The 55,629-nt window shown below is 59.3% G+C and carries 36 protein-coding genes; 15 read left to right on the top strand and 21 right to left on the bottom strand.

Annotated elements, in window-relative coordinates:
- Positions 1-132: 132 nt before the first annotated feature.
- Complete coding sequence (locus tag AC3WMT_RS16830; protein ID WP_103306413.1) at positions 133-387, bottom strand: hypothetical protein; 255 nt, start codon at positions 385-387, stop codon at positions 133-135.
- A gap of 341 nt (positions 388-728) precedes the next feature.
- Between AC3WMT_RS16830 and AC3WMT_RS16825 the strand changes: the two genes are divergently transcribed.
- Positions 729-1,484, top strand: a complete 756-nt coding sequence (locus tag AC3WMT_RS16825; protein WP_103306414.1) for a COG4705 family protein — start codon at positions 729-731, stop codon at positions 1,482-1,484.
- A 77-nt stretch (positions 1,485-1,561) separates the two neighbouring features.
- Here the strand turns inward: AC3WMT_RS16825 and AC3WMT_RS16820 are convergent, their stop codons facing one another.
- From AC3WMT_RS16820 to AC3WMT_RS16795, 6 genes are all read right to left on the bottom strand, one after another.
- On the bottom strand, positions 1,562-2,881 hold the full coding sequence (locus AC3WMT_RS16820; RefSeq protein WP_103306415.1) for an MFS transporter: 1,320 nt from the start codon (positions 2,879-2,881) through the stop codon (positions 1,562-1,564).
- A gap of 296 nt (positions 2,882-3,177) precedes the next feature.
- Entirely contained in the window at positions 3,178-4,509 is a 1,332-nt protein-coding gene (locus AC3WMT_RS16815) for a sigma-54-dependent transcriptional regulator (RefSeq protein ID WP_103306416.1), read from the bottom strand.
- Positions 4,509-6,269 (bottom strand): ATP-binding protein, encoded by a 1,761-nt coding sequence (locus AC3WMT_RS16810; RefSeq protein WP_103306417.1) that lies wholly within the window; start codon positions 6,267-6,269, stop codon positions 4,509-4,511. The genes AC3WMT_RS16815 and AC3WMT_RS16810 overlap by 1 nt, the downstream gene beginning before the upstream one ends.
- Positions 6,270-6,391: 122 nt before the next feature.
- The gene (locus AC3WMT_RS16805) at positions 6,392-9,088 is read right to left on the bottom strand and encodes an RHS repeat domain-containing protein (RefSeq protein ID WP_103306418.1); all 2,697 of its coding nucleotides are present in this window, start codon (positions 9,086-9,088) and stop codon (positions 6,392-6,394) included.
- Positions 9,085-13,584 carry a SpvB/TcaC N-terminal domain-containing protein gene (locus AC3WMT_RS16800; RefSeq protein WP_103306419.1) on the bottom strand — a complete coding sequence of 1,500 codons (4,500 nt, stop codon included), beginning with the start codon at positions 13,582-13,584 and terminating at the stop codon, positions 9,085-9,087. The genes AC3WMT_RS16805 and AC3WMT_RS16800 overlap by 4 nt, the downstream gene beginning before the upstream one ends.
- 210 nt (positions 13,585-13,794) lie before the next feature.
- Positions 13,795-15,318, bottom strand: coding sequence for a fumarate hydratase (locus AC3WMT_RS16795; RefSeq protein WP_016773454.1), 1,524 nt, complete (start codon positions 15,316-15,318; stop codon positions 13,795-13,797).
- 536 nt (positions 15,319-15,854) lie between these two features.
- Between AC3WMT_RS16795 and AC3WMT_RS16790 the strand changes: the two genes are divergently transcribed.
- The 3 genes from AC3WMT_RS16790 (at position 15,855) to AC3WMT_RS16780 (ending at position 18,797) form a co-directional block, all read left to right on the top strand.
- Entirely contained in the window at positions 15,855-16,961 is a 1,107-nt protein-coding gene (locus AC3WMT_RS16790; RefSeq protein WP_103306420.1) for a GGDEF domain-containing protein, read from the top strand.
- On the top strand, positions 16,954-17,889 hold the full coding sequence (locus tag AC3WMT_RS16785; protein ID WP_103306421.1) for an iron-sulfur-binding ferredoxin reductase: 936 nt from the start codon (positions 16,954-16,956) through the stop codon (positions 17,887-17,889). Before AC3WMT_RS16790 ends, AC3WMT_RS16785 begins: the two co-directional genes overlap by 8 nt.
- A 158-nt stretch (positions 17,890-18,047) precedes the next feature.
- Complete coding sequence (locus AC3WMT_RS16780) at positions 18,048-18,797, top strand: enoyl-CoA hydratase-related protein (protein ID WP_103306422.1); 750 nt, start codon at positions 18,048-18,050, stop codon at positions 18,795-18,797.
- 213 nt (positions 18,798-19,010) lie between these two features.
- Here the strand turns inward: AC3WMT_RS16780 and AC3WMT_RS16775 are convergent, their stop codons facing one another.
- The 3 genes from AC3WMT_RS16775 to pyk all read right to left on the bottom strand — a co-directional run bounded on the left by AC3WMT_RS16775 (position 19,011) and on the right by pyk (position 23,401).
- Positions 19,011-20,303, bottom strand: a complete 1,293-nt coding sequence (locus tag AC3WMT_RS16775) for an NHL repeat-containing protein (protein WP_158249185.1) — start codon at positions 20,301-20,303, stop codon at positions 19,011-19,013.
- Between the two features lie 104 nt (positions 20,304-20,407).
- Positions 20,408-21,697, bottom strand: coding sequence for a hypothetical protein (locus AC3WMT_RS16770; RefSeq protein ID WP_103306424.1), 1,290 nt, complete (start codon positions 21,695-21,697; stop codon positions 20,408-20,410).
- 252 nt (positions 21,698-21,949) lie between these two features.
- Positions 21,950-23,401, bottom strand: coding sequence for a pyruvate kinase (pyk, locus tag AC3WMT_RS16765; protein ID WP_103306425.1), 1,452 nt, complete (start codon positions 23,399-23,401; stop codon positions 21,950-21,952).
- 187 nt (positions 23,402-23,588) lie between these two features.
- Between pyk and AC3WMT_RS16760 the strand changes: the two genes are divergently transcribed.
- On the top strand, positions 23,589-23,975 hold the full coding sequence (locus AC3WMT_RS16760) for a tetratricopeptide repeat protein (protein ID WP_007951249.1): 387 nt from the start codon (positions 23,589-23,591) through the stop codon (positions 23,973-23,975).
- 233 nt (positions 23,976-24,208) lie between these two features.
- Complete coding sequence (locus AC3WMT_RS16755) at positions 24,209-24,568, top strand: PilZ domain-containing protein (RefSeq protein ID WP_103306426.1); 360 nt, start codon at positions 24,209-24,211, stop codon at positions 24,566-24,568.
- A 135-nt stretch (positions 24,569-24,703) separates the two neighbouring features.
- Here the strand turns inward: AC3WMT_RS16755 and AC3WMT_RS16750 are convergent, their stop codons facing one another.
- Entirely contained in the window at positions 24,704-25,078 is a 375-nt protein-coding gene (locus AC3WMT_RS16750) for a DUF6124 family protein (protein ID WP_103306427.1), read from the bottom strand.
- Between the two features lie 473 nt (positions 25,079-25,551).
- Between AC3WMT_RS16750 and AC3WMT_RS16745 the strand changes: the two genes are divergently transcribed.
- From AC3WMT_RS16745 to AC3WMT_RS16720, 6 genes are all read left to right on the top strand, one after another.
- Positions 25,552-27,231 carry a hypothetical protein gene (locus AC3WMT_RS16745; protein WP_103306428.1) on the top strand — a complete coding sequence of 560 codons (1,680 nt, stop codon included), beginning with the start codon at positions 25,552-25,554 and terminating at the stop codon, positions 27,229-27,231.
- Positions 27,232-27,293: 62 nt separating this feature from the next.
- On the top strand, positions 27,294-28,616 hold the full coding sequence (locus AC3WMT_RS16740; RefSeq protein WP_103306429.1) for a hypothetical protein: 1,323 nt from the start codon (positions 27,294-27,296) through the stop codon (positions 28,614-28,616).
- Between the two features lie 150 nt (positions 28,617-28,766).
- Positions 28,767-32,417, top strand: coding sequence for a Tc toxin subunit A (locus tag AC3WMT_RS16735; RefSeq protein ID WP_103306430.1), 3,651 nt, complete (start codon positions 28,767-28,769; stop codon positions 32,415-32,417).
- 70 nt (positions 32,418-32,487) lie between these two features.
- Complete coding sequence (locus AC3WMT_RS16730) at positions 32,488-36,564, top strand: Tc toxin subunit A-related protein (protein WP_103306431.1); 4,077 nt, start codon at positions 32,488-32,490, stop codon at positions 36,562-36,564.
- Positions 36,557-40,339: a transthyretin-like family protein gene (locus AC3WMT_RS16725; RefSeq protein WP_103306432.1), complete on the top strand. Its 3,783-nt coding sequence runs from the start codon at positions 36,557-36,559 to the stop codon at positions 40,337-40,339. Before AC3WMT_RS16730 ends, AC3WMT_RS16725 begins: the two co-directional genes overlap by 8 nt.
- Positions 40,332-42,044 (top strand): hypothetical protein, encoded by a 1,713-nt coding sequence (locus tag AC3WMT_RS16720; protein WP_103306433.1) that lies wholly within the window; start codon positions 40,332-40,334, stop codon positions 42,042-42,044. The genes AC3WMT_RS16725 and AC3WMT_RS16720 overlap by 8 nt, the downstream gene beginning before the upstream one ends.
- 58 nt (positions 42,045-42,102) lie before the next feature.
- On the opposite strand, the gene AC3WMT_RS16715 is transcribed toward AC3WMT_RS16720, so the two are convergent.
- The 6 genes from AC3WMT_RS16715 to AC3WMT_RS16690 are packed head-to-tail and all read right to left on the bottom strand — an operon-like array spanning position 42,103 to position 48,881.
- Positions 42,103-43,434 carry a DUF58 domain-containing protein gene (locus AC3WMT_RS16715; RefSeq protein WP_103306434.1) on the bottom strand — a complete coding sequence of 444 codons (1,332 nt, stop codon included), beginning with the start codon at positions 43,432-43,434 and terminating at the stop codon, positions 42,103-42,105.
- Positions 43,435-43,483: 49 nt separating this feature from the next.
- Entirely contained in the window at positions 43,484-44,485 is a 1,002-nt protein-coding gene (locus AC3WMT_RS16710; RefSeq protein ID WP_103306435.1) for an AAA family ATPase, read from the bottom strand.
- Positions 44,482-45,645, bottom strand: a complete 1,164-nt coding sequence (locus AC3WMT_RS16705; protein WP_103306436.1) for a DUF4350 domain-containing protein — start codon at positions 45,643-45,645, stop codon at positions 44,482-44,484. Before AC3WMT_RS16705 ends, AC3WMT_RS16710 begins: the two co-directional genes overlap by 4 nt.
- On the bottom strand, positions 45,642-47,198 hold the full coding sequence (locus AC3WMT_RS16700; RefSeq protein WP_103306437.1) for a DUF4129 domain-containing protein: 1,557 nt from the start codon (positions 47,196-47,198) through the stop codon (positions 45,642-45,644). The genes AC3WMT_RS16705 and AC3WMT_RS16700 overlap by 4 nt, the downstream gene beginning before the upstream one ends.
- On the bottom strand, positions 47,185-48,162 hold the full coding sequence (locus AC3WMT_RS16695; RefSeq protein WP_103306438.1) for a stage II sporulation protein M: 978 nt from the start codon (positions 48,160-48,162) through the stop codon (positions 47,185-47,187). The genes AC3WMT_RS16700 and AC3WMT_RS16695 overlap by 14 nt, the downstream gene beginning before the upstream one ends.
- On the bottom strand, positions 48,159-48,881 hold the full coding sequence (locus tag AC3WMT_RS16690) for an RDD family protein (protein ID WP_103306439.1): 723 nt from the start codon (positions 48,879-48,881) through the stop codon (positions 48,159-48,161). Before AC3WMT_RS16690 ends, AC3WMT_RS16695 begins: the two co-directional genes overlap by 4 nt.
- 181 nt (positions 48,882-49,062) lie before the next feature.
- Here AC3WMT_RS16690 and sbcB point away from each other — a divergent pair, with 181 nt between their 5' ends.
- Complete coding sequence (gene sbcB, locus AC3WMT_RS16685) at positions 49,063-50,493, top strand: exodeoxyribonuclease I (RefSeq protein ID WP_103306440.1); 1,431 nt, start codon at positions 49,063-49,065, stop codon at positions 50,491-50,493.
- A gap of 96 nt (positions 50,494-50,589) precedes the next feature.
- Here the strand turns inward: sbcB and mvaT are convergent, their stop codons facing one another.
- On the bottom strand, positions 50,590-50,967 hold the full coding sequence (mvaT, locus tag AC3WMT_RS16680) for a histone-like nucleoid-structuring protein MvaT (RefSeq protein WP_103306441.1): 378 nt from the start codon (positions 50,965-50,967) through the stop codon (positions 50,590-50,592).
- Between the two features lie 337 nt (positions 50,968-51,304).
- Between mvaT and purU the strand changes: the two genes are divergently transcribed.
- Both purU and AC3WMT_RS16670 read left to right on the top strand, forming a co-directional pair.
- Positions 51,305-52,153, top strand: a complete 849-nt coding sequence (gene purU / locus AC3WMT_RS16675) for a formyltetrahydrofolate deformylase (RefSeq protein ID WP_007912774.1) — start codon at positions 51,305-51,307, stop codon at positions 52,151-52,153.
- A gap of 86 nt (positions 52,154-52,239) precedes the next feature.
- Positions 52,240-52,416 carry a hypothetical protein gene (locus tag AC3WMT_RS16670; protein ID WP_177431453.1) on the top strand — a complete coding sequence of 59 codons (177 nt, stop codon included), beginning with the start codon at positions 52,240-52,242 and terminating at the stop codon, positions 52,414-52,416.
- A 43-nt stretch (positions 52,417-52,459) separates the two neighbouring features.
- On the opposite strand, the gene gpgF is transcribed toward AC3WMT_RS16670, so the two are convergent.
- The 3 genes from gpgF to gpgS are packed head-to-tail and all read right to left on the bottom strand — an operon-like array spanning position 52,460 to position 55,333.
- On the bottom strand, positions 52,460-53,455 hold the full coding sequence (gene gpgF, locus AC3WMT_RS16665) for a glucosaminyl phosphatidylglycerol flippase (RefSeq protein ID WP_103306443.1): 996 nt from the start codon (positions 53,453-53,455) through the stop codon (positions 52,460-52,462).
- Complete coding sequence (gene gpgD / locus AC3WMT_RS16660; RefSeq protein ID WP_103306444.1) at positions 53,452-54,228, bottom strand: N-acetylglucosaminyl phosphatidylglycerol deacetylase; 777 nt, start codon at positions 54,226-54,228, stop codon at positions 53,452-53,454. The genes gpgF and gpgD overlap by 4 nt, the downstream gene beginning before the upstream one ends.
- On the bottom strand, positions 54,221-55,333 hold the full coding sequence (gene gpgS / locus AC3WMT_RS16655) for an N-acetylglucosaminyl phosphatidylglycerol synthase (protein WP_103306445.1): 1,113 nt from the start codon (positions 55,331-55,333) through the stop codon (positions 54,221-54,223). The genes gpgD and gpgS overlap by 8 nt, the downstream gene beginning before the upstream one ends.
- Positions 55,334-55,629: the final 296 nt, after the last annotated feature.

The raw sequence follows: 55,629 nt of genomic DNA, 5'->3' as shown, positions 1-55,629 counted from the left end.
TTTCCAGCGTTCTGAAGTCAGTCATCGCTGGCAAGCCAGCTCCCACAGGTCTTTGTGCTGAGCTAAAAAATATCATTCCCCCAGAAATGACTAAGCCCGGCCGAAGCCGGGCTGTGCGCTTTACAACTGCAATCAGCTGATGGCAGCGGATTGGGTGCGGTCGTAACCGTCAGCTGCGAAAGTGGCCGAGCCGGTACGGTCATAACCGTCCTCAGCGAAGGTGGCGGAACCGGTGCGGTCGAAGCCGTCTTCGGCGACCGTGGCCGATTGAGTGCGATCATAGCCATCGGCAGCCACCGCGGAGCCCGTGCGGTCGAAACCGTCGGCAGCAAAAGTGTTGGCAGCCAGTACAGACAGGGTCAGCGCGAGGATCAGTTTGGTTTTCATGTTCGTTACTCCGGATTCGTTGGCGGGTGTGTCTTGCATGGGGTTCATGCTACGCCAACTATATTGATTAAAAAGCGCAAAATAATGCTAAAAACCATCGATTAAATAGATATTAAGAGCGACGCATTGAAAGGCTTCCATCATCAGGAGCGAACGTCGCGCAGGTAATCGATCAGGTGAGCACAGGATGAAAGCTCAGCATTAACCGCTGATTAATCGCTGTTTTCGTTGTGTGACAGATTTTTCATAGATTCCCGACCGCTTTTTCACGCGCGCAACGCCAGTCTGCCCACGGCCAGAAAACCAAGAACCGGCCGTCACACACTGGAGCGTTCCCTGCGATGAATAAACTTCCTCAAATCACCTTGGCCTTCTGGGTCATGAAAATCTGCGCGACGACCCTGGGGGAAACTGCGGGGGATTTGCTGTCGATGACGCTCAACGTTGGCTACGCCATCAGTTCGCTGATTCTGATCAGCGTGTTCGTCCTGACGCTGATCAGCCAATTGATGGCCAAGACCTACAAGCCGCTGCTGTACTGGATCGTGATTTTGTCCACCAGCACCGCCGGCACCACGATGTCTGATTTCATGGACCGCACGCTGGAGCTAGGGTATGCAACGGGCTCGATGATCCTGATTGCAATTCTGCTGGCGATCTTTACGGCGTGGCGCCTGAGCGGTGATTCGCTCAACGTCAGCAAGGTGCAGAGCTTTCGCGGCGAGATGTTTTACTGGATGGCGATTCTGTTCTCTAACACCCTCGGTACAGCGCTCGGCGATTACCTGGCCGATGATTCGGGGCTGGGGTTTGCCGGTGGTGCTTTGCTGATCGGCTCGACCATCGCGGTGGTCGTGCTGCTCAAGTACTTCACGAAGATTTCCACAGTGGTGTTGTTCTGGGTGGCATTCGTGTTGACCCGGCCGTTCGGTGCGACCTTGGGTGACTTGATGACCAAGCCCCATGAGAAGGGCGGGCTGGACTTCGGCACCATCGGTTCGTCGGCGGTGCTGGCGGGGATTCTGCTAGTGATGATTGTGGGTGCATCGTATGCGCAGAAGCGCTATGGCAAGCAGCAGGTTGCCGAGTTGACTTGATACCGGGTTGCCTCATTCGCTGGCTTGCCAGCGATGAGGCCATGACAGCCACCCTTGCAGTGGCTGCCGAAACCCGATCAGTCAGTGACAATGCGCGAATGTTTCTGGGTGTCCTTCATGGTCACGTACACCAGCAGCGACACGGCAATACACGCCGTCACGTACCAGTAATAACCGGTTTCCATGCCAATGCTCTTGAACCACAGCGCGATGTATTCGGCAGTACCGCCGAAGATCGACACGGTCAGTGCATACGGCAGGCCGACGCCCAGTGCGCGGATTTCAGTCGGGAACAGTTCGGCCTTCACCACCGCGTTGATCGAGGTGTAGCCGCTGACAATGATCAGCGCCGCCATGATCAGGAAGAACGCGCCCCACCAGGTCTGGATGGTGTGCAGGGTCATCAGGATCGGCACGGTGAAAATCGTCCCCAGCACGCCGAAAGCGATCAGGATCGGGCGACGACCGATCTTGTCCGACAGGCCGCCGATGATCGGTTGCAGGCACATGAACAGAAACAGCGTGGCGGCAGAAATGGTGGTCGAGTCGGAGATGCTCATGCCGACGGTGTTCACCAGGTACTTCTGCATGTAGGTGGTGTAGGTATAGAACGCCAGGGTGCCGCCCATGGTCAGGCCGACCACGGTCAACAGCTCTTTGGGGTGACGCATCAAGGTGCGCATGGCGCTTTCCTTGGACTTTTCTTTCTTGGTGAACGACTCGGTTTCTTCCATGCCGCGACGCAGGTACAGCGCCACCACTGCGCACAGTGCGCCGATGGCGAACGGGATACGCCAGCCCCATGCATACAGCTGTTCAGTGGTCAGCACGTTCTGCAGCACGATCAGTACGCCCAGCGCGATGAGCTGACCGGAGATGAGGGTCACGTACTGGAAGCTGGAGAAGAAGCCGCGACGTTCCTTGGTCGCCATCTCCGAGAGATAGGTGGCCGAAGTCCCGTACTCGCCGCCGACCGACAAGCCTTGCAGCAGACGGGCGAACACCAGCAGGATCGGCGCGCCGATGCCGATGGTCTCGTAGTTCGGGCTGAGGGCGATCAGCAGCGAGCCGAAGCACATCAGGTAGACCGAGGCCATCAAGGCTTTCTTGCGACCGACCTTGTCTGCGTACAGGCCCATCAGCCAGCCACCGATCGGGCGCATCAGGAAGCCCACGGCGAAGATCGCAGCGGTGTTCATCAATTGTGCGGTGGAGGAGCCGGCGGGGAAGAATGTCTTGGCGAAGTACAGCGAGAAGGCGGCATACACATACCAGTCGTACCACTCGACCATGTTGCCGACGGAACCGCTGAAGATCGATTTGATCCGGCTGGCGGTGGTTCTTTCTTTGGCCGGCACGGCAGCCGACCCAAGTGGCAGGGCGTTGGAGTTATCCATTGAAGGATCCTTCGTTTAATTGTTTTTGTGGAGCGCGTGGGAACGCAGCCTGCTGGGGCTATAGCAGGAGGTGTGCCAACGGGGAGAGGGGCGTTTTAGAGGGGGCAGCGGAATTGACTGAGCGGAAATCCGCTTATCGCAGAGTGTCTATGAGCGAAATATCGCTTACTTCGATCGTTCCCACGCTCTGCGTGGGAATGCCTCAACGGACGCTCCGCGTTCGGCTCTAGAGGGGACGCAGAGCGTCCCAGGCTGCATTCCCACGCGGAGCGTGGGAATGATCAATACTGCAAAAATCAGTTGCCTGGAACAAACATCTCCCGACTCAACCCATGCCGCTGCATCTTTTCATTGAAGGTCCGGCGCGGCAGTTGCAACTCTTCAAGCACCGCTTTCACATCGCCCTTGTGCCGGGTCAGTGCCGCGCGCAAACACTGCGCTTCAAACGCTTCCTGCTGCGCCGCCAGCGACTGGCCCGGGTCAATCCCCGGCGCCGGCTCATCAAGCCCCAGCACCTGGCGTTCGGCAACGTTCGCCAGTTCGCGCACATTGCCCGGCCAGTCGTGGCTGAGCAGGTGGCTCAACTGGCCGCCAGTCAACGGTGGAAAATTACGCCCCAGACGCTGCGCCGCACTCTGGGCGAACGATTCGAACAACAACGGAATGTCCTCACGGCGATCCCGCAACGGTGGCAGCCGCAGTTCGGCAACGTTCAAACGATACGCCAGATCTTCGCGAAAACGCCCGGCCCGCGCTTCGTCGAGCAGATCGGGTTTGGTCGCAGCGACGATGCGCAAGTCAACGCGAATGCTCTGGTTCGAGCCCAGGCGTTCGAGTTTCTGCTCCTGCAACACTCGCAACAGTTTTACTTGCTGGGCCAACGGCATGCTTTCGATCTCATCGAGAAACAGCGTGCCGCCATCGGCGTATTCCAGTTTGCCGATGCGCTTGCCGGAGGCGCCGGTAAACGCGCCGCTCTCATGGCCGAACAGTTCGGCTTCAAACAATTGTTCAGGAATCGCAGCGCAGTTCAGCGCCACAAACGGCTTGTCCGCCCGTGACCCGAAATCATGCAGGCAACGGGCAACCAGTTCCTTGCCGCTGCCGGTTTCGCCACGGATCAGCACGTTGACCGGCAACGCCGCCAGATCCAGCACCTGCCGGCGCAAGGTCTGCATGCCACGGGACACGCCGAGCAGCGTCGCATCGAGTTTCGCGCGGTTGTCGGCCTGCTCGTGCAGGGCGCGGTTTTCCAGGACCAGCCGGCGTTTTTCCAGGGCCCGGCGCAAGCTGCCGAGCAGGGTTTGCGGGCTGAACGGTTTTTCCAGAAAGTCGTAGGCGCCGTCGCGCATGGCTTCGACCGCCATCGGCACATCGCCGTGCCCGGTGAGCAGAATTACCGGCAAGTCGGCCTCGCGGCGCTGCACTTCGGCCAGCAGTTGCAGACCACTGAGGCCGGGCATGCGCACGTCGCTGAGGATTACCCCGGCAAAGTGCGCGGGCAGGGCGGCAAGGCATTCTTCGGCACGGCTGAACAGCTGCACCTCGAAACCCGAGAGGCTCAGCCATTGCTCGACCGCATTGCGAATGCTGCTTTCGTCATCGACCACCATCACCGAGTTGAGCATCAGATATGCGCCTCCAGATCAATCGGCAAGGTCAGGGTGAACACCGCGCCGCTCGCGCCATTTTCCACACTCAGGCGTCCGCCTGATTCATGCACGATGGCGAACGAAACCGCCAGCCCCAGCCCCAGGCCATCGCCCACAGGCTTGGTGGTGAAGAACGGATCGAACACCTGGCCCAGATGTTCGTCGGGGATGCCGCCGCCATTGTCGCTGACACTCAGGCGCCACAGTTGCTCGTCGGCTTCCAGACGGATTTCCAGACGTTTGCACGGTGTGCCCTGCATGGCATCGAGGGCGTTGCGCAGCAGGTTGATCAGCACCTGTTCCAGGCGGATTGCATCGCCGCGCACCCACGCCGGACGGGTCAGGTGCAGCACCAGACTGACCTGTTCGTCATGCAGGCGCGCGTCGAGCAAGTGCAGAGATTGATCAACCACTGTCGCCAGATCCAGGCGTTCGCGCAAACCGCCGGGGCTCTTGCGGGCGAAGGTTTTCAGGTGGCCGGTGAGGGCGGCCATGCGCGTGAGCATGTCGTCCACCGGTTTCAGCGCCTTGTAGGCATCATCGACGCGGCCATGCTCGAGCAGCAGCCGCAGCGTCGCCAGTTGCATGCGTTGAGCCGTCAGCGGTTGGTTGATTTCATGGGCGAGGGCGGCGGACATCTGCCCGAGGGCGGCGAGTTTCGCCGACTGCACCAGGCCATCCTGCGCGGTGCGCAGATCGCGGGTGCGTTCCTCGACCAGCCGCTCCAGTTCTTCGCGGTTGCGCTGGCGGACTTTCGACAGGCGCCAGCGCTGATTGAGAAACAGCAGCAGAAACACCAGCGCCAGCCACACGCCGGCAGCCGCGAGCCCGGCGTTACGCAGGTCCTCGAAGGCCACTTGCGGACGGCGCAACAGATGCAGCGTCCAGCCTTCGGCCGTCAGTGGCAGCGACTCCCACAGATAATCCGCCGTACCTTGCGGGCCTTCGACGCGGCGCAGATCGCTGTTGTCGTCGAAGCTGCGCAGGGACAAATGAGTCAGTTGCACCAGCGACTGTTTGTCGTACTGGCGGGTGGCTTTGATCTCGGCCATGTCGCTGGCGGTCAGCGGCCGCAAGGCGCGATAACGCCAGCCGGGCTGGTTGGCAATGAAGATGATTCCGCGCGCATCGCTGACCAGCAGGGTGTCGTTGCCCTGGCTCCATTCGCGTTCCAGCTCGGGGAATTCCAGCTTGACCACCATTGCCCCGAGGAACTGCTCGTTGTCGCCCAGCACCGCACTGGAGAGGAAGTAGCCGGGAATCCCGCTGGTCACACCCACCGCGTAAAAACGCCCGGTGCCCTGGGTGCGGGTCTGGCTGAAATAGGGGCGAAAACCATAATTGTGGCCGACATAACTGCTCGGCAGACGCCAGTTGCTCGCGGCCACCGCAAGGCCGCTGTGATCGAGCAGTTCAAGGGTCGAGGACTGCGCTGCGCCGTTGATCTTTTCCAGTTTCAGATTGAGTGCGTTCTGTTGTTCGGCGTCGACCGGACCTGTCAGCGCCGAACGCAATTGCGGGTCCAGCGCCAGTACGGCGGGGAGGGCGCGATAGCGGTCGATCAGGGTGTGCAACGAATTGGCATAGAGCGCCAGTTGCTGGTTGGCGCGGGCCGCGTCTTCTTCCAGCGCCTGACGTTCGGCGTGGCGAATGGCAAGCGTGGCGGCCACAGCCGCACCGGCGATGATCAGCAGGGTATACAACGACAGACGCAAGGTACGGGAAGTCGGCAGCATGCTGGGTTAACGGTGGCAGTTCGGGCGGGCACGATAGCATGGGCGGGCGGAGTCTCCCACGCATGCTCGACTCGGCAGTTCTGCCATTTGGCAACCGTTTGTCATGGAGTGTGATCCTGAACTCAATGACGATCGTTTGAGCGTTTGAGTTCACGTGCCTGCTTCATCAGGAAGCGGTTATCCGTGGTTGCGTCCTGCCTCATCCAGGACACGGTTGTCCGGGTACTTTCAATCATGCCGAGTACAACCTTGGTCTGTGCTTGCTGGTCTCGGCGCACGATCAGTTGGGAGCCTGAACTCACCGTAGGTTGATTCAAGTGGACAAACGCCTTTTCGGCATTTGCCGAGCGTTGTCTGACCGCCAACTCCCAGCTGTCCAGCAACTTTTCGATCTTGAGCAATTTGGCCGGATCCAGACCGGTCTTGATGTCCTCGGCTTCCTGTACCCGCGAGCCCATGCCCAGCGCTACGTTGACCCCCGGCACCACTGAACCGACGACATTGTTCAGAAATATGCCGATAAATGTCTGTACCCAGGCCCTCGGTTCACTTGAGGTGTCGATACCGAGTTCGCGATCAATGGCTTGCACCGTCATTTTCGACGTTTGCGGAATCAATGGGCCGATCAGGCGTGCGCTCGGAATGACTTGACCGAATACCGCCCCGGCAATTTCGGCGCCGATGTTTCCGCCTACCAGGCCTTGAGTAAACATGGGCTTGCTTTGATTGGTGAAGTTGGCCACATGTGGATCGTCGGGCAGGAGAAAGTCGAAGGCCTGGCTACCCAAATAGCCGCCGATAAAGCCGATAGCTGCATTGATGGATTCGCCCACCAGATTCTTCAGCAACGACTGACCGATTTTTTTCTTGTGAGCAACGGCATCCATTAGATCCATCATGCTGGAGGCATAGTTGCCGAGACCGGTAATGAACGTTGAGTAATCGACAATGACGCGCTCTTCCTTCTGTTTGCCGTGTTGATCCACATACCTCAGCGGATTATTCCCGACAAACCCATACAGATTCAGCCCGTCCACATCCCCTGCCGGGTCGGCACTTACCCAGCGTTGCAGCCACGGTGCGTAATAGCGCGCGCCATAGTAGTAGAGACCGCTGACGTCCATTTCCTTGCCGGAATAACGCACGAACTTATAGCTGACCTCGATCGCGGCAGCCATCCACGCCGTGGCACCGAACGGGTAATAGCCTTCTTCGCTGATCGTTTGCGCGTTGTGATCCAGTTCCATCGAACAGGATCCCAAATGATCCTCGAGGCTGTAGCGCAGTTGATTGTTGTCGATGTCGGCGGGAGGCGCTTTTGCCCAATGCAGGCAGCGCGCATTGCCGACGCTGATGACGTGCAGTTCTTCGCCGTTGTCCTTGCTGCGGATTTCCAGACCCGGCAGGTAGCGCACCTGAGCAAAATGTCCGGCGCCGCCGCTGAAGGTTTCATGGCGTTTGAACACCCGTTGACCCTGGCTGTAATGGTAATGCTCGGCATCATCCTGACCCCCTTCGCGGTGGATCAGCGTCACGTTTTGCAGTTCGTCGCGGGCGTTCCATTGCAGGGGCTGACCGGGTTGCACAGCCAGCAGGTTGCCGTGGCGGTCGAACAATGTGTCGAAGACAGGTTCGGCGTCGCCCGGTTGCCAGCGCACGCCACGGTTGCTGGTCGGGTCAATGCGCATCTGGCGGGTGTAGCTGGCGCCGGCTCGCACATGCACCAGTTCGGTCAGGTTGCCACCGGCGTCGTAGGTGTAGGTCTGGGTGTAGTTGAGGCGGTTGTTCGGATCGGTGGGCTGCGGTAGCCCCGGAATGTCCGAGAGCGGCCCGTCGTCGTAACCGCTGGCGCTGATCAGCCGGTACAGCGAGTCGTAGCTGAAGTCGCGGTGGCCGTCGACGAGTTGGTTGGCAAACCAGATTGGCTGGAAGGCGTGGTCTTCGATACGGGTAATGTTGCCGGCCGGGTCATAAAAGTATTCGAAGTCTTGCAGAGCCTTGGCGTCTTTGTGGCTGGACTGGCTGCGCAAGCGACCATTGGCCGGATCGTAAGTCCAGCGGCTGCGCACCCCGTTGCCCGCCAGTTGTTCGATGATCTTCCCCTCGGCGTTGTACTGCGCGTCGAGCAATACCTCTTCGCTTTTGGTCTTGCCATTGACCAGCAGTTGCACCTGCCTGAGCTGCCCGGCCAAGCCATAGTTCGACTGCTGGCGATGGTCGCCCGCATCGATCTGTTCCAGCACCGCCCCCAACGGATTGAACACGCGCCGACTGGTGAAAGCTTCGCCATCGAGAAATGAACGGGTTTCGCTCAACGGCTGGCCGGACAAGGCATAGCCATTCAGGCGTAACGCGCCGGACGGATCCTTCTGCTCCAGTAATTGGCCGCGAAGATTGAGTCCGGCATCGGCGCTGGCATCGGCGTAAATGAAGCTATCGACATCGGTTGCATCACGGCCCTCGACCGCCACCACGCGCAACTGATCATCGAAGGTCGAACGCCAATGACCGCCGCGTTCGTCCCAGCGCTGCAGCGGCTCAGCGGCCAGCCCCGGCAGGCTGAGGCGCCAGCCGGCGTCGACACTGGCGACTTTCAGTGCCTCGCCGGCCAGACCGTAAACCGTTGAGAGATTGGGCGCGGGCAAACGCGGATCCCATTGCTCCACCAACCGCCCATTCACGTCGTGGCACTGACGGCTGATCAGGGCCGTTACCTCTGCGCCCGCGACACTGCGCAAATAGCCGACCTGACGAATCGGCAGGCCCCGGCCATCACTCACCGCGAGTGAGGGCGTGCGCGAATGCACGGTGGCGGTCAACGCCGTGATCTCCGTTGTGACGGCACCGCTTCAGCGGTGTCGTTGAAGTCTTCGCTGGCGTGATACCACGGATGATACGTCTCGCGGGAAAAGTCACCCTTGGCGTTGAGCAGTTTGACCGCGCGCCCCAGCGGGTCGTAGAACAGTTGATCGTAGTGACCCAGCGTGTGCAGCGACTGGTCATTGATATAACCGTGGGCGTTGGTAAAAAACGGTCGGAACTGACGCACCGCCAGGCCTTTGTTGTTGTATTCGATGCGCTCGCTGATGCGCCAGCGCGGATCGGCATGGACTTCAACGAACTGACCGTCCTCGACAATCAACGAGCCGTCAGCGTCCACCGCATAAGCCAGGCCCGGGTCGGCCAACTGCTGGTTTTGCAGCGCTCGACCAAAACCGTCGACGCAGGCCTTGGTGATCTGGATCTGCGCCTTCACGGGGTCATCGGGGTAACGGTCGGCGCTGAGGACAACGGTGTGCACCGGTTCGCGACGGGTCGTGACGATCACCTCGCGCAATGCCTGTTCTGCCGCCGTCAGTGTGGCGAGCCCAGTGAGTCGTCGGCGGGCGCTGGCACGAATGTAGCCGCTTGGCAGGATGTCACCGCTGGCGAGCCATTCGCCGGCGGCAGGGCTGTCGGTCGGGCTCATTCCCATCCAGCTGAACAAGTCCTTGCGCAGCGTACTGGCAGCTTTTTGCACGGCATCGTGTGGCTTTTCTATCGCTGGATCGGGGCGATGATCCTCCGGACGCACGTAGTTGCTCAACGTTTCGAAACCCGCAGCCTTGCCGTATTCAGTGCCGTGGAAACTGGTCGCCAGCGGCTGGCCGGAAGGTTCGTAGATCGCCTCCTCGATATTGTCGTTGGCATCGGTGATCGTCAGCGGTTGCAGTGCGTGATAGTCGTAGGTGACCCGGGTGGTGCAGCCATTCGGCAACACGACCTGGGTGATCGCCAGTCGGTAATCATCGTATTCGGCGGTGGTGAGCCCATGGCTGGGGGTTTCGCGGTAGCTGCGCACCTGATGAAAACCTTCGATATCGGCGTAATCGGCGAAACCGAAGTTGGATGACCACAGATTTTCTTCGGCATCGTCCGGCTCGGTCTCGAACCGCAACCGCATCGGCGTGTAACCGATATTTTTCAGTTCATCTCGGATATTGAAGGGCGGCGGCAGAACGTCGTAAGCGTCCAGCGCCGTCTTGTCCAGTTGCGCCAGTTCCAGCGGCCCCGCCAGTGCTTCGAATTCGGCGTCACCGTCGTCCAGCGGCAAACCGTCGGAGCTTAGATAACGCTGCACCGACTGCGTCGTCAGCACCCGCTGAGTGTTCCAGTGCGGCGAATCCTGATGCAGCGCGAGTTGCTCGAAACTCACTTCAACCGGGGACAATCCTTCAGGCAGGGTGCCTTTTGGCAACACCAGCGCATTGCCGCGCTGTTGCCACGGCAAGCCCAGACGCCATTGCTGGAGATTGCTGGTCAGGTTGATGTATTGCGCACGGGTTTCGCTCAGGTAGAACGATTGTTGCGCCTCGTCATGGGCGTCGCGCCACCACTGTTGTTCATCCGGGTCGCTGAACGGCGGTTGATCACGTTCAGTCAGCCTGCGCGCATAGCTGACTGCCAATGCATGAGTCGACAGGCCGTGGTCGTTCCAGCGCAGATTGACGTCGTGGCGACACAGCGGATCGTCAATGAAACGGTCGTACTGGTAGCTGATTTTCTCCAGCACCAACGGCAGCAACACGGCGGCCGCAGAGTGACCTTGAGGTCGGACTTCACGCACCAGATAGCGCCGTTCTTCCACGGCATAGGGTGTAGCCATGCCCGGCAAGTCCATGTCCGCATCGGCATAAGTTTCTATGCGCGTAATTGAGCCAACCAGCGCCCGGGCGATCTGGTACTCACTGTCGGCGTCATGGGGGGCGATCGGTTCATCTATTTCGTCACCGGCGTGGTAGCGGCTGAACAATGTTTTGCCCAGCGGCACGGCATGCGGGTCTGCATTGAAATAGCCGTCACGCTGGCGATCCAGCGCTTGCCCGGTGTGGAACCAGGTGCACACCCGCACCGGTGCGCTGAAGCCGACGTCGTCATCCGCCGTGGCGCTTTCGCTATCGGTTTGCTGCAACCGGCCGAAGCCGCGGAACTCGCGCTCCTTGCTGTCGTAAACAGCTTCGCGCCAGGTAAACGCCTGGGTCAGACAGTTGCCAGTGATCTCATCCAGTTGCTGTTGTTTTTTGACCACTGCCACCGGAAACGGCAGGTGGGAAACCGGCAGACGTTTCAGCTTGAGGAATCGTTGTTTTTCATCCAGCCATTCCTGAGCCGAACTGCGGTAGACCACGCTGGTACTGCAACCCATGTTGTTATTGCTGGCGGTCAGCAGATAAGGCTTGGCCGCGACAAAATCGTAGCGCCAATGCTCTGGATTGATGTGCGGCACCGTCAGGATCAGGCTGGCGCAGCCCAGGCCTTGCAGGTCGGCGAAACTCACCTGGCTGAAGCGGTCGTAACGCACGCCTGCGGGCCAGGGCACGATGACCGGGATCTGCTCCAGGCCGTTGCCACCGCGATTCAGGTAGATCTCGAACACATCCGACTTCAGATAGATCAAGGCCGGTGCACCGGAGCCGTCGAGGTCGGCAAGGCGTACCCGTGCCGAATCGAACTGCTCGTAGGTGAAGGGCAGGGAGCTGATCTTGCGGCCTTCGCCAAACCGGCCGTGGCCCAGGTTCGGCCAGCAGGTGATTTCGTCATGGCGAATGCGGCACAGTTCGGGCATGTCGCTGCCCAGCAGATTGCCCAGCAGCACCAGCTCGGTGGGCGAGTTGCTGAATAACGGCAAGCGGTCGTGGGCCGGGGTATGCGACACGTCTTCGGCGCGGGCGAAACCTTGTTCACGCTGGCTGGCGTAGAGGCGAACCGCGTGCGGACCGATCAGGGCGATGGAGCTGAGACCGTCACCGCTGAGATCACCCAATTGCGAAAGGGTATTGAAGAACTCCAACGGGAACGCATTGAAAGGCACGAAATCGGCGAACTCGCGTTGCGCCTTCAACGTGCGAAAACCGCTGGCGCCCGGTTGTGCGGTGATCCAGTCGAGGCGGCCATCACCGGTCAGGTCGGTGAGCAGCTGCTGGACCGGACGGCTGCGATCGGCAACCGGAATCCTGTCCAACGCTGTCCACGGCCCATAACCGATTTTGTCGCTTCCGGCGTCTGCACGCAGCGGCTCGCGGTAGTACCAGCATTGGTCATAGCGACAGAGAAACCCCGGTACGCCTTCACCGTAGAGATCAACGCACTGGTACAACCCGCCATCTTCAATGCCTGGCTGTGTGTCCATGGCGAACAGGCGTGTCGGGGTTTTATTGATCTCGAACGCGGAGTAGTCAAACTCCACCGGCGGGGTATTTTCCACGGCGCCGCTGGCATCGAAGGCCTGATAGTGGGCGGCGCTGATCTGGCTCTGGGTCCATTGAGTTGCGCTTTGTGGATTTCGGTACTCCAGCAACAGGCGTCGTACCAGCACCGGTTTGCCACGCAGGCTCACCGGGAAATGGTGAAACATCAGCACTTGCCGACAAAGCCTGCGGGTGCCGACTGCAAAGCCCTGGCCAAACGTCGAAAAAGGGTCCGGGCGAACTGGCCAGGGTAGCAAGGTGTCGCCGTCATACACCGGGACTTCCGTCAACGATGCGCTGCGTTCGCCGTAGTCGAAGATCAGCTGGAAATGCCAGTTCAGCTGCGCAGGCTGTTCCACTGTCCAGGCGTACAAATCCTTGCTGGCGGTGAAGTTGCCGTAACACACCCGCTCCAGATAGCGTTGGGCACGGTAGTCGTGAATCGGGTCGGAGTCCTGGTCATCGGCTTTGTAAGCGAAACAGATGTGCTCACCGTGGGTATTCATGCTTTCGCAAAGCAGCCAGCTGCCGATCCTGGTTTGATCATCCGGATCGGCACGACGTGAGTCAGGCGTCTTGCCATACAGATGCAACGAGCCGTCGGCGCCATGGATCAGCCAGAAGGGCGGCTGATCCTTCGTCGGTTGCCATAGCTCGCGCAGGGCAAAATCGCTTTCCACCCGGGGCCAGTAACGCACCACGCGGTGTGAGCCGATGTCCTCGCCGCCGTAATGGGTTTCGAGGCGCGACTTGAGCGAACCATCAGCCTCAAGTTCGGGCATCCACTCCTCACCGTCGGCGCCGATGATTTCATCGTGTTCGGTGTAGCGTGGCACGCCTTTGTTGGTGCGCCGGCTGATCTGCCCCAGGCCGAGATTCCAGCCGATACCAAACGGGCCGTTGCCGGTCTGGCTGCTGTAGGTCAGCGACAATTGCGGATCCCAGCCACGCCCGGCGGACAGGGGAATCGGCAGCTCGAACGACGCAGCACCCGTCGGGCCGACGGCGCCCCAACTCTTGCCGATGGTAGCAATCGATGAGCTTTTGGCGATGGAAGGCGTAGTGATGCTCAGGTCTTGATCGGCCATGGTCCTGTCCGTTGCGCACGCAGTGATCGGGGGTGGACTGACGCTATCAAGAACCGGGCGGCGCGTAACCTGTCAGATCTGACAGGTGCGCAAGACCGTTTTGTATGCTTTGTCGCGGTTTTTATCGCCAAAGGGCTTATGCAAGTGCGGGCACAAAAAAGGCCGGCTCGTCGTGGGACGGGCCGGCCTTGTTTTTTACGGTTTAAGTGCTTACTGCACTTCTACCGCCAGGCTTTCGCTGATCTTCTGTTGCCAGATCGCAGGGCCGGTGATGTGTACCGATTCACCTTTGCTGTCCACCGCGACGGTGACCGGCATGTCCTTGACCTCGAACTCGTAGATCGCTTCCATACCCAGCTCGGCAAACGCCAGCACCTTGGACTTCTTGATCGCTTGCGCAACCAGGTAAGCGGCGCCGCCGACAGCCATCAGGTACACGGCCTTGTTGTCCTTGATCGCGTCGATGGCGGTCGGGCCGCGCTCGGATTTGCCGATCATGCCCAACAGGCCAGTCTGCTCAAGGATCTGCCGGGTGAACTTGTCCATCCGCGTTGCGGTGGTCGGGCCAGCCGGGCCAACCACTTCGTCACCGACCGGATCAACCGGGCCAACGTAGTAGATGAAGCGACCTTTCAGGTCGACCGGCAGGGTTTCGCCCTTGTTGAGCATCTCGACCATGCGCTTGTGCGCGGCGTCGCGACCGGTGAGCATCTTGCCGTTGAGCAGGACGGTTTCGCCCGGCTTCCAGCTCTGCACGTCTTCCGGGGTCAGGGTGTCGAGGTTGACGCGACGGGCCGACGGGCCGGCTTCCCAGACGATTTCCGGGTAGGCGTCCAGTGGTGGCGCTTCCAGCGAGGCCGGGCCGGAACCGTCGAGCACAAAGTGCGCGTGACGGGTGGCGGCGCAGTTCGGGATCATGCACACCGGCAGCGAGGCGGCGTGGGTCGGGTAGTCCATGATCTTCACGTCGAGCACGGTGGTCAGGCCACCGAGGCCCTGGGCGCCGATGCCCAACTGGTTGACCTTCTCGAACAGCTCCAGACGCATTTCTTCGATGCGATTCTGCGGGCCACGGGCCTTCAGTTCGTGGATGTCGATCGATTCCATCAACACTTCCTTGGCCATGACCGCGGCTTTCTCGGCGGTGCCGCCGATGCCGATGCCGAGCATGCCCGGTGGGCACCAGCCGGCGCCCATGGTCGGAACGGTCTTCAGCACCCAGTCAACGATCGAGTCGGACGGGTTGAGCATGGCCATTTTCGACTTGTTTTCGGAACCGCCGCCCTTGGCCGCCACGTCCACTTCCACGGTGTTGCCCGGGACGATGGAGTAGTGAATCACGGCAGGGGTGTTGTCCTTGGTGTTTTTACGAGCGCCCGCCGGGTCGGCGAGGATCGAGGCACGCAGGACGTTTTCCGGCAGGTTGTAGGCGCGACGCACGCCTTCGTTGATCATGTCGTCCAGGCCCATGGTGGCGCCATCCCAGCGCACGTCCATGCCGACACGCACGAACACGGTAACGATACCGGTGTCCTGGCAGATCGGGCGGTGGCCGGTGGCGCACATGCGCGAGTTGATCAGGATCTGCGCCATCGAGTCACGCGCCGCTGGCGATTCTTCGCGCAGGTAGGCTTCGTGCATCGCCTGGATGAAATCCACCGGGTGGTAATAGGAAATGAACTGCAGGGCGTCGGCAACGCTCTGAATCAGGTCGTCTTGCTTGATCACGGTCATGAGTCGCGCTCCTCTAAAAGACGGGAACATTCAATAAGGTGCCTGCGGCTTGGGTGCATCGGTCGGTCGCAAGCACCTTTCAAGGCACGCCGGGGCTGCTGGCGCGACGCTAAAAAGGCGCGGCAGTATACCGCGCATCACAGGGGCATACACGCGCCGGCAGTCATTCGTTGGTCGCATGGCTGGGCGAATATCGGACATGGGGTTTGCACTTCAAGAGCTACCCCCTCACCCCAGCCCTCCCGAAACGTCGGACCGCCCCCAAGGGGGCGAGGGGGAAAGGGAGCCGATCTTCGTGCTATTCAAAACCTGAGTTCGGCGCGATGTTTCAGGTCGGTGTACCTCGGATAAACAACTCGGTCAGTTCCCTCTACCTCCGGGAGAGGGCTAGGGTGAGGGGCTTTTAAAGGGGCTTTTTTGACGTCAAATTTCGAGCCCGAAAATCGGTGGTCATTTATCGACTACGCCACTAAAGTGGCAGCCGGTCTGTAGAGTAGGACACTCGGTCAGCCTCCAATCGCACGGTGAGTCAACGATTGACCCATAACGCCATTCAACGTCTTTTGCTCAAACGCTTTGCCCTCGCTGCAGCCACCTATGGATTGGCTTTGCTGCTGCTGTGGCTGGCGTTTTTCACCGGTCATTACGAGCAGTCCCTGAGTGCCATCGCCATCGGCAGCGCGCTGGTGGTGATCAGTCAGGCCGTCCTGTTCGTGCTGTTCTGGAGCGGGCGCAACCTGCGCTTCGCCGACCCCAGCCTGACCGAGGGGCAAGTCTTGCTCGGACTCGGCTGGCAGACCTGGCTGATCGCCCATCTGGATGAAGCGCGCAGTGCCTTCCTGGTGTTCTATGTGCTGATTCTGCTGTTCGGTCTGTTCCATCTGAGCCGGCGGGCGTTTATCCGCTGTGCGCTGCTGGTGTTCTTCAGCTTCTGCGCAATCACCCTGTGGGACGCTTATCACTTTCGCCTGCGTGAGCCCGCGCTCGCCGCGTTGCAGGTGTGCATCCTCGCCATGGTGCTGGCGTGGCTGGTGATTTATGCGCGTTTCGTCCAGGTGTCGCGTCAACGCATGCGCCAGCGGCGCTTTGCCTTGCAGGCGCATCAAGACACGTTGCGCGGGATGATGCGCCAGCTTGAAGATCTGGTGGCCACCGACGAACTGACCGGCCTGTTCAACCGCCGGCATTTTCTGCGCCTGGCCTCGCGCGAGCTGAATGCGATGGACAGCGACGTCGTGCACGGCCTGGCACTGATCGACCTCGACCATTTCAAACGCATCAACGACTTGCACGGCCACGCCGCCGGCGATCAGGTGTTGCAGGCGTTTGCCGGCGTCGCTCAGGCCTGCTTGCGCGACGGCGATGTGCTGGCACGTTATGGTGGTGAAGAATTCGTCGTGTTGCTGCCCGACTGCAATGCCGAACGGCTGACCGCTTGCTGCGAGCGTCTGCGGATCGCCTTCACCGATGTCGAACTGATCGGCCTGAATGTACGCAACCTCAGCCTGTCGGCCGGCATGACCCTGTTGGCGTTGGGCGATGATCTGGATGACGCCTTGCAGCGTGCCGATCAGGCGCTCTATCGGGCCAAGCGTGACGGACGCAATCGCTGTGCGGCCGCGTGGGAGAACGTCGATGCCTGAACTTCGTGTCGCAGAACGGCAATGGTCGGTGGCGGCGGGCAGTAATCTGCTCGACGCCCTCAATCAGAACGGTGTGGCTGTGCCTTATAGCTGTCGTGCCGGCAGTTGCCATGCGTGTCTGGTTCAGTGCGTCCAAGGCCTGCCTGCCGACAATCGCCCGGATGCCTTGAGCGCCGAGCAGCGCCAGCAGGGTTGGCGGCTGGCCTGCCAGTGTCAGGTGATCGAAGACTTGCAGGTGCACACCTTCGACCCGCTCGCCGACGGTCGCCCGGCGGTGGTCGAAGCACTGGACTGGCTCAGCGACAGTGTTCTGCGCCTGCGCCTGACCCCGCAACGGCCGCTGCGTTACAGCGCCGGGCAACATCTGGTGCTGTGGATCGATCACATTGCCCGGCCGTATTCGCTGGCCAGCCTGCCGGAAGAAGACCGCTTTCTGGAGTTCCACCTCGACTGTCGCCAGCCTGGCGAATTCAGCGATGCGGCGCGGCGCTTGCAGATCGGCGACTCGATCCGTCTTGGCGAACTGCGCGGCGGCGCGCTGCATTACGACGCTGACTGGCACACCCGACCGCTGTGGCTGCTGGCTGCCGGCACGGGCCTGGGCCCATTGTTCGGCGTGCTGCGCGAAGCCTTGCGTCAGGATCACCAAGGCGCCATCCGCGTCATTCACCTGGCCCATGATGCCGAAGGGCACTATCTGGCCAAACCCCTCGCGGCATTGGCCGCGCAGCGCGAAAACCTCAGTGTCGAGCTGTGGACAGCGGCCGAGTCAGCCGCCGCTTTGGCGCAACTGCGCCTTGTTTCCCGGCAAACCCTGGCCTTAGTCTGCGGCTCGACGGCCAGTGTCGACGCCTTTGCCCGACGTCTGTATCTGGCTGGACTGCCGCGCAATCAACTGCTGGCCGATGTGTTCTTGTCCCGTGGTTGAACGCTGAATTCATTGGTTCGAGAGATCCTGTGGCGAGGGAGCTTGCTCCCGCTTGAGTGCGCAGCGCTCACAAGCTTTTTGGGGCCGCTACGCAGCCCAGCGGGAGCAAGCTCCCTCGCCACAGTGGACTTTGCTGAGCTGCACTGCTGAGACACGCCATGACTGACGCCATTTTGCTGGAACGCGAACGCGGTTTGTTGACCCTGCGTCTCAACCGCCCGGACAAGAAAAACGCCCTGACCCGCGCCATGTACAGCCATCTCGCCGAGGCGTTGAAACAGGCTGACAGCGATCCGCAAATCAACGCCGTGCTGATCACTGGCAGCAGCGAATGCTTCACCGCCGGCAACGATATTGCCGATTTCATCCAGCAACCGCCGAGTGATCTCGACAGCCCGGTGTTCCACTTCATGCTCAATCTGCTCGAATGCCGCAAACCGGTGATCGCCGCCGTGGCTGGGGCGGCGGTGGGGATTGGTACGACAATGTTGCTGCATTGCGATCTGGTTTACGTCAGCCGCGATGCGCGCTTGCGCATGCCGTTCGTCAACCTCGGGTTGTGCCCGGAGTTCGCTTCCAGCCTGATCTTGCCGCGCTTGCTAGGGCAAGCCAAAGCGGCAGAGTTGTTGCTGCTCGGCGAAGGCTTCAGCGGTGAACAGGCCGCCCAGTGGGGCATCGCCACAGAGGCGTTGGGCAGCGGCGAAGCTGCATTGGCCAAGGCACGGGAGATGGCGTTGCGTTTTGATGAGCTGCCGCCGGAAGCTGTCCGCATCAGCAAGCAATTGATGAAAGCACCGGACCGCGAGTTGATCCGTACAGTGATCGAGGAGGAGGGCGCGTTGTTCACTCAGCGACTGCGTTCGCCGGAGGCATTGGCGGCGTTGACCGGGTTTATCAAACGGCATTGAATCTTCGCTGACTGTGCCGGCCTCTTCGGGAGCAAGCTCCCTCCCATAGCAGAACGGATTTCAACTGTGGGAGGAGGCTTGCTCGCCAACAGGTCCGATCAAACACCACATCTTGTGGGGCAGTATCAAAAAAGCCCGGTCAACCACATGGCAGGGCAACCGCTTTTAAGTCAGCTACGCCCCTGAAAATGCAAACCAGACCTTGAAGATCCTTTATCCAAGCAGGCCCCGCGCAATGAAATGACGAATGACGATTCCGTCGGGTTCAAACCCGAGAATCAAAACTTTATTATCTTTAAGCCATGCCAGCGATGAGGAGCGAAGCTCGAACATCAGCCCGCCAGTGCCAGCGCCAAAGTCTGGATCAAGTTCACCGGCATCCGTAAATCGAGCGACAACGGTTGTTGTGACGTGATGTTCAGCTACTGAATATCCATGGACAAGAATCTTGCCGTCGCTTTGAATCAGGGCGCCTCTCCATGCCAATCTTCGGTCAGCCAAATGGGTTATCAAGGGTAAGCCACGGTTGAATTGGATATTTTCGCTGCCGTCGACTTCTCGACTGATTAATAATCCTGACGACTCAGGGTGTTGAGTTGCACCGCCAAAAGCCAAAAGTCGATTATTGGTCTGTCGAATAGCTCCAGCAGTGCTCAGCCTATAATCTTGCGAACTGATAATTAAATAGCCGTTGTCGGCAAAAGAAAGGTCTGTTTTCCCATCAGGCAGTAGTCTGGTGACCATCGATACCATCTGATCATGTACTGTGTGGCAGAAACCACTCACCGTATACGTCCCGTCGTTTTCCAGCAATATTGACTGCACGTATGTTTCTTTAAAACCGGCGATACCCGGTATTTTTACGAAGCCGGTTCGGTTAAAGCCGGTATCAATAGCTCCATTTTCGTGGAGCCGCGCGACAACCGTATAGATTTCTTCGCGACTCCAGATGTCTTTCCACAGCATTATCTTTCCGTCAGGAAGGGCCAAGGTACCGCTGTGCTGTTGATCTTGCGATGAGCGAGGAGAGGGAGCATTTGTTGAATCGTTGTCGGTAAAGTCGATAACAACTTTGCCCTCTTCGCCAAACCCGAGATCCAGGCTGCCGTCCAGATTCAGACGTACCAGACCTCGAAGCGTCGGCGGATTATAAAGAGCAGCAGTCAGCAATATTTTGCCATCTGCGAGTATGTCTATCTTGGTAGCCGCCAAATTTTTATCGTGGTTGCCGCCGTTATAAAAACTTCCACTGGCATATCCCGCAATGCCAAAGGCAGTGTCGACGATACCCTCTGAGGTCAGTCGCAGACAAAAGTAATTATTATAATTTGGCCCGTCACCGAGTGATCCCGCAATATAAATTCGCCCCATTGGGTCAGTAATGCATGTTTCGGGGTTCAGTAAAACACCGTTCGGGTCCACTTTATCCAGGCGTACAGTCCCGGCCTCGCCAAAAGACGGATCGAATTGACCATCGACCAGTACTGTATTAACAGTCATGTTCATGTCTATTGCCTTCATGAAATATCCAGGCGCGCCCAAACTCGTACCAAACAATTGGAAGGTGGGTTCAGATATCGCCTGGGAGGGTAATGAGGGGCAGAGCCGCACTAATTGCTGGCATGGAAACGGAGCAGGAACCCCTGCGTATTTCTAGTGGTGCCCGTCTCGCCTGCAACGACTATTTTTCCATCTGCCTGCAGGACCACTGCGTGGGTGAGGGGCTCCTCGTGCACCGGTGTGCTGGTCCATCCGACGTTATTGAACGTCGAATCCAACAATCCATCGCTGAGCAAGCGCACCACAACGGCTTCGGAACGTTGATCCGGGCGCTTGATCTGGCCCGCCAAGACGATCTTGCCATCGGCCTGCATAACCCCACTTTTCCAGCGGGTAGTGGTGTTATCCAGGCGAGTGAGCAGTGGTTGGCCACGATTGAACTGAATATTCGCGCTGCCATCCGGTTCGAGGCTGACCAGTACGCCTTGTTCGCCATCTTCGGTGATGCCGATCCCCAGCAATCGATTGTTCGGTTGCCCGATAACAGCCACCAGGCCTGCCTTTAACCGCGGCGCATCAGAATAAACGATAAAGCCTTTCTCGCCGAAGCTGGTATCAAGGCGACCATCGCGGGTGTATCGGGCCAACAAGGGCGTATAGGTTGACTCATCGCTGAGCATCAATCGGCCACACACCATGATGCGCCCGTTCGAGTCAGTCGACCCGCTGGCAAGTCCCACGTCCGCTGCCGTTGCACCGGGATAAAGGACTTGCACATAGCCTTTTTGATTGAAGGTTGTATCGAGCGAACCATCGCTGTTGAGCAGAAAAACGAAGGCGCGTGTATCTGCTTCATGAGTGATGACATAGTTGCGTACTACCAGGATTTTTCCGTCTGCCAGTGGTGTCACCGTGCAAGCAGAGTCTTGACTCTCGCCTTGGATGTCGAGTGCCACCTGCTCATCAATCTCTTCCGGCAGTGGCAGGATGACGTGCCCTGTGGTGCCAAAACTGCGATCCAGCCTGCCGTCAGGGTAGTAACGCGCCAGTGCAGGACTTCTGTAGGCAACCGAGCCAGTCAGGAGCAATTTCCCGTCACTGCAAATTGCAATGGATCGACCGGTGGATTCTTGTGTGCCGCCAAAAGAAGCTTGGACAATGCCTTCCGCCCCGAAGGTGTCGTCCAACGATCCATCTGGCCACATTCGACCTAGCAGGTAGCGACTATTGAGCGGATTCAACGTGCGGGAGCCACAGAAGTACAGATGACTGGATGTCGCCATTACACCCATGATGCGGTTCAGTCCCGCCTCTTGGGTATTCAAAAGAAAGACGCCGCCGTCGGCGAAGCTCTCATCAAAGGTGCCGGCCTGCCGGGTTGGTAGAGATGTACTGTCCATGTGGCACTCCTTCAGTGAACGGGTTTACTCGAGTAGCTACCTGATAGCGACTCTGGTCAACTGTCAGAACTGACAGTTGACAAACCCTTTCACCCAAAGCGATCGCAGCCTTCGCCAGCGTCTGCCTGAAAAACAAAAGCCCCGGCATTCACATGCCGGGGCTTTCGTTTTTCGAACCACCGATCACTCGGTCCCACGCAAAACCTGTGGGAGCGGGCTTGCCCGCGAAGAGGCCGGTGCAGGCACCGATACTCAGACCTGCGGGTCGCCCACGTGCAGGATCTTCATGCCGTTGGTGCCGCCGGTGGTGTGGTAGCTGTCGCCCTTGGTCAGGATGACCCAGTCGCCTTTTTCCACAACGCCGCGTTTGACCAGTTCGTCGATCGCTTTCTGGCTGACTTCGTGCGGTTCCAGCGAAGCCGGATCGAACGGGATGGTGTACACGCCACGGAACATCGCGGCGCGCGCCTGAGTCTCGCGGTGTGGCGAGTAGGCGTAGATCGGCACCGAGGAACGGATGCGCGACATGATCAGCGGGGTGTAGCCACTTTCGGTCAGGGCGATGATCGCTTTGACACCCGGGAAGTGGTTGGCGGTGTACATGGTCGCCAGCGCGATGCTTTCGTCGCAGCGGGTGAATTCCTTGCCGATGCGGTGGCTGGAGGTCTTGCCGGTCGGGTGCTTTTCAGCGCCGACGCAGATACGCGCCATCGCTTGCACAGCTTCCAGCGGGTACAGGCCAGCGGCGGATTCAGCCGAGAGCATCACGGCGTCGGTGTAGTCGAGCACGGCGTTGGCCACGTCGGACACTTCGGCGCGGGTCGGCATCGGGTTCTGGATCATCGACTCCATCATTTGGGTCGCAACGATCACAGCCTTGTTGTGGCGGCGTGCGTGCAGAATGATTTTCTTCTGAATGCCTACCAGCTCGGCGTCGCCGATTTCCACACCGAGGTCACCACGGGCAACCATCACTGCATCGGAAGCCTGGATCAGACCGTCGAGGGTTTCGTCGTCGGCCACGGCTTCGGCGCGTTCGATCTTCGCCACCAGCCAGGCAGTGCCGCCGGCCTCGTCGCGCAGTTGACGGGCGTAGTTCATGTCGGCGGCGTCACGCGGGAAGGACACCGCGAGGTAGTCGACTTCCATTTCTGCGGCGAGCTTGATGTCGGCCTTGTCTTTTTCAGTCAGGGCCGGCGCGGTCAGGCCGCCACCGCGACGGTTGATGCCTTTGTGATCGGACAGCGGGCCGCCGATGGTCACCACGCAATGCAATTCTGTGGCGGTGGCGGTTTCAACGCGCATTACCACGCGGCCGTCGTCGAGCAGCAGCTCGTCGCCCACGCCGCAGTCTTTCACCAGGTCCGGGTAGTCGATGCCGACCACTTGCTGGTTGCCTTCGGTCAACGGATGGCTGGTGGAGAAGGTGAACTTGTCACCGATCTTCAGCTCGATCTTCTTGTTGGCGAATTTGGCGATACGGATTTTCGGGCCTTGCAGATCACCGAGCAGGGCGACGAAGCGGCCGTGCTTGGCGGCGAGGTCACGCACCAGTTTCGCGCGAGCCTTGTGCTCGTCGGGGGTGCCGTGGGAGAAGTTCAGACGGGCAACGTCCAGACCAGCCAGAATCAGCTGTTCGAGAACTTCCGGCGAGTTACTGGCCGGGCCAAGGGTAGCGACGATTTTGGTACGACGGACGGACATGCAAAGACTCCTGAGTTCAAGCGCTAGCGAAGGCTACTATGCTCGAAGGGTGTAGTCATTGTTCGTTTGCACTACTTATCGTTTTCTTTATTGAACGCGACTACCGCACCAACGCGACAATCGGCGCAAACGGTTCTGAAGATTTCCGACGATGGGTCGATACAGAGCACAAGACAGGAGAACCCTCATGCGATTCGTACCCATTGCCGCCCTTGCCCTCAGCGTCCTCGCCGTGACGGGCTGCACCCGTTGGTCGATGAACCATCATTTGAACAATGCCTACAGCGCCTACGATCGCGGCAATTGCGAGCAGGTGATGCTCGAACTGTCCAAGGTCGAACGCGCCAGCCGTGCCCGCCCGTACGTGTGGCCGGAAGTGTCGATGATGCGCGGGCAGTGCCTGGAACGGCAAAAGATGTTTGTCGATGCGGCGCAGACCTATCAATTCATCATCGCCTCGTACCCCAATAGCGAATACGCCTACCGCGCCCGCGCCCGTCTGGAAACCCTGCAGAGCCTGGGTCATTACCCGACGCGCAGCGCCGCTGCCGTGGTGCGTCCGACGCGCTTTTGATGGCAGTTGTCATACAAAAGCTGGCCGGTTGTACAGCCTGAGCTATAGTCGAATCAATCGGGTTTAGAGCCGAGTCTCTAATGTGCCCGTGCAACACCTGCGACTGGCGAGTTGTCAGGTGACGGCGATTTAGCGACCGTCACACCGGAAGCGGGGAGAGCGCGTCTGCCACACAGGCGCGTTCCGAAGCAAAGGTGCGGCTCTGTGATAGAGCCTTGCATGGCGAACTGCGCATGTTTACCGACCGCCGAATCGAACGGCATCAGTTGCCGTATTTCCTCAGGGTATTCAACAGCGTCACCGACAAACCCATCGGCTTTCTTGGCAATGTGTCCGAGGACGGGCTGATGTTGATCAGCCAGTTGCCAATGATGATCGGGGCGGATTTCAATCTGCGTCTGAAAATCCCATGCGACGACGGCTGCCAGCAGGTTATCGACCTCACCGCGTGTTGCCTGTGGTGCCATGAAGACGCCACACCCCTGCATTACGATGCTGGCTTCAGCCTGCAACGACCGCCGCCGGAATACGGGCAACTGGTCGGGGCATTGAAGCAATACTTCAGTTTTCAGCCGTTGCCGGCTTCGGCCTGAGTGCTGCGGCGCCTTCACCATTGCTATCGCTGGCAAGCCAGCTCCCACAGAGATTGCGTCGTTCAATGATGCTGTAAACCTGTGGGAGCGGGCTTGCCCGCGATGGCGTCAGTTCAGGCGCCGCCGGGTTGACGATCAGGTCACGGCAATCGCCCGCTCGTTATCCAGCGCCTGCTCCGCCAGCAACAAACCCATCTCGCTCAATTGATAAATCGCCATCGCCAGATGTCGCGGCTTGTCGTCCAGGCTGTCCGCCAGATCCAGCAACAGAATGCTCACCGAGGAAAACGTTTCGTACGTCTGAATGGCCACAGCTTCGCGGTTGAGGTCGGGGGCGATCATGAACATCTGCATGCCGCGATCCACGGAATTGCGGGAGGATGAGACGGTGGGTTTGAGGTAGTGGTCGAGGGCTTTTTCGGCGGCCTCGTGGAGTTTTTTTGATTGGGCTGATTTGTAAGGGGAAACCGAGTCGTCGGTTTCGGGGGGATTTGGCGTCTCTTTGCACATGTCGTATTTCCTTTTAATGGGGCTGCCACCGTCTCGCGACTAAACGAGGGGGTGGCGGCTGGACGCAGGTTAGTCGACCGGGAGGAATACGAAAAAACCGGCGCGCCCGAGGGCGCCCTGCGCACAGCCACCATCGAGTGCGGGGATAGGGAATACCCGACTTGATGACGCTTATGCACCTTCGTATACCTACCGGGCGACTAAACCCGACCACTGATTGGCAGCGGCACGGATCAAGTTACGGGGCATCGGCAAAGCGCACAAGCCGGCGGATTCTGAGGGATGTGTAGGCAAAGGCGCAACCCGGCGTAGCCTGCGGATGAGGACGTTGCCGGTGGGGGCAAAACGGCTTTTTTCGTACGCGACCGTTCGTCGGGACTGTCAGATTTTACAGGTGCGTAGCGCAGGTGCGGGGGCGTATTTAAAGGCTTCCAGCAAGCCATCCCGCCCCCACCCACCAGAAGGAACTGACCATGGCGACCTTTGAGGAAGAGCCTGTAGAGGGTGCATCCGATGATGCCGAAACCCTCGACTCACCGCCTTATATCCTTACACCCGAAGACAATGCGAGCGTGACGAGCTCCCTCAGGGTCACTGGCGGTGGGCAACCAGAGCGCAATGTAAAAATTATTGATCCGGATACGGACGCGGATTTGAGTAATGAGCAGCAAATGGGATATGGAGGGTATTTTGAACTGGCGTTTAGAAAACCCTTGGTACTCGGGAAAACCCGATTTCAGATTCTGCAATGGAAGATGTATCCGGATTCTTACATGCGTAGCCGCATATGGACCGTTTATAACATGGCCCCCCCCGTCATCGATCCGAAACATGACAACCAGTTGGTGTCGGGCAAGTTTTATCTGACGGGTAAAGGGTGTGCGGCTTACAGTCCTGTCGTCTGCTACAACTTCAATTTGGATCCACCGATAGCGTCCGGACTTGCCGATGCCTATGGCAATTTTTCGCTCGAAATATTTCCTAAAAAATCTGTCTACATGAGACTGACGGTTGCCTGGTTCGCATGGGCTTACAAAGCCATCTCATCCATGACGCAAGTAAGGGAGTTGACCCCCGAAATTCACGTTCCCAATGGAAGTGTGCGAGTGGGAAAAAAACCCATGTTTTCGGGCCTTTGTTTACTGAATTCAACCGTTCGACTTTATAGCTACCCTGACCTTGTGTACTACGGTGATGCGACGGTTACGACGTACGATTGGAAGATGGTGCCGAATGCCAATCTGCCCGAAGGGCAGGTTTCGATGATCGTCAAGGCATCGCTGGAGGGCAAAGAAGCCAGTTCTAACGTTGTGACGCTCGATGTCATGCGTACTCCCTCGATTGATTCCCCTGATGCAGGCGCAGTGGTGGACACAACCTTCACGATTGGAGGTTCAAACGGCATGCATGGGGCCACTGTCGAAATTTTGCGCGATACGGCTGGGCACAGTGTTGTTGCCACCGGCACGGTTATAGGGGAGACAAGAATATGGCGTGTCACTGTCCCGAATATGAAGCCGGGCCCTCTGAGTCTGAAGGCAGAGCAATTCATCGCTGGTGATCACTCCGACAGAACTGATGCGCGAGCATTCAAAGTCCGCCCCGCGCCGGTCTCGAATGTCTCAATAAACACCCCCCTTGACGGCTCGATAAAATTTGCGGGGAGCGGATACTCGGGGGCAACAGTCGAGATCACTCGTGTCAGTGGGCCTGATGCACCTGCGATACCTTCTGTTCCAGTGGTGGATGGCAAGTGGGAGGTCACGGTGCCCAACTGGCCTTTCGGCATTTACTCGCTCAGCATCATTCAAAAGGTTGACGACGGCGCAAGCGGCTGGATCCCTTCGGCACCCATAAGACCCGGCTTCAGTAAAGTTCTGCCTGAAGTCAGCAAGGTGACCTCCACCTCCAGCTATAAACCAACCATCAGCGGCACAGGCATGGACGGAGCCACGGTCAAGCTGTTGAACAGTGATGGGAGCATCACAGACCTGCCCGACGTTGTTGTGAGGAATACTCTATGGACAAGCACGGCGCCGACGGAATGGGGCCCGACGTTTGAGCGCGTCCTTCTGATCAGGCAATCAAAGGATGCACAGACCACCAAGGGCATTAATCACACCGTCACTATCCCCCCTTGGCCCCCGGCCTGAACGACCCGGTCGAGGATGGCCTTTCACCCAGGCTCAGCGGCACGTGCTGGCCGGGAGCGGTGGTGAAGGTCAAATTCAGCGACAGCCCCGAAGAGCATCTGGCAACCGTCTCGAACGGCAACTGGGCTTTCCAGCGAGCCAAGGAATTCGCTCCGGATATATTGCATACCGTCGAGGTCTTTCAGGTCGTTGGCAAGCAAACATCAGAAAAAGCGAGCAAGACCTTCACGGTTCTCGTGGTCATGCTCAAACCGACAATCACCAAGCCGGATGCCGATTCGAAAGTCGGTCGTGTGGTCACTGTCGGGGGCGAAAACGGAATGGCGGGCGCGACGCTGCAGTTGCGAGATGTCCGTTTCGACCGTCCTCTCGGTGCGCCCAAAGTACTGAGTCAGGACGGCGTCTGGTCGATTGACCTGAGCCAACTGGATTTTGCGATCTACACCATCGATGCCCGGCAAACCCTCAAGGGCCGGCCTTCGGAGCCCAGTGACCGGCACAGTTTTGAAGTGGTGCTGTTACCCCCGGAAATTACCCAGCCAACCCCCGAAGGCAAGCTGCCCCGCACGGCGACGCTTATGGGGAAGGGCATGGTGAACGGGCGCGTCGAGGTCTTTCTGGAGGGGCGCCCCGGGCCTTGGCTCACGGACATCGCGGTGGGCGGGAACGGCGAGTGGCAAGTCGACGTCACGTTGCCAGTGGGCAGCAAAACCATCTGGGCGCGGCAAACGTTTATGGATGAAGGTGGCAAGTTGCGGGAATCGGACATTACCGCGTTGTTGAACTATGACGTCGTCCCGGCCGCGCCGTTTATCGAGACGCCGGTCGCGGACGGCCACATCGGGCGGTTGACGGTGGTGTCAGGCTTCGGTGTGCCGGGCGACAGTGTCACGGTGACAGTGGCCGCCGGCGGGCGTTCGATACAGGCCAATACACGCGTGCTGGAGGATCGCACCTGGTCGGTGACGCGAGATTTCAGCTCACTCGTGGGTGGGCGGCGGACCCTTGAAGCGGTGGCATCGCTGGGTGAGTTTGCCTCGCTCGCCGCAACGCGCCCCGTCGTGCTGGGGACTTATCTGCCCACCCTCGACGAGCCGGCGGCGGGCCGCTGGGTCAGTCATCCGCTGCAGTTTGCCGGCCGCGGCCGTAAGGGCATGGGCAAGGTGGTGAGCTGGTACAACCCGGATGTGATGTGGGTGCCGGAGGTGCCCATCGCCAGTGACAAATGGTCCGGTGAGTCGACGCAGTCCTTGCCGGGCGCGGGCAACTGGTACCGATTCCAGCAGGACATCACTGACGGTGCGGACGGTGCGACGGTTTCCGATTGGGTCGACAGCCAACGCTTTGAAGTCGAGCCCGCGCGGCCGCCTTCGGTAGATACCTGAGTCTGCGTTTCCCGACGAACGGTCTTAAAACCTGTCAGATCTGACAGTAGACGCGGACCGCGTCCAAGCGCCAAATCGTACTCACTGAAAGCACAGCCTGGCGAAGACGCCAGGCTGTTCGGGCCAGTTGTCGACTCAAGGAACCTGATCATGGCTGATTCGCGTCGTCCCGCCCTGCAACTGTTCGCTCAGTTGTTTGGTGAGGGCCAACACGTACAAGACACCGGGCTGAAAAACCTGCAGTCCTACCTTGAGCAGGAGGGGTCGATTTTTCCTCTGGTGGAGAAGGGCGTTCAGGGCCTGGTCAGGGAGCTTGAATTGCGCCCGGATGACGCAAAGCGGTTTTTGCGCAGGGCCAACAGCATGGCCACGTATGTGCGTCGCCAGTTTATCGAGCAGACCCTGACGGGCGACAAAACGGTCGCAGCACGCCCTTCGAGCGGCTTGTTGTCGATGGTTGAAGGTCCCGATTATCACAATCTGATCGGCACTGATTTTGCCGCGTTGTGCCCGGTGGATGCGCTGGAGTCGATCTTGTCGCCGGTGGCCTACCTGATCGAATTGTTGCGCTGGATTCGCGACCGCATCGAGTCTATTCCAGGGCGCGAGAAAAAATACGAACTGCATGAGCGCCGTATGGATCTGCTGCCCCTGCAGGTCGACTTCAACGCGGTGTATCAGTCGATATCGTCGGTGGACATCATCATTGCGGTGCTGGAGGCGTTCATCACCAGGAACCTGCAAGAGACGTCGATCGAGGATGGCTTGATCGAAGCCCGCTACCCCAATGGCCTGCCGTATTACCAGCACTGGGTCACGATTGACGGCGTTGTGCAGTTGCACGGTCTTTCGGTCGGGGACTTCGAGCACAAAGTTGACCTGGCATACCCCTATTTTCTGCAAGCCAATGCCCGTGGCGCCAATACCGGTCGCGGCTTCGCCAAGGCTTCAAGGCTCGGCCCTTATCAGCGGCAATTGCTGACTGAGGAACGGGTGGATTATGAAGAAGGTCGCGAAGGTTTTTACGCCCGTAACTTCGGCACGGATGATGCCAACAATAAATACGGCAATCTGAATCAGGTCGCTTTTTTCGGCGAACGCACAAAGTTGGGCAGCACACAAATCGAAGCCTTGTTGTCGATTCGCGATTTTGCTCCGGTGCGCTCGCCCAATGTACAAACCTACCCCGGCAACATTCCGGAGGAGCCAGATGCGCGTGAAAGCGAGCGTTCGGGCTCGGTCTACATCAACAACAACACCGTACCGGCGTTGGGTATTTACGACGATGGCCAGGACCGCCATCGACTGACGGCAAACCCCGACACAGTCTCCGGTTTCAATCACTACGACCGGATGAACCGGATGGTGCGTCTGGCCAACTGGACGGGATTGCCTTACGACCAGGTCGATGCGTTGCTGGTGGCGGCCATCAGGGCTGTAGAGCGTGGCAATGCACCTCCCGATGGGAGCGAGATGATTATCTCGGACGGCGTAGTTCACGCCTTCGGGCTGTTTCAGACCCTGAACGAGCGCTATGGCTGCACCGCCGCTGACTTTGCCGTGTTTATCGGTGAACTGTCACTGTACGGTCGCGGCGAAGCGCTCTCGCAGTTCGACCAGATCTTCAACGGTCAGAACGGTTATCTTCAACCGCTGGTGCTCGACAATGGTCCGTTTCCCCTGTTACCGGCGCCGGGCCAGGTCGATTTGACGATCAGCCAACTGTGCAGCGGTCTGGCGATCGACCTGCAGACGTATTTTTATCTGGCAACCACGGTGGCCAAGGCTCATGGATTGACCGACACGCTGAGGCGCAGTCCGGCGATCATCTCAAGCTTTTACCGTTTGGTCAGACTGCCGCGGTTGCTGAGCATCACACCGGTTGAAGGTGTGCTGATGCTGTCGGTACTCGGCGGGGATGCATGGGTCAACGGCCTGGCAGGCATTCCACTTATCCACACCGTGCCGGGCAGCGCTCCGGATGTGCTGGAACTGATCGAAGCCATGCGCAGCGGTGAACAGTGGTCGACGCAAAACAATCCGTCGATTTTGTGGACGTTGCAACACGTGGTCGCAGCGCAACCGGCACTGGAGCCGTCCGAGCAGGATCTGCAGTTTTTTGAACAGATTCGCAACTTGTTGCCGACCGCGCTGTTATCCAACAGCACTTTTCTGATGGCGGGTGTGCCGCCGGCCGGCGCCGCTGACTGGCTGGATTTCCTGGCGACCGGCGCGGACGGTCTGGGTCCGATTGTCGATGCCGATGGCCTGCTTTTACCCTTTGACGGGACAGCGGAGCATTACTCGGCTGTTGTTCGTGAAAAAGTCACTTGGGCCGTCGAAGCCGGCTTGGGGGCGATCGATGTGCCATTGCGCCAGTCCATCATCGAAACCATGTCAGGTGTGGTTTTGCAGGTGCGGGACGCTCAGGCGTCGCTGGTCAAAGAGACGCTGGCCGTTTATGCCGGTATCGCTGTGGAACTGGCCATACCCGTTCTGAGTTGGGCCGATGCCACGGTCCATTATCTGTTGCAAGAAGTGCTTGAGCATTACGACGTGAGCGCCGAGGCATCGCGCCGACCAGCCAGCCGCAACGCCAGCCCGCTGCTTGATCTGCTGGCTGAAGTACGACGGCGCAGCGAGGTCGTAGTGACGCTGGACTTGAGCGCCACGCTGTTGCTGGACTATCTGGAGTATGGTCACTTGGCCTGGTTTGATCAGGCCGACAAACATGAGTTGTCGGTGCGCACACTGTATTACCTGACAACGTTGACCCGGGCATTCGACTTAAGCGAGCAACCGGCGCAAAAGCTGTTGGATTATCTGCGTCAGGTCAATGCATTGCCCACTGTCACGGGCGATGCGCGGAGGCTGGCGCAACAGGCCGCCGCCATCAAACTGGCCGATTTTTTTGGCTGGAGTGTGCAGGAAGTGCGCGAGTGCGTCAGCCGCATCGACACCACCGACCTCAAGATATTGAAGAACCTCAGTCAACTCGATCTGTTGATGCGCGTTCGTGTGCTATCGGCTGAAACCGGCATGGACGCGTTGACGATTTTTCTGGTCGGCAGTTTGCCCGAGAGCGGCGACAAAAGAGCCTATGCCGATGCCGCCGAACTCGTCCTGCTGGGTGAGCAACGTTCACGCGCACCCATGGTGCACGTGCCGGGTGACCTCAAAGCGCTGGTCAAGACCACGTGCACCGTAGAGGGTTCTTCCACGGTGGTGGCCAGAAAGCGTGGAGAAAAAGTCACCTTTAAGGTGACGCTCATCGATGCCGAGGGGAAGCCGTTGAGCGGCGTCAACGTTTACTGGCAAGCGGCCTTGGGCAACATCGAAACGGGCGCTACCGAGGTGAACGGTACGCTGCTGGCCACCTTCACTCCGGGAGCGATCATGGGCACGGACACGCCCGTGTACTGGCTGGATCTGTTTGAGCCTGAGTACGCGCCGTCCATCGATATCGTCGCCGAGTCCAGTACCCTGAATTTTCCACCGGCAGAATTGTCGCCAACGCCGTTGGGGATTGTGCCAAAAGGCCAGGAAGTCGAGCTCTATGCGCTGCTTGAGGACGCCTACGGCAACCTTGGGAAAAACTCGCTCGTGGAGTGGGAATTCGAGTCCTACGAACCCGGGATATTCACAAGCGCGACTATCCGGCCAAGGCAGGGGTTCACCGACAAGCAGGGGCTGACCCGGGTCTTTGTGTCGAGCGAAACGGGGGGCACCTTTGTTTTCAGCGTCAGAACCCAGTCTGGCGAAAGTGAAACCGTCTTCGTCAAGCCCATCACCTTCGAATGAGCAGATATCGCGGTCAACGGTATCTCTTGCCGACCGCGTGTCCCCGGGGCCTACCCCAAGGAGCAGGATCATGGCATTGAATAATATTGGCGGGCTGCTGGAAAAGCGTCGTTCGGCGCTGCTGGAATACTGCATCGGCAAAGCAGGCAGTGAGAAATACACTTTTCTGAAAACACCGGCCGATCTGTTCGAACTGCTGCGCATGGATCCGCTGGACAGCTATCAGGTGCAGAGTTCCCGGGTGGCCGAAGCGATCAGCTGTACGCAGCAATTCATTCATGCGGCGTATCGCAAGCTTGAGCCGGGCCTTGATTCGCACGAGTTCGACCCGGACGATCTTGCCGCGTGGGCGCTCTACAGCAACTACCCCGATTGGGCCGCGGTGCAGCTGATTTCGTGCTACCCGGAAAACTTCATCAACCCTTTTGTGCGTCAACGCAAGACCAGCCTGTTCAAGAACCTGGAAAACAACCTCAATCAGGCGCGTCTGAACAACGATTCCGTGCAGACCGCGCTGCAAGAGTATCTGCAAGCCTTCGAGCAGACCTGCGACCTTGAGGTGATCAGTTGCTACATGGACGGCACGACGCCTGCCAACGCCAAATACTATTTTGTCGGGCGTCAACGGGTGCAGCCTTTTCAGTACTTCTGGCGCTCGGCGGATATTGAACTCGGCCCTGACAGTGTGGCGGTCAATCCGGCTGCGTGGAGCGAATGGCAAGCCATTGAAGTTCCCATCGCTGACAAGGTGCCGAACATCCGCCCGGTGGTCTGGAATGGCCGCTTGTGTCTGGTCTGGACTGAATGGCAAGACAAGGTTGCCGGCCAGGAGACGGGTGAGTACATCCCCAACAAACTGACCGTCAAGCTGGCGCTCATGATGCAAAACGGCCAGTGGCTGGCACCGCTGACGGTGTCTATCAAGGACCTTGAGCATGAGCTTCCGCCGGGCACCCGGTTGATCGCGAGCGTGCAAGTCGACACTCTTCACCCCAAGGGCAAGCTGGGCATTCTGGTGTCGGGCAAGGCTACGGCTGGAGACCCATTGAGGGTACATGCGGTCTACGACGTGCTGATGCGCCCCGTACAGCGCGATTCCGGGTTCTGGCTGGATGCAGCACTCGACCGGTTTGTCAGCAATGAAACGGTTCAACATCCATTGCTCCCTGAGGTGACGGTTGTTCCCCATCCAGCAGAGGGGGTAATAGCGCCGTATCTGGAACTGGACGTCACGGCGTTGCGGGTAGGGGACAAGGATAAGCTGACGGTCAAAGGTTATTGCTGGCCCACGGGACATCGCGGTACCGCAGACATACGTCTGGGATTGGCTTTTGACGATGAAAACGTGGTTGAGGCCAAAAACCTGTCTCTCGCGGGTGACTGGAACATCGGACCTTGGGTAGGCGAGCGAGATAAAGGCTCATGGCCCAATCCGACTATATTCTCACTGGGCCCCGTAATAACTTCACCGGAGACGCAAAGAAGTCTGTTTGACCTGACGATTGTCAACCTTACGGATTTCGTCCCGCCCAGCCTGGTGAAAAACACCGTTGATGCCGCACAGTTTCTGTCTTTCAACCAGACTGGACTGGCGTTGAAATACACCCGGCTCAATTCGTTGTTTGGCCCCGAGCTGGTGCAGCGCTCCAACTATTCCGTGGCGAGTGTGCTGGACTGGGACACTCAGTTCATCCCGGAGCCGCCGCCGACCGGCCAAGTGATCAATGAGCCCAGTGGTGCCTTCAACGGTGCCAACGGTCTGTTCTTCTGGGAGATCTTTTTCCACCTGCCACATTTGATGGCCACACGCCTGCGCGACGAAGAGCGCTTCCCGGAGGCACAGAACTGGCTGCATTACCTGTTCGATCCGCAGGCACCTGCTGATCCACCCACCCCGCCTCTGCCCAATCCCAAGCCGAAGTACTGGCGCTGCCGGCCCCTGAATATCGTCAAGGAACCGGGCGACCCTGGTTGTGAAACGCAAAACCCCACGGACCCGGATGCCATCGGTTACGCGGCGCCCGCGCACTTCCAGATCCTGGTGTTCACCGACTACGTGAAAAACCTGATGGCGTGGGGCGACTGGTATTACCGACAGCTGACCCGTGACAGCCTGGTGGCCGCCAAGCTGTGCTACGTCCAGGCCGGGTTTTTGATGGGCAAGGCACCTACGGCCAACACCGGTACACGCTGGCAACCCGAGAAGGTTCAAGACCTTCTGGAAAAAAGCAGCACCCGACCGAAGCTCGAACAGTTTGAGAAGAACCTGAAGTTCAGCCTGGCGGATTTCCCGGTCGCCTCCGACGCCGCGCCAATGCTGGGGCTGCTGGCGTGCGGGCCGTTTGAAATTCCGATCAATCAGTCGTTGCTCGACTTGTTTGCAGCGCCGGATCAACGCCTGCATAACCTGCGCAACAATCTCACCCTCGACGGCAAACCGCTGGACATTCCGCTGTTCAGCCCGCCTACGGACCCCAATCAATTGCTGCGTGACCTGGCTTCCGGTGGCGTGGCCGGGCCGAGGCCGATGGGCGGGCGGCTGGTGATCAATGCTTTCCGCTGGCGAGTGATGTTCGAGGTCGCGTTGCGCGCGGTGCAAGCGTTGCAGGATAACGGCACTCAGGTGCTGAGCCTGCTTGAACGGCGCGATCGTGCCGAGCAGGAAGAGTTGCAGCAAAACCATATGGTGGAACTGGGCAGCTACGCCGAGACGGTGCAGGAGCAGTCCATCGCTCAGTTGGAAGCGAGTGTGACGGCGTTGCGGCAAAGCCGTTCGGTGGCGCAGGAACGCGCCGATGCTTACGCAAAACGCTATGACGAAAACGTTTCGACGATTGAATATCAGGTCATGGACAGCCTGCATCAGTCCAAGGTGTTCTCCCTGGTGGCCAGGTCGATCAAACCGGCGGGTGCGGTGCTGGCCTCGTTGCCGAATATTTTGGGCTTTTCCAACGGCGGGCATCGGCTCGAGAAACTGGCGGACGCGGTGATATTCGGTCTGGAAATCGCCTCGTCACTGCAGCAAATCGATGCCGACCGACAGAGCACCACGGAAGGTTACCGTCGTCGCCGCAGTGACTGGGCGTTGCAACGTGATCAGGCGCTGGCTGAGGTGCGGGCCATGGATGCGCAGATCGCTGCGCAGAATCACGCGGTCACCGCTGCCCGGTCCAATCTGGCGCAAACCCTCAGGGCCAATACTCAGGCGCTGGCGGTTTACAACTACCTGAAAAAACGTGCGAGCAATGCCGAGTTGTTCGGCTGGATGCTCGGCCAGCTCAAGGCATTGCACTATCAGGCCTACGATGCGGTGATCAGCCTGTGCCTCAGTGCCCAGGCTTCGCTGGCCGCCGAAACCGGTGATTACGATGCGCAGATCGCGTTGCCGCAGGTCTGGCTCGACCACCGTCATGGCCTGACCGCCGGTGATCAATTACGTGGGCATCTGCTACGGCTGGAACGTGAATACCTGCAACGCCACGAACGCCGGCTGGAACTGGTGAAAACCATCTCTCTGCGGCAGTTGTTCGACGACAAGGTTGAAGGTCAGGTCGGGATCGATAGTTGGGCCGATGCACTGGATCAGTTGCAAAAGACCGGCACGCTGGAATTCAAACTGACCCAACTACTGTTTGATCGTGATCATCCGGGGCATTTCTGCCGGCAGATCAGTTCGGTGGAGGTCGATCTGCCGGTTTTGACCGGGCCGTTCGAGAATGTACGGGCGACCTTGCTCCAGATCAGCAGCATGACGGCGACCCGGCCCACCACACAATCGGTCGAGTACCTGCACAATCCCGGGCTCGGGGCGCCTTCGGATGTGGTGATCAACCTGCGCGCCGCTCAGCAGATTGCATTGTCGATCGGGCTGGCCGACAACGGCCTGACGGCCATGAAACCCGATGAAGGCCTGCTTAACCCGTTCGAAAACACCGGCGCGATCTCCAGTTGGAAATTGTCTTTCCCGTGGTTCAAAAAGCCGCAGCAAACCGCGCTGCTTGAATCGATGACCGACTGCATCCTGCGCATCCGCTATACCGCCAAGGCTGGCGAACCGCCGTTTGTGCAAAAGGTTGAAGACCTGGTCACCCAGGCTGAAAACGCCAGGCTGAACCAGCAGGTCGAAGGAGTGGGCAGTCATGAGTGAGCCGGTCATCCAGGCGAAAGAAAGCCTGCTGCGCAATGGTGATTTCAACGATCTGCTTAACCACTGGATTGACAAAGGGAAAGTGGGAATACAGAAGGAGTTGTATGAGAATTTTTTAATCCCTTTTATGAATGTCGGCGTCGGCGCCTCGGCTAAACAGGATGTAATCGCCCCTAAAAAAGCCGACGCGAGCGCCAGTTACGAATTGACGTTTCTCTGCGAGCTGCGCCCTGGAGTTGAGTGGTCGGGCGATTCAGGCTGGTTGTGCATTCTTGGCGGTAGCGAAGTGTTGATGAGCATTGAACTCAAGGCCGGCGATTCACGCAGCCTTGAGCAAGATCAAGCTCGCCTGGCGGCAGGGCAGCCGCTGGAGTTCAAACCGATCCGCTATCGGGAGTCATTGGATCAACTGGGCTTCGATATTGACGACACACTGACTTTCGAAGTTCGCGGGGTACCGAATAATCCATCAGACAGGCGCTCGTCCGTGCTTATCACCCGGATCGACCTGCAACTGAAACTGGAGCCACTGAAACTCCAGACTATGCGCCTGGATGAGCAAGACCTGGCGCCGGATCGCACGTTGTACCTGTGTCTGGGCGCAACCCTGGGCAACGGGATGGATGACCCGCTCGACATGCAGCACTATCTGTCGTTTGAACCGGGCGATGGCAATGCCTGGCAGGGCACAAAGATGGCCTTGACCAGTCCCGGCAATCCGATGGAAGCGGTCAAGGCCGCGCCGGATTGGGGCGTCGATCAGGCGCTGACATTGCCATGGTCGCTCGACTGCCCGTGGATGGCGGAAGACAAGACCTACGAGTTCTCGATCATCCTGTTCAACCAGTATGACGCTGAGCCTTATCCGATTGACGTGTCGTTGGGGCATCACCGTCTGGCGTTTGGCGACGAGCAGAAAGCGACCTTTTACCCCGTTCTTGAATATGCGCAGAGTGTGCGGCTGGGTGTGCAGGTCGTTTCCCATTACACCAGACAGGCGCTGGATGGCCGGACGGTGAACTGGACGAGTGCCGGGCAAGGTGTGATTGGCGCGGGTGTCACTGATGAGCAAGGCTGGGTTTTCTTTGATTTCGAGCCGAAGACGGCGGGTGATGTTGTCATCACGGCTTCGGTCGACAGCCCTTATTACGCTTCAGGCAAAGTGACGTGCGATTTTGCCGTGAAGGTGTTGGCGACCGATCCGTGGAAGGCTCTGCGGGCCGTTGTCGGAACGCAAGAAACAGCATGGGAGGCGACTGGCTACCCCAATCGGGGCAGCAACCATCCCGTCATCGTGCGCTTGCCGGCCGATAGTCCCTTGCGGGGAACGGAGTTTTCGCTGCACTGGAGCGGTGTCGGGCATGAGCAGCTGGGGGTCACGGTCAATCCGCCGCTCGAGGACCCGCTGCCATTCGACGGGGGCGATGTGCTCTGGACGCTGACCAGCGAGGATCGGCTCGACGGTCGTTTCGAACTGACCCTGCAGTGCTCGAAACTGTTGCTGCCATCACCGGGCAAACCCATGTCGCTGGCGCGCAATCGGCTCCGGGTGGGTGAGGTCCGTGAGGCCAACAAATTTCCGATAGTCGATGAAGAGGAAAGCGTGCTGCTGCGGGTGCAGGCGGTCCATTATCTGACCGCAGGCGATGGTGATCCCGTCAGCAATGCGCTGGTCGAATGGGTGACCCCCGACGGCGACGCTGTGTATGACGTGACGGGTGCGGGCGGTTGGACCAGTTTGCTGTATACGCCCAAAAGCACAGGGGACAAGACCGTCACGGCCTATCTCAAGGCGCACCCGGACGATACAGCTGTGCAACAGGATTTTACGGTCAAACCCGTTGCCACGAGCCCATGGAAAGATGAAGTCGAAATCCGCTTGGACGCAGTAAAGGTGGAGAGTCCGCTGGGGATGCTCTGTCGACGTGGGCAGACCCATACGCTAACAGTCGTGCCGAAGGCTGGCAGTGCCTGGATCGGACGCAACATCAGCCTGCATTGGCGCGGAAACGATCCGGCCATTGGATTAACGCCCGAAGACCTGACAACGCCGAAAGCTCTGCTGGCGGGAGGGGTGGAGTGGAAACTCGTCTCGAACAAAGACGACGGCATTAGCGGCTTGTTTGAATTGGAGCTGCGTCTGGCCGGCCTGGCCAGCGTGCGAGAACTGTCGGGACGCCTGCTGTCCGAGGATTTGACGGAAGAAGTGGCGCTGATGCTCGATCAGATTCGCGCGTCGCTGGATGCCCGAAACCTGTATCCGTGCCTGGGGGCTGTTCACCGTTTCAAGGTTTTACCCAATGCATTGAGCCCGCTGGTGGGGCTGGACGCATCACTGAAATGGTCGGGCGCTCCGGCCGACTCATTGGGGGCGACGGTTGAGCCCACGCTGGATCGCCCACAGGTGCTGAGCGACGGTGGCGCGAATTGGACGCTGGACTTTACCGCCAGTACGGCGCCTGGCGAGTTTGCCCTGAGCCTGGCGTTACCGCAGCTTAAATTCGAGGCGATCGCCAAGCCGATGACGCTGGCCCATAACCGGGTCAGGATCGAGACATGGCGGGGAGCGGCGGTCGATCCGGTCATTGGCCAGGTGCCTGCCTGGATGTGGGTTCAGGTGTATTCGCATTACACCCAACGTCCCGTGGATCAGGCGCCGGTGACCTGGACCGGCGACACCGGCCCACGCGATATCCAGACCACTGTCGATGGCTGGAGCGGTTTCGACTTTGCGCCGAAAACCGCGGGTGAGCAGCGGGTCACAGCGACTGTCATCAGTCGCTATGACGATTACCCGGATACTCGGCCGATGATGGTTAAAGCACTGGCAAGTGATCCGTGGGAGGGGGTGCTGGTCAGCTTCGACAGGCAGTCGCCCCAGCCCTTGGGCACACAGACCTTCTTCCCGCGGCGCAATACGCAGCACTGGCTGGATGTGACTGCGCCGGCTGGCAGTGTTCTGTTTGACAAGGAACTGACATTGGGCATGACCGGGACCGGTCCCGCGGAACTGGGCATTCGCTTTGAAGAGCCGAGGCTTGGGGAGCCCAGATTATTTCCTCAAGCCGGACAGACCTATTCCTTCAAGACCGGCGATTTGAAGGACGCAAGCTTTGGGTTGCGCTTCTCGTCCGCCCGGCTGGCCAGTTTGTCCCCGGTGAATGCGATGTCGCTGGGCCAGGGTGAACAGGCCTTAAAGATCGCCGAACGCCAGCGAGCCCATCAGACGTTGCTCTGGGGCACAGAGGTGTCGGAGCAGATCACTGTGATCTCGGCGATCAGCGGCCGACCGATGGTCGGGGTGACCGTGACCTGGCGCAGCCCGGATCTTGGCGTGAAGCAATCGACCAGCAATTTTTATGGGGTAGCGAAGATTGCTTTTGTGCCGACGACACCCGGGCCGCTTGAACTGACGGCGTCGGTGGGGGGAGAGCTGCATTCGGCCTCGGTGTCGTTGCCGTTTTTCCTCAATGAACCTCGGAAAATCGATTCACTGACCAGCCCGCAGCCAAGTGGACCAGAAGGCGCGTGGGTCTCAGCGACCGTTAACGTGGTGTCGGCCCTGACGGGTGAGCCATTGCAGGGTGTCGAGGTGGAATGGGAATACCCGGACCGAATACTTGATTCGACCTACACCGACGAGAACGGTAACGCCGGGGTGAGGTTCCGATTGGCCGGTATCAGACGTACCTGGCTGCAAGCAGCCGTGCGCGGCGGGTATGCGGGGTGGGATGTTCAATTTCTTGAATTTGAATTGGTGCCAGTAAATGAATAAGTCAATTGAAATAGATGATTCGTCCACGCCTGATTCTCTGACCTGGAAGAAGGAATTCAGACCCCTCATAAATGGCAAGCCAGTGCGCTGGGATGACCTGAGCGTGGTGTTGATGAAGGGAGAAAAGTGCACTCTGGCGCTGGAGTATGAATACAGCTACTACATCGGCGAGCCGGAAGGGTTTCTGGTTCTGGATTACAAACCGGGCGAAGAGGGGCAGAGGCTGGTTTCTGATCCACCGTTGGGGGTGGAGTGTGAGATGGCTGAGGGAAGCCTTTCCTTGAGCTGGACTATTTCTGCCGTAGAAGGCCCTGGCGGAGCCTTTGAACTGGTATTTACCCTTCCACGGGACCCTCAAGTATCGGAATCGCCGCCTGTGCCGGGGCGAGTAATTGAAAATTGGTCGGAAGGCTTCGTTCCCTGGGTTAACGGGCAGCGAGTCAGTTGGTCCGAGGTGAAGCTGGACTTGATGCAGGGAGAGACTTGCACGTTGGCGCTGAGCTATGAAGGCAGCTCTCTGATTGGTGATCCAGCCGGTTTTCTAGCGGTTGATTACATGTCGGGTGCAGAGGGGCAGGGGCTGGTGTTTGATCCGCCATTGGGGGTGGCGTGTGAAATGGCAGAAGGAACAACTTCCTTGAGTTGGACGATCACCAGCGAGCAGGCGCAAAGCGGTCCGTTTGCATTGCAGTTTGCGTTGCCAAAGTTAGCTGATGTACCAAAGTCTCCGTCATTGCCAGGAAGATTGATTGACAGCTGGCTGGAAGGGTTCTCACTGCTCGTGAACGGAAAGCAAGTCGAGTGGACTGACCTCAAGCTCGACTTAATGGCGGGAGAGACCATCAAGCTGGCGCTCGACTTTAAAGACAATTGGCTGATTGGTAATCCGGCTGGTTTTCTTGCACTCGAATACGCACCTGGAGCAGAAGGGCAGGGGCTGGTGTTTGATCCGCCATTGGGTACGGCTTGTGAAATGGCTGAAGGAACAAGCTCCTTGAGTTGGACGATTGCCAGCGAGCAGGGGCAAAGCGGTTCATTTGAATTGCAGTTTGCTCTGCCTGAATTTGCCACGATGCTGAAGTCACCCTCTTTGCCGGGGAGAAAAATATATCTACAGCAAGAGCTAGAGCTTATGTTCGACGCGTTTTCCTTGAACTTTGGACGCGATGCCTATCCCTGTCACGGTGCGGTCCATAAAGTATCTGTGCGGCTAAAGCCGGACAGCCCACTATCAGGCAGGCGCGTGATTTTGGAATGGGAGGGTGAAAGCGCCGAGGATCTCGGCGTGGTGGTGACCCCCGCGCTGGAGTTGGAGCAGACACTTGATGGGGAATGGCTGACTTGGGAGCTGGATTTTAAACGAAGCACCAAAAACTCAGACTTTTCATTGAAGCTGAGTACCGGCGAGCATCAAGGGGTCACTTTGCCGCTAGCCATGTCGTTGGGGCATAACCTGGTAACGACTGAGCGCTGGCACAGGACAATTGAAATGGGGTGGGGGGCTATATGGACTTTCTACGGAATTCGTGCGACTTCCAGCTACTTGAAACAGCCGGCCCCCCTTGTTGAGGTCACTGTTAAGAGAACCGGTCTCCCACCCGTGTATCAATCCACATCAGATAAAGGCGAAGTAGAGGTACTCTCCATGGACGACATTATTTACGGAGTTGGTATTCTGAATCGATACGACAGAAGTTACGTCTAGCCATCGTTTGGCTCTGATTTATCGATAACGCCTCCTTGAACGAGGCGTTTTTTGTCAGTCACAAACCTCCACCCTTCTTCAGCGCCAGATACCGCGTCACCAGTTCGGCCCCCAATTCTGCGGGCCGAACATCCATCACCGGAACACCGTGGGCGACAATTCGCTCATGCAGTTCCGTGCGTTCATTGAGGTAGTTGACTGTCCCGCAATAGGCCAGCGCTTCCGGCAAGGTCTGCACCGGCACTTGGCGCAAGGTGTCGAGTGTTGTTTCGCGCAGGCTCGCCACCAGCACTCGGTGTTGCTGGCTCAGACGTTTGACGGCACCGAGCAGTTCATCATCGTCCTCATCACGCAAATTGGTCACCAACACCACCAGCGCCCGGCGTTTTTGCCGGGCCAGTAACTGGTTGATGGCCGCTTGGTAATCGGCGGGGCGCTGGGTGCTGTCGAGGTCATACACCGTGTTGAGCAGCACGTTCAGTTGGCCGCTGCCCTTGACCGGGGCGAGGTGGCGCGGTTGATCACTGGCGAAGGTACTCAGTCCAACGGCATCGCCCTGGCGTAGCGCAACGTAGCTGAGCAGCAGGCAGGCATTGAGCGCATGGTCGAAGTGCGACAGCTCATCATCCTGACTGCGCATGCGTCGGCCGCAGTCGAGCAGGAAAATGATCTGTTGATCGCGCTCGTCCTGATACTCGCGGGCAATCGGCGTGCGTTGGCGGGCGGTGGCTTTCCAGTCGATCTGGCGCAGGCTGTCGCCTTCACGAAATTCGCGCAACTGATGAAACTCCAACCCTTGCCCGCGCCGTTGCCGCTGGCGCACGCCGAGCTGGCTGAGCCAGTTGTCCACCGCCAGCAGTTCACCGCCGTAGAGACGGGCGAAATCCGGGTAGACGCGGGTGCTGTCGATCACGTTGAGCAGGCGTTTACCTGACCATAACCCCAGCGGGCTCGGCAGGTTCACTTCGCAGTGTTCGAAGCTGAAGTGGCCGCGTTTGAGCGGGCGCACGCGGTAGCTGATCAGGCTGATCTGGCCGGGCTGCAATTCGACGTTCAGTGGCAGGTTTTCAAAGCTGAGGCCGTCCGGGACGTGGTCGAAAATCTGCAGGTTCAGTGGCGCGCTAAAGTCGTGTTCAACGGTTAGCTGCACCTCACCCCAGCGGCCAAGCGCGAGGCTGCCGGGCATCTGCCGTTTGATCCGCACCGTCGGCAGTCGCTTGAGGCGCAACGCATCGAGCGTCGCCAGCGCCAACAGTGCCAGCAGCAACCCCCAGTTGATTGAAAGCAGGCTCTCCGGGACATCGATTGCCAATGCCTGCAAGGTGCCCAGCACGAGGCCGATGCCGAGCAGGATGATCAGCCAGATCAGCAGCAGACGCGAAGGTTTCATGGCAACGCGATCCCCTGCAAGCGCTGCCGAAGGCTGCGATCTTTTGCGTTCACAGGCGCGGCACCGGAATCTGATCAAGCAACTGCTGCAGCACCTGATCGACTTGCAGGCCCTCAATATCCAGTTCCGGCGCAATGCGCACACGATGGCGCAACACCGCCAGCGCGCAGCCCTTGATGTCATCGGGAATCACGAATTCACCGCCGCGCAGCAAGGCCCGAGCGCGGGCGCAGCGCACCAGCGCAATCGAGGCCCGAGGCCCAGCGCCCAAGGTCAGGCCCGGCCAGGTGCGGGTGCTGCGCGCCAGGCGCACGGCGTAATCGAGCACCTGATCGTCCAGCGGCAAATCACTGGCGATACGCTGCAACGCCTGCACGTCCTTGGCTTGCAACACGGTGCGCAACGGCTGCACGTCGAGCATGTCGGCGCGGGTCGAACGGCTGACCTGGCGCACCATGTTCAGCTCCTGATCGGCATCGGGATAATCCATGCGCACCTTGAGCATGAAGCGATCGAGTTCGGCTTCCGGCAGTGGATACGTGCCTTCCTGCTCGATCGGGTTCTGCGTGGCGAGGACCATGAACGGCTGCGCAATCGGCAATGCGCGGCCTTCCAGCGTGACCTGACGTTCCTGCATCGCTTCGAGCAACGCGGCCTGGGTTTTTGCCGGGGCGCGGTTGATTTCGTCAGCCAGCAGCAGGTTGGTAAACAGCGGCCCTTTGCGCAGCTTGAACTGCTCGGTGTGCAGGTCGTACACGGCGTGGCCGGTGACGTCGCTGGGCATCAGGTCCGGGGTGAACTGAATACGTGCGAACTCGCCGCCGAAGCAACGTGCCAAGGCGCGCACCAGCAGGGTTTTGCCCAGTCCCGGAACACCCTCCAGCAACACATGGCCGCCGGCGATCAGCGCAGTCAGCACGTCGTCGATGACTGCGTCCTGGCCGATCACGGCTTTGTGCAATTCGTTGCGCACGGCCTGCGCCAGTTGACTGGCACGCTGGCGCTGCTGGGCGGCGTGGCTGGCGCTGCCGGGCTCGATCTGTTCAGTCATAGCGTGTTCCTCAAGGTTTGCAGGTGGGCGACCTGGCGGCAGAAATCGGCACTGGGCATCCGCCGCTTCGGCACCGGGCTCAAGGCCTGGCTGATGGCACGGGTCGGTTGCCGGGTCAGGCGCGACAACGCCAGCCATTGCTCGGCAACGTTCAATTGATCGAAGCCGGGATGGCGGCGTCGGGCGCGGCGCAACACGTCTTGTTGCAGAGCTTGCAACAGCGATTGCTGACCGTTGTGGCGCAGCATGAAATCGGCACTGGCGCGCAGGTGTTCCTGCAACTGGCGGCGACCACTCGGCGCGGGCGCCTGAAGTGGGCCATGGCGCACACTGGCCTGCCACAACCACAGGCCGATCAACGCGAGCAGGGCGACGATGGCTTGCGGGAAGTAGCGCCAGAGCAGCGTCAGCAGGCCATCGTGCTCGGTGTTGTAGATCAGCGTGACGTCGGTGTCGGCGCTCAGATACCAGAGCAGCCAGGCGTTGTCGTACTGGGCAATCGCCGTGGTTTTCCACAGTTCGGCGTCGGTGACCACGGTGATCGAGCCGAGGCTGTAGGGCAGTTGCATCATGTGCGTGGCCTTGGCGCTGTTGGCCCAGGCATGCGCAAGATTCTTTGGATCGTCGAGATGAAAGTCGGTATCGAAGCTGGCGTAAGCCGGGGCGTCTTCGTCTTCCAGATACAGCTTGGTCAGGGCGGGATACGGCTCATGGGGCAGGCCTTCGGGCGGGTCCTTCAAATCCTTGGTCAGGGCCTGATGCAGTTGCACTCGATCAAGCAGCAAATCGTTGCTTTGTCTGGTCTGCGGGTCCCACAGTGCTTCGGCGACGAACACCAGCCGCCCACCGGCCCGGGTCCAGTTCAACACTTGATCGACCTGACGCGGGGGCATCCGCGATCGGTCTTTGAACAGCAACAGTGTGTGCCCGCGCGGATCGATATCCGGCAGCACCGCGAGGCTTTCGGCATGGTCGACATGGATGCCGCGCTCACGCAGAAACATTTCTGCCGCCAGGTAGGGATTGGCCTGCGCGGCGGGTGAGGGGCCGTGATCGACTTCTTCCTGATAAGGCTTGGCGGCCATGAACAGATACACGCTCAACGCCGCCAGCAGCGCGAAGAGCAATCCGCCGAGCCACCACAGGCTGCGCCGATTCAACGCGAGACTCCGTGACCGAACAGGGCGCGCCAGCCATCGCACAGTTCCTGTTGCAGATGCGCCGCCGGTACGCGATGCCCGTAGGCCATGTTCTGCCAGTGCGCGGTCAAGGTGCGGCTGAAGGCGAGCAGTTCCGGTCGTTGAAGTTGTTCGACCCGCGCCAGTACCTGGTTTTCCGTGTCGGCGTCCTTGAGCGTCAGATCGAAGTCGTGGAGCAAATGGCTGAGCAGTCCTCGATAGAGCAGGCTCAGCGCGGCGCGTGGCTGACTCTGCCAGAGTTGTTCGGCGTGGGCGGCGATGTCCTCGGGCAGGGTTTCGCGGTTGAGGTCGAGACCAAAGGCCTGTTGCGGCACTGGTCTTTTCGCTCGCGCAGGCAGCGCCGGACGGCGGCTGACGAACGCTTGCAGAAACTCGCGATAGCGCCAGATCAACCAGCCGACGGCGGCAATTACTGCGCCCCACAGCACCACTTCGATGACGGTGGCTAAGGTATTGAATTGTCGGCCTTCGAGCCAGCCGAGCAGGGTTTTCAGCCATTGCGGCTCTTCACCCTCCTTGTCGGATTTGGCCGGAGTTGCCGGATCTTCGCCAAAGCGATAGCGAGTGACGGACTCCTTGTTTTTGAACGGCGGTTGTTCGAGCAAAGCCTTGATACTGTCGTGCGAGGCCTGGCTGGTCAGCGGCTGATTCAACAAGCGCGGCGTATCCGGGCTGCTGTCAGCTTCAGCGGCCCAGGCAGAAGGCACATTGGGCAGCAGCAGACACACCGCCAGCAGCACGCCGAGCACGCCGAGCACGCTGCTGTTCAACCGTTGGCGCAAGCGGCGGAACACCAGTTCGATGTCCCACGCCTCCAGTTGCGTGCGCCGGTTCAGATAGAGGCTGAAACCACAGGCCACGTAAATAGGTTCCCACACCACCAGCACCAGCGCATAGAACGCGTTAGTCAGGTGTTCCAGCCAACGCCAGTCCTGGTCTGCCGCGAGGATCAACGATTGCCAGTCCCAGTCCGTTTCGATCTGTTGCGGCAACAGCAGGTAGAACAGCACCATCAGGCCGATCCACAACGCCGTTTCCAGGTGCATGCCAATGATGGTCAGCCATTGCGCGGCGCCGGCATTGCGTTGCAACAGCACGTGCAGTCGCTGTTGCCGTGCACTGCCATCCAGGCCTTCAAGTTGCACCACAGGCATCAGGAAACTGCGGCTCAGACTCAGCCGGCGCCAGGTCAGGCTGGCCAGCAGTTGCGGTTTTAGCAGGCGTGGCCACTCGCGCAGGGCTTGCCTGAGTGTCGGGGTTTCACCGAACAAGGCTTTGGACAGGATGTACAGCGGCAGGCGTTCGTACGCCGGTTTCAGCCACCAGAAGATAAACAACGCCAGTGACGGCGAATCCCAGAACAACAGGCTGAGCAAGACGAACAGCGGCAGGGTGACGATCGCCCAACTGGTCATCAACAAGCGCCGGTGTTGCTGGCTCATGAGCACGCCCAGATCCATGGCTTCCCAGGCAGTGCGCGGACGGATCACCACCGTTGCGTCACTCAGGCGCATGACGGGACCTCCCGGCGAACAGCAAATAGCTCGCCACCAACGCCCACAGCGTGGCGCCGACCAGGTATTTGGTGAGTGGGGCGACGCTGGTTTTCGATGACCAATAAGCTTCGATAAACGCGGCGATCAACAGGAACAGCATGACCCCGCAAATCAGCAGTACGCTTTTGCGCGCGGCGCGTTTCAAGGCTTCGCCGCGGTTCAGGCGTCCCGGCGCGATCAATGCCCAGCCCAGTTCCAGGCCTGCCGCGCCGGCCAGCGCAATGGCCGTCAGTTCGAAGGCGCCGTGGGCAATCACGAATGACCAGAAGGTCTGACCGAAGCCGATTTCTGTCAGGTGCCCGGCTACCGCACCGATGACCAGACCGTTATAGAACAGGAAAAACGCACTGCCCACGCCCATCAGTAAACCGCTGGCGAAGGTCTGGAAGGCAATGCCGATGTTGTGCATCACGTAGTAACCGAACATCACCCAGTCTTCACTGGCGGCGCGATCGGCGGGGCGCCCGAGGTGGCCGGCCACCGGGTCGTACATGCCTTGCATTTCACGCACCTGATCGGCGGGGATCAGGTTGTAGACCAGCTCGGGAAACACATACACCAGCACACCGACGCCAATCAGGCTGCCGAAAAACAGCAGGCACGCCACCAGCACAAAAGGCCATTCGGCGCGCACCAGTCGCGGGAAGTCGGCGAGGATGAAGCTGAGCAGGTTGGCGCCCAATCGACTGCGATGCCGGTAAAGCTGCTGATGGCCGCGCAAGACCTGCTGTTGCAGGGAATCGATGAGGAAACTGCTGTAGCCGCGCTCCTGCGCCAGTGCCAGATGCTGGCAGAGGCGTCGATAGGCTTTGGGGAAACCGGCCACTTGCGAGGTTTCCTTGCCCTGTTCGAGGCGTTCAAGGGCCAGTGCAAAACGCTCCCATTCGGCCTTGTGACGATTTTCGAAAAGGCTTTGCTTCATGTTGGCCCCAGCAGGCCGCGGGCGATACCGTTGAGTTCAGCAACGGCCTTGGGCGCGGAAATATGCAGTGGCTGGGCCAGCAGCGCTGCCAGCTCGTTAACCCGTGCCGGCGTCAGTTCGGCCTGACGTTCGGCAAAGCCGAGCAGGGCGCGTTGCTCGCTGAGGGTGAGGGCAATCGGTGCGCGACGGGGTTCCGCGGCGGGTAATTGCGGGCGGCTGACTGGCTGTTCGCTATAGACCACCAGCGTACCGGCGGCGATATCGCCCAGCCGTTTGAAAGTCGGGTGTTGCAGGCAACTGATGGCGCCGAGAAAGTAGCCGAACGGCAGCAGATCGACAAAGCGCAGCAGGTTGCGCAGCAACGACGCCGACCAGCCGATAGGCGTGCCGTCATCGTGCACCACGCGCAGGCCCATCCATTGTTTGCCCGGCGAGCGTCCCTGGCGCAGGACTTCGAACAGCACCATGTACCACCAACTGATCGCAAACAGCAGTAACGAGCCGAGGCCCATGCCGAGCTTGCCGAGGAACGCCAGCACAATGAACAGCGCACCCATGATCAGGCCGCGCAGACCCAGATCGATCGTGAAGGCCACGGCTCGTACCATCAGCCCGGCCGGGCGCAACGGCAAGTCGATGCCTTCCGGCGTTTCGACCTGATGCCGCGTATCCAGCGGCGGGGCCAGCGGTGCTTTCCTTGGCGCTGTGGGCTCGAGCATGGGCTACCTGATGTTCGCCTGTTCGGGGTGCAAGTGGGGTCGATGCTAGCAGCCTCTCGGGGGAAAACGACATAACTATGTATTGCACAGCATGTGGCGTCAGGTGTTTGAATGACGCGAGGCTGGCCGCGACTGCGGTTGAACGCCTAGACTTCGCCGATCTTCAGTTCAGGAACCGCCCGTGACTTCCATCTTCTGGTACGACTACGAAACCACTGGCATCAATCCCCGCAGCGACCGCCCGCTGCAGGTTGCAGGGATTCGCACCGACCACGACCTCAACGAAATCGATGAGCCGGTCAATCTCTATTGCCAGCCCAGCGAAGACATCCTGCCGCATCCGGCCGCTTGCGCCATCACGGGTATCACGCCGGGCCAGCTCGCTGAAAAGGGCTTGAGCGAAGCCGATTTCATGACCCGCGTCCACGCGCAACTGGCCGCGCCCGGCACTTGCGGTGCGGGTTACAACACCTTGCGTTTCGATGACGAGATGACGCGTTACAGCTTGTATCGCAACTTCTTCGACCCGTATGCCCGCGAATGGCAGGGCGGTAACAGTCGCTGGGATCTGATCGACGTGGTGCGTGCCGCCTATGCATTGCGCCCGGACGGTCTGGTCTGGCCGACCGATGACGAAGGGCGGGTAACGCTCAAGCTCGAACGCCTGACCGCCGCCAACAACATCGATCACGGGCATGCTCACGAAGCGTTGTCGGATGTGCGTGCGACCATTGCACTGGCGCGGTTGATCCGTGAGAAGCAGCCAAAGCTGTATGACTGGCTGTTCCAGTTGCGCAGCAAGCAAAAGGTCATGGACCAGATTCGCCTGTTGCAACCGCTGGTGCATATTTCCGGGCGCTTTTCGGCGGCACGCAGTTATGTCGGCGTGGTGTTGCCATTGGCCTGGCACCCGAAAAACCGTAACGCCTTGATTGTCTGCGACCTGCACCTGGATCCGCAGGGCCTGCTTGATCTGGATGCACAAACGCTGCGCCAGCGCCTCTACACCCGCCGCGACGACTTGCTCGAAGGTGAGTTGCCAGTGCCGCTCAAGCTGATTCATATCAACCGCTGTCCGGTGGTGGCGCCATTGTCGGTATTGCGTGCACCGGATCAGCAGAGACTGGGGCTGGACATGGCGCTTTATCAGGAGCGAACACTGCGACTAACTGACGCACAACAAGTTTGGAAAGATAAAGTTGCGGCCATTTATGCCAGCGAAGATTTCACCCCGAGCGAGGATCCGGAGCAACAGTTGTACGACGGATTTATCGGTGACCGCGACCGGCGTCTATGTGAGCAAGTGAGAAACGCCGATCCTGCGCAATTGGCGCAAGAGCAATGGCCTTTCGATGACGAACGTTTGCCTGAATTACTCTTTCGATATCGAGCGCGTAACTTTGCCGATACGTTGAGTTTTGAAGAGCAGGAACGCTGGCGAATATTTTGTCAGCAGCGTTTATCCGCGCCTGAATGGGGCGCACCGAATACCTTGCAATCTTTTACAGAGGCCGCAGAGCAATGGGCGCTTAGTGCGACACCGATGCAGAAAACCGTGCTTAATGAATGGCAGAATTATGTCCAGGCATTACGCAAACGTTTGAATCTTTGAAATCGAACATGCCGGGACTAAATCCCAGGCATAAAAAAACGCCAGCATTCGCTGGCGTTTCTTTTTTCGCGGATTGCTCTGCGAAGACGTTACGGCTTAGCCCAGCAGGGTAGCCCAGCCTTCAACCACGTCACCGCCCCACTTGGCTTTCCACTCTTTCAGAGTCTTGTGGTTGCCACCTTTGGTTTCGATGACTTCGCCGTTGTGCGGGTTTTTGTATTGTTTAACTTTGCGAGCACGCTTGGTGCCGGTAGTTTTTGCTACACCGCCGCGTGGAGCTTTGGTTTTCGATTCCGGGTCCAGCAGCGCGATGATGTCACGCAGGGACTTGGAGTATTCGCCCATCAGGGTGCGCAGTTTGCCTTCGAATTCCAGCTCGGTCTGCAGTTTGTCGTCTTGCGACAGGTTCTTCAAACGGGCTTGCAGCTCTTTGATAGCTTCTTCGGTGGCGCGATATTCGTTGATCAAGGACATGATTACTACCTTAGTAGAGTGCTGGATGGCAGGGGACAGTGCCGCAATAATAGTCAGGCTGTTTCATCAAGTAAACATTTAAGCGGACTTTTTATTTAAATTAGTTACGAGAATTAGCAGCCAATTGAATGTTCAGTTAAATAGTGTGATGCAGTCATCACAGATATTCACAGTGATCTGATCAGGCACTGCCACTGCACCGCCATCACGTTGACGTTTCAGTCCGTCAAAAAGCCTGCGGCCGGGGCGATGTCCACGCCGACGTTGATCAATACTGCAGTTTTGTTGCGCAGTCGCTAGAATGGCGGCCTTTGCGAAGTTCTGGAGTTTCCCCCTCATGCGCACTTTTCGGCTGGTGATTTCTTGCCCGGACCGCGTTGGCATCGTTGCCAAAGTCAGTAATTTTCTGGCAGCCCACAATGGCTGGATCACCGAAGCGAGCCACCACTCGGATAATCAGGTTGGCTGGTTCTTCATGCGTCACGAAATTCGTGCCGACTCGCTGCCATTCGGTATCGAAGTTCTGCGTGAGAAGTTTGCGCCGATTGCCGAAGAGTTCTCGATGGACTGGCGCATCACTGACACCGAGCAGAAAAAACGCGTAGTGCTGATGGCCAGCCGCGAGTCCCATTGCCTGGCCGACCTGCTGCATCGCTGGCATAGCGATGAGCTGGATTGCGAGATCTCCTGCGTGATTTCCAACCACGACGACCTGCGCAGCATGGTCGAGTGGCACGGCATTCCTTATTACCATGTCCCGGTCAATCCGCAGGACAAGCAACCGGCCTTCGATGAAGTGTCGCGCCTGGTCAAACAGCACGACGCCGAAGTGGTGGTGCTGGCGCGTTACATGCAAATCCTGCCGCCGGACATGTGCCGCGAATACGCGCACAAAGTCATCAACATTCACCACAGCTTCCTGCCGTCGTTCGTCGGCGCCAAGCCGTACCATCAGGCGTCCCTGCGAGGCGTGAAGCTGATCGGCGCGACCTGCCACTACGTGACCGAAGAGCTGGATGCCGGCCCGATCATCGAGCAGGACGTGGTCCGTGTCAGCCACAGCGACAGCATCGAAGACATGGTGCGTTTCGGGCGTGACGTCGAGAAGATGGTGCTGGCGCGCGGCCTGCGTTATCACCTCGAAGATCGTGTGCTGGTGCACGGCAACAAGACCGTGGTGTTCTGATCGAACCCTCGCGTGCTTGAAAATCGAAGGGCCTGGGCGTTCAATCGCTTCAGGCCCTTCGCCGTTTCAGACTTGAGGAAAAGCTCATGAGCGATCCACTCGACAAAGCCACATCCAAAGCACCCGCCACCTTGGGTGAAGGCTGTTTGAGTCGTTATGACCCCGAAGACATGAGCCCTGAGGACGGCACGGAGTTTCCGGGTGCTGCCGAGTTGTGGGAGCAGGTGAAACCGGAATCCGACGAAAGTACCGAGTCGAATTGAAAGACCGCCGTTCAATGTAGGCGCTGCCGAAGGCTGCGATCTTTCAGGCTTGACGCACCTTCATCAATTTCCTCAGCAACGGCCGCCCGAGCATCATCAAAAACACCGGCCCACCCACCACCAGATAGAAGTAGAACGTCACCACCCGCCAAATCAGAATCGCCGCTGCGGCGGTGGATTTGCCGACCATCGGCGCCAGCAGTGCCGCCGAAGTCAGTTCCGCCGCACCTGCGCCACCGGGCAACAGACTGAACTGCCCGGCGCCCAGCGAGACCATCTGCACCAGAAAGCTCCACGCCCACTGCAAATCCGCGCCCAATCCGCGTAGCGCCAGATACAGCACGCTGTAGCGCAGCAACCAGTGCACGCAGGTCAGGGCGAAGACTTTGCTCAGCGTCTGCCATGGCAGCTTCAGCGTATCGATGAACGCTGCGAGAAAGTGCAGCAGCTTGCGCGCCCAGCGGCGGCGGGTACTGGCCCGCACGTTGAGGCGGATCAGCAAGCGTCCGCTGAGGCGAATCAGTTGGCGGTGATAGCGCGCCAGCAATACGCAACTGCACAAGCCGCCGAACAGCGACACGGCGCTGACAATCAGCAACCCTTCCATGCGGTCGCTGAGGTGCTGGAACAGCGCGTAAATCAGAATCCCGCTGAGGGCGCAGAGAAAGAACAGCAAATCACTGAGCTGATCCATGGCAAACACCGCGCTGCCCCGGGCCGGGCGCACGCCGCTTCGGGCCAGCAGCGCCATGATCGTCAGCGGGCCGCCACTGCCGCCGGGTGTCGCGCAGTAGGCGAACTCGGCGGCCATCACTACGCCGAGGCTTTTTAGCGGGGTGACTTGATCCCGTTGATCGCCCAGCAGTAACCGCAAGCGCAGGGTATTGATGCCCCAGCACAGCAAAATCATGCCGAACATGATCAGTAGCCAGGGCAGCGGAAAGCTTTGCAGACGCGCCCAGATATCGCTGCCACCGAGCAGCAGCGGGATCAGTACGGCGGCGAGCAGGCCGACCAGCAAGACGATGCCGCGACTCATGCGGCGCGTCCCGGTTGACCGCGCTGTTGAGCGAGCCAGTTTGTTTTGGTCATTGGTACGCGTCCTTCATTCAGTAGCCTTTGCAGGGTGTTAAACCAGTAATCGCGGGAGAAGTTGTGGCGCATGTCCACCGGGTGCAAGCCTAGCCGAATCACCGGCGCCTGGTGCCAGCGCTGTTGACGCTGCTCGCTGAGGATTTTCGACAGGCCTCGACGCCAGGCGCTGCGGGCGCTCCAGACAAGTCCCGGGGCCTCGACCGGGCTAAAATCCGGCAAACGATAAAGATGTTGCGGATCGCTGGTGTAGTGCAGCGGCAGTTCGCGCAGCGCCTGGCGGGTGCCATCGCTCATCAGCCACGCCGGGGCGACGAAACCGTGCAGCGGCCAGTCGTAGCGCTGGAACACTTCGATGCCGGAACGCAGACGCGCGAGGGCGGCGCTATGGGGCAACTTATAAAACTCACCTTCATGGGTGTAAATCCGGCGCATGAACCAGTCCCGGGGCGAGGTCGGTGGCGGCCCGTCATCACTGTGAAAATAGCCGTGCAAAGCCAGTTCATCGTCACGGGCGACTCGCTCGCTGAGCATCCGGCAAAACGCGGGATGGGCGTCGAGGGCGTCGTGTCCATGAAAGTCCGGCACCACCAGCCAGGTCATGGGGATATGGCCCAGCGCATCGACGGCTTCGACAAAGGGGCGATAGTCCGCCCACGTCGATGGCGCCACATCGTGCAGGACCAGCAGGATCGCGGGACGCTCGCAGGCTTCAGCCATTGGCTACCCTCGGAGTCGAATCGCCGAGTACCGCGTGATAGTGACCGAGCAGGCTGTCGACCACTGCGTCCCAGGCGTAATGGCGCTCGACATACTGGCGCGCCTGTTGGCCGAGGACGCGGCTGCCGCGACTGAACAGCTCACGCACGGCATTGGCCATCGCTTGCGGATTGTTCGGCGTGCAGAGCAGGCCGCAGCTGTCGTTGACGATTTCGGTGAACGCGCCAGCCGCCACCGCGACCACGGGAATACCGCAGGCCATGGCCTCCAGGATTACCAGCCCGAAGGTTTCCTGATCGCCGGCATGTACCAGCGCATCGGCGCTGGCCATCAAACGGGCGACGGTCGTCGCCTTGCAGAACTCATCAATGACGCTGACGTTGTCCGGCACCACGGTGGGCATCGCCGAGCCGACCAGCAGCAGTTGATAGCGCGGGCCAAGGCGTTGCATGCACTTGAGCAGTACCGGCAGGTTTTTCTCTTTTGAGCCGCGTCCGGCGAAGATCAGCAGGCGTGTGTCTTCACCGATGCCCAACTCGGCGCGCAGCCCCGGATCGCGGGCGTTGGGGTGGAAGGTTTGCAAGTCAACGCCCAGCGGCTGCACGAAAACATTACGCACGCCGAGACCGGTGAGTTTGTCGGCCATCACCTGGCTGGGCGCCAGTACCCGGTCGAAGTTGCCGTAGAGCTTGGTGACATAGGCCTCGACGTTCGGCGTAAGCCAATGGCCCATACGATTACTGACCAGCAGCGGCAAGTCCGAGTGATAAAAACCGATCACCGGCACATCCAGCTGCCGCCGGGCATCCAGTGCCGCCCAAGCCGTGAGGTAAGGGTCGCCGACTTCGATCAGATCCGGCTGCAAATCCTGCAGGACGTTGCGCCAAGGGGCCAGTCGGACGGGGAAGCGGTAACCCTTGCCGAAGGGCAGGGCGGGAGCGGGAACCGTGTAAATGCCATCGTGTTCACCGAAATGCGCACCAGGGATCAGCAGGCTGTGGCGGATCCCTGCCTTGACGCCCAGCCGTCGGTGCTTGGCATCCAAATAAGTGCGTACGCCACCGCTGGCCGGGGCGTAGAACATGGTGATGTCGGCGATGTGCACGGTGATCGTCCCTCCGCTGCGTTGTTCTCCCTTGGTTGACCTTTATCCAGAATAGATGTTCGGTCGGGATTACGCGGTGGGCCCCTCACCCTAACCCTCTCCCGGGGGAGAGGGGACTGATCGAGTTGTTTTTTCGAGTTACGCCGACCTGAAATACCGAGCCGAACTCAGTTTTGAAAGGCTTGAAGATCGGCTCCCTTTCCCCCTCGCCCCCTGTGGGTGTATGTACCGGAGACATGGTGGACACATGTTCGGAGACATGGTGGACGGTTTTAGATCTTCTTACCTGCCGTAAC

The sequence above is a fragment of the Pseudomonas sp. FW305-7 genome, from assembly GCF_058786735.1.
This window is presented reverse-complemented; position numbering and strand designations above follow the sequence as displayed.

Bases quoted from the DNA above. Each gene is read 5' to 3' on its own strand.
- AC3WMT_RS16830 (WP_103306413.1), bottom strand. From the start codon at position 387: ATGAAAACCAAACTGATCCTCGCGCTGACCCTGTCTGTACTGGCTGCC.
- AC3WMT_RS16825 (WP_103306414.1), top strand. From the start codon at position 729: ATGAATAAACTTCCTCAAATCACCTTGGCCTTCTGGGTCATGAAAATC.
- AC3WMT_RS16820 (WP_103306415.1), bottom strand. From the start codon at position 2,881: ATGGATAACTCCAACGCCCTGCCACTTGGGTCGGCTGCCGTGCCGGCC.
- AC3WMT_RS16815 (WP_103306416.1), bottom strand. From the start codon at position 4,509: ATGCTCAACTCGGTGATGGTGGTCGATGACGAAAGCAGCATTCGCAAT.
- AC3WMT_RS16810 (WP_103306417.1), bottom strand. From the start codon at position 6,269: ATGCTGCCGACTTCCCGTACCTTGCGTCTGTCGTTGTATACCCTGCTG.
- AC3WMT_RS16800 (WP_103306419.1), bottom strand. From the start codon at position 13,584: ATGGCCGATCAAGACCTGAGCATCACTACGCCTTCCATCGCCAAAAGC.
- AC3WMT_RS16795 (WP_016773454.1), bottom strand. From the start codon at position 15,318: ATGACCGTGATCAAGCAAGACGACCTGATTCAGAGCGTTGCCGACGCC.
- AC3WMT_RS16785 (WP_103306421.1), top strand. From the start codon at position 16,954: ATGCCTGAACTTCGTGTCGCAGAACGGCAATGGTCGGTGGCGGCGGGC.
- AC3WMT_RS16780 (WP_103306422.1), top strand. From the start codon at position 18,048: ATGACTGACGCCATTTTGCTGGAACGCGAACGCGGTTTGTTGACCCTG.
- AC3WMT_RS16775 (WP_158249185.1), bottom strand. From the start codon at position 20,303: ATGAACATGACTGTTAATACAGTACTGGTCGATGGTCAATTCGATCCG.
- AC3WMT_RS16770 (WP_103306424.1), bottom strand. From the start codon at position 21,697: ATGGACAGTACATCTCTACCAACCCGGCAGGCCGGCACCTTTGATGAG.
- pyk (WP_103306425.1), bottom strand. From the start codon at position 23,401: ATGTCCGTCCGTCGTACCAAAATCGTCGCTACCCTTGGCCCGGCCAGT.
- AC3WMT_RS16760 (WP_007951249.1), top strand. From the start codon at position 23,589: ATGCGATTCGTACCCATTGCCGCCCTTGCCCTCAGCGTCCTCGCCGTG.
- AC3WMT_RS16755 (WP_103306426.1), top strand. From the start codon at position 24,209: ATGTTTACCGACCGCCGAATCGAACGGCATCAGTTGCCGTATTTCCTC.
- AC3WMT_RS16750 (WP_103306427.1), bottom strand. From the start codon at position 25,078: ATGTGCAAAGAGACGCCAAATCCCCCCGAAACCGACGACTCGGTTTCC.
- AC3WMT_RS16745 (WP_103306428.1), top strand. From the start codon at position 25,552: ATGGCGACCTTTGAGGAAGAGCCTGTAGAGGGTGCATCCGATGATGCC.
- AC3WMT_RS16735 (WP_103306430.1), top strand. From the start codon at position 28,767: ATGGCTGATTCGCGTCGTCCCGCCCTGCAACTGTTCGCTCAGTTGTTT.
- AC3WMT_RS16730 (WP_103306431.1), top strand. From the start codon at position 32,488: ATGGCATTGAATAATATTGGCGGGCTGCTGGAAAAGCGTCGTTCGGCG.
- AC3WMT_RS16725 (WP_103306432.1), top strand. From the start codon at position 36,557: ATGAGTGAGCCGGTCATCCAGGCGAAAGAAAGCCTGCTGCGCAATGGT.
- AC3WMT_RS16720 (WP_103306433.1), top strand. From the start codon at position 40,332: ATGAATAAGTCAATTGAAATAGATGATTCGTCCACGCCTGATTCTCTG.
- AC3WMT_RS16715 (WP_103306434.1), bottom strand. From the start codon at position 43,434: ATGAAACCTTCGCGTCTGCTGCTGATCTGGCTGATCATCCTGCTCGGC.
- AC3WMT_RS16710 (WP_103306435.1), bottom strand. From the start codon at position 44,485: ATGACTGAACAGATCGAGCCCGGCAGCGCCAGCCACGCCGCCCAGCAG.
- AC3WMT_RS16700 (WP_103306437.1), bottom strand. From the start codon at position 47,198: ATGCGCCTGAGTGACGCAACGGTGGTGATCCGTCCGCGCACTGCCTGG.
- AC3WMT_RS16695 (WP_103306438.1), bottom strand. From the start codon at position 48,162: ATGAAGCAAAGCCTTTTCGAAAATCGTCACAAGGCCGAATGGGAGCGT.
- AC3WMT_RS16690 (WP_103306439.1), bottom strand. From the start codon at position 48,881: ATGCTCGAGCCCACAGCGCCAAGGAAAGCACCGCTGGCCCCGCCGCTG.
- mvaT (WP_103306441.1), bottom strand. From the start codon at position 50,967: ATGTCCTTGATCAACGAATATCGCGCCACCGAAGAAGCTATCAAAGAG.
- purU (WP_007912774.1), top strand. From the start codon at position 51,305: ATGCGCACTTTTCGGCTGGTGATTTCTTGCCCGGACCGCGTTGGCATC.
- AC3WMT_RS16670 (WP_177431453.1), top strand. From the start codon at position 52,240: ATGAGCGATCCACTCGACAAAGCCACATCCAAAGCACCCGCCACCTTG.
- gpgF (WP_103306443.1), bottom strand. From the start codon at position 53,455: ATGAGTCGCGGCATCGTCTTGCTGGTCGGCCTGCTCGCCGCCGTACTG.
- gpgD (WP_103306444.1), bottom strand. From the start codon at position 54,228: ATGGCTGAAGCCTGCGAGCGTCCCGCGATCCTGCTGGTCCTGCACGAT.